Raw genomic sequence first — 57,671 nt, 5'->3', positions numbered from 1 at the left:
CCCAATAGGCGGAATGCATCATAGCAATGGTTTCCCCCATTTCTTCTATGCTGTAATGAAGACGGTAACGCAGTTTTTGACCGAAACTATAAGGTGCCGTTGCTTCTTTTTCTCCCGTGGAAATATCTTGAACTTCTGAACTTTGCCAGGAAGAACCATTGGCACTGTAAAAAAACTCCGGACTTAATGTCCCTCCGCTTAAGTCCTCCCAACGCAGATGCAAATTCCCTTCTATATCTATAGAACTGTGGCGTATTTCGCCAAACGGAATTTCTATCTGTGCCATAAGAAAGGCAGTTATGCTAACTAAGAGCACTACTAAAATCTGTTTCATTGCTTTCTCGCTTTTTTTTCATCCTTACTAAGCTAATGTTTTTTTGTCCTTCCTGCTGTAATCAGGAATTTACAGGGTTACCGAATTCAGGTTCGGCAATTACCTTAGGAGCACTTAAACTCCTTGTATCTAAATAAAATAAATCACTTTTAATATAATACTCTAAAGCCCTGTGGATGTCAAGCTTTTTCTGCAAAGCAATTAGGTGGTAAAGGTAAAAACTATCCCCCACTTGTTATCCTATACAATCATCGGCATATATTTGTTAACCTAAACTGGAGGAATAGCAAGAAAGGGTTTATTAGTATTCAACTCCGATGAGAAGATTTGTTCAAGATTTTGATTATTTCTACCTCTATTATTTCTAAGGTGATTAAGTCAGATCTGGCAAGCGGAAGTTTTAGCCAAAAGTTGGGTTTCACTATGCGGTTTTTGCAAAAGAAAGGATTTCACCTTACTATTGAAAGCAGGTCTGCAGTAGAGAATATGAAAATGAATTGCCTGCTATGTTATATCTATTTATAACGGGTATAGTTCTTTCGTAAGTTTTAGGACTTTTTGCATATCATTCAAGGTTATTCCTTATGAACTTATGTATCCTGTTCCTAAATACTGTCATCCATCTTTGTGCTTTAGTTGGCTTTAAATTCACGCTCCAGAATACTATAGAAGTATTGATCCACCCACTTATCCTGCCAGGGCAATTCTTCCCGAAATATCCCTTCTTTGGTCATTCCCAGCTTCTCCAGCACCTTTTGCGAAGGTATATTTTGAGCATTACACATTGCCAGCACCTTATGCGCATGCCAGTCATCAAAAGCATATTTCAAAATTAATTGTGCAGCTTCTGTTCCATAGCCCTGCCTACGGTATTCTGGAAAGATGCAGTAACCCAATTCCCAGCTTCCTCGTTCTATCACATACCAGTGAATATGAATGGCACCTATGGGTGTTTTATTTTCTGAATTAAGGCATATAATATATTGTTTATACCATCTGCCATCTATTCTTGAGATTACTTCTTTGCGAACTGCTTCCTTGTCTGATGAAACATCATCTTCATAAGGCCAAAGGGTAATATCGGTTTTAATATCTACTATGAAATCAATATCCTGCTCTGTAGCTGGAGATAACACTATTCTTTGATCCATTTTTTCCCTTCCTGCTTTAATCAAGAACTTACAGGGTTACCGAATTCAGGTTCGGTAATTGCCTTAGGAGCATTTAAACTCCTTGTATCCGAATAATATAAACCACTTATAATATAATACTCTAAAGCCCTGTGGATGTCAAGCTTTTTCTGCAAGGCAATTATCCCAAGGGTGATTTTTAGGACTGAGCGCAAGATTTGCCTTGACACGAAAGTAGAATTATGAATTGCTATATTTATTGTTGAGCATCTGTTTTCTACCCTTTAGAGCTCATCTTTGGTAAGACCCTGCAGTACCCGAAAAAAGCTTTAAAGATTGCTTAGGAAAAGTAAATTAATGAAGATAACCGGTTACATAGCTATGAATTTATATGGTTTTTATCTCAAGGTTGTAAAAGGCATACGAACGAATAAAATGCTCTTTAAATTTATCTATGGATTCAATCCGCCTCCTGCACTTTGGGGTCAATATTGGGATTGGACTACTTTAACATTGCGTAACCGCCTAAAAGAATATGTAAATAGAGCTACAAAGTTACTGGATATGGGCTGTGGACCTTATGCTGTTCTTTCCCGCTATGCTAAAAGCAAACTGGATTGTCCTGAAGTCAGCGCTGCTGACCACTGCCTTGAACTTATCAACTTTGCCAGGGATAATGATAGTGAAAGCGGAATTACTTATCTACACAGTGACCTTTTTGCCAATATCAATGCCCGGTTTTCTCTGATTCTCTTCAATGCTCCCTATTTGGAGAGCGACAAAGGAAAAAGCAAAGGGTTGTTTCCTGACGCCCTGTCCATAAAGCGTTTCTGTGGTGGCACTCAAGGAATTGAGACAATCCAGAGATTTTTGCAGGATGCACCTCAATATATAGAAAAAGAAGGAATGCTAATGCTGGGAATTAATCAATTCCATATTAGCCGGGAACTGGTAGAAAGTTCTATTTTCCAGGCAGGTTATAAAGTTATTTCCATCGGCTTTAATCCCCTTACTAAAGCTTGCGTTTATATTCTGAAGGAGAAAAAACAATGACCCGCTGCAATAAATGCCTGATGCCGGATACGCTTGCCGGTAGCAATTTTGATGAAAATGGAATATGCTCCTGGTGTAGAGATAATTACCCACCCTACCGGATAAAAGGTGAACAACTACTGGTGAATAAATTTCGGGGTCTTGGTGAGCACAAAGGTTCTGCAGATTGTTTAGTAGGTTTAAGCGGAGGAAAAGACAGCACCTATGCTTTGTATCGTTTAGTTACTCATTATCATCTGAAAGCGGAAGCATTTATCTATACACATAGCGGCACCAATAAATTTGCTCTGGAAAATGCCCAAAAAACCTGTGAAAAGTTAGGTGTAACCTTACATCAGGTTTCTCTTTCCGGAGATAAGCACAAGAAAACTTTTACCCGCTATTTTAAATCCTGGCTGGCTCATCCTACACCCACTTCGGCAGGTATGATTTGTGTAGCTTGCAAGCATCTGCATCTTTTGGGCTCCCGGATAGCTACCGAAAGGAAAATCCCCTTTGTGGTATGGTCTTCCACACCTCTTGAATATTCACCTTTTCTGGCAATCAAATATACCGGGGACAAGAAACACATTTATAAAAGAGAAGGGTTACTCCGCAGCGGGATACATATAGGATGCGAACTTCTGGCTTCACCAACTTTTGCTAAAAGCTTGGCAACAACTCTGGGCACAAGCATTCCTGGCTGCTTAGCTGTTTTCCCTGGCTCCGGATATCTTCGTTTCAAGTATCCTCAGGTTCACCCTTTGATGTTTTATGCTTATGAAAAATGGGATCCCCGCCTCATTTTGGATACCATCACTTCAGAGCTTGGCTGGAAAATACCCGAAGCGATCAAAGAGGACTGGCATACGGATTGTGTTTTCAATGTATTTAAAGAATATATGTTCCAAAAGATGTTTGCTGTTTCCTATACGGATGCTTTTTTAAGCAATCAGATCCGTTATGGCTATATTACCCGCGATGAGGCAATGCAAAAGCTTTGGGAGAGCAAGAGTTTTTATGCTGCATCCCTGAAGCCGGCTCTGAAGTTTTTGGATTTGGAATACCTGATGTCCGATATTGATCTTAGCTGTTTTGAAGTTGAGGATTGAGAATGATAGTTTTAGGGCTTAACGCTTTCGGTCAAAATCCTTCTGCCTGCCTGGTAATAGATGGGAAACTGATAGCATTCTCGCATGAAGAACGGTTTAATAGATTGAAAGGTTTGCATGGTTTATTTCCTGCGTATGCTTTACGCTGGTGTTTATCTTCCACCGGATTGGATATCCGGGATGTAGATAAGATAGCTATAAATTGGGATTGCACCAAATACCCTTTCCGGATAATGAGAAATTTGGCTGGCATAGCGGTAAAGAATGGTTTCAGCAGTGCTAAATACAATAGTAAGGGAGATATTTCCGGTGATGGTTTTGGCGGAGTGCTGAACTACCTGAATTTATATCGTCCTGCCAATTATCAAAGTATGATCCATTCTGCGATGCGCGAAATCGGCATTCGGGATAAACTGCCGGAAGTGGTTTATGTAAATCATCATCTCAGTCATGCCTATCAGGCATATCATCAATCAGGTTTTAACGATGCTCTGGTTTTAGTAGCTGATGGGCATGGTGAAGATTCTTGCGTATCGGGATATGTGGTTCGCAAAGGAAAATTCAGCCGGGTTCTTCAATATCCCGTTCCCTATTCTCTGGGTTGGTTTTACGGAGGGTTTACTTCTTATCTGGGATTTTATGCCAATCGCGATGAGGGAAAGTTGATGGGTCTGGCAGCTTATGGAGAAAAAAATAAAGACAATAATCCCTGGCTTCAGCGTTTGGAAAGGATTCTGAAGATTAACGATAAAGGTTTTGAGTTAGATCCTTATTTCTTCAAAATGGGCAGTAATTACCACCATCCTCGTTATACTGATGCCCTGGTAAATTTTCTGGGCAGTTACGATCCAAATCTGCGTCCTGTTTATCCTGGAGAAAAAGCTTTTTTAAACGGGGAACAAGTGAACAGGTATCTTCTTCCCGAGTATATTGACCTGGCTTATGCAGTTCAAAGTAAACTGGAAGAAGCTCTACTATCATTGGTAAAATACCTCCGACGCCAATATCCCATTCCTAAACTTTGCCTGGCTGGCGGGGGCTTTATGAATTGCAAGGCAAATTATCTGATTTCCACCCTTCCCGGAATTGATGAACTCTTTATCCATCCCGCCGCTTCTGATGATGGTTCTGCCATTGGAGCGGCATATTGGGTTTCCGAACAGCTTGGCGCCAAGCTTGGTGATCCGTTGAAAAATGTTCAATACGGAGCATCCTTCAGCAATGACGAAATAAAAAAAGCGCTGAGTAATTATGGTCTTAACTTTCAAGCAATGGATGATCCTGCTGGAATAGCATCTAAACTTCTGGCAAAAGGTAAAATCATCGGCTGGTTTCAGGGCTCTGCAGAAATGGGAGCCAGAGCTCTCGGCGGACGCAGTATTGTGGCAATTCCTGCAAATAATGGCATTAAAGATAAAATAAACAGCCAGGTAAAGTTCCGGGAAAGCTGGCGACCCTATTGTCCTTCCCTTCCTGCAGAAGAAGCAAGTGAATATCTTTCCGGAGATAAATCTTTACCCTATATGATAAAAGCTGATATAGCTACAGAGTTATTAGCAGCTAAAGCTCCGGCAACCGTTCATATTGATAAAACCATCAGACCCCAAACCGTGGAAAAGGATATTCTTCCTTTATGGCATCGGCTAATCACTGAAACAGGCAAATTAACGGGTGTCCCAATAATACTGAATACTTCTTTCAATATTCAAGGCGAGCCGATTGTAAACAGTCCCAATGATGCCATCCGTACTTTCTTTTCCTCCGGTTTGGATAGCTTAATAATAGGTAACTATCTGGTTTCAAAAAAGAGCTCCCGGACAGAATAATTATAAATCCTTAAGCATAAAACAACTACTGTGGTTTTTAGTTCCAAATAAGGCAAGGTGGAGAAACGAGTTGTCTAATTCCCCTTTAGTAATTGCCCCAGTTAATTAGCTATTAAATAAAATATCCTTTATCATTACCGTGCAAGCAGAAATCCAAGTATGGAAAAATAAAAGCTTTATCCCCAACAGGGAGATAATATCATTTTGCTTTATTTCTGTCAGATTGGATTTTTGGGGGGATTACCACAAACCAAAAAACCAAGTTTTTATAAGAGATTCGTCTTTTTTGCAGTTTATATTGAAGATAGGAAAGGGAAAGGATAGAACAATTATCTTCCAGACCGGCAACAATAACAGGGAATTTTACCGGCATTTGGAACTAAGCTAAGGAGAAATCACTGTTAGAACAAGGTTTAGGGCGGCAGAAGCAGAATTGTAAAAAAGTTCTTGACAATATCAGAGGAATAGTTTGCAGTGTTTGTGTGGCAAGCGAAGAGTTCTGCCAAAGCTTGGGAAAAACGATAAATGACTGCATAGATAAGGAGTTTATCAAGATGGAAAACATAGGTTTCAAGTTAGAATCCCGCAACAGGAATGATGCCTTTGCCGGAAGCGAGAGTAGCGAAAAGTTATCGCAAAAGGCAATAGGGAGATATTTAGGATGAATTTATGGTAAAAGAAACAATCTTTTTTTACCGGAAATCTTATGCAGATGTTATTTCGGTTCCGCTCTTTTCATATAATGATAGTGGTCATTGTAAGGAGAGCGGTGTATTATATGGTCAATCAGGAAAACAATTTTTTACTACTACCTACTAATAAGGGAGATTAAAATGAAAAAAACACTTGTAGTTCTGCTTGTTGTTTTAGCGATGAGCAGTTTTCTCTTTGCCACGGAATATACCATTGTAGATGGCACCTCTAATAGCTATCATGTTCCCGTTAACGGAAATTCAAATTATGGATGGAGCCGATTTATTTTTACAGCAACGGAGATGAGTAGTGCTGGAATAACCGGTTCATTTACTATTTATTCCATTGCTTTTAAAGTTAACAATGATGTTTCCGATTATACTATGGATAATCAGAAGGTCTATTTTGGTTACAATTATAGCAGTACCCTATCTAGTTCAACCAGTTATCCCAATCCCGGGGGCAGCACTTCATTTACTAAGGTCTATGATGGCAGTATAACTTTTGCCGGGCCAGGTTGGATGGAGATAGTTTTAACCACGCCTTTCAATTTTACCTGGGATGGTTATGTGGGCTTAGATATTGTTTGGGAAAACAGAGATGGCAGCAAAATCAGCAGTGGTTATCCCAAGTTTTATTATGCCTCTAAAAGCAATATGGCAGTTTACAAAGAGTCCGGAACCGGAACTACTTTTCCAAACACCACTGGAGCTACTTCCAACAATCATCCCAGCTTCAAAATTATCACTCCTCCAACGCAAGCACCCAATCCTGCTATAAATCCTGATCCAGCAAATCTTGCCACCGATATAGCAATTGACAAATATCTTAAATGGTCCAGCGGAGGTGGTTCACCTCTTAGTTATAAGATCAATTTCGGAACGGATAATCCCCCTACCAATATTGCCTTAAATCAAGTTGTTACTACTACCAAATACACACCGGCAAACAGATTCAATTACAGCACTACCTATTACTGGCAAGTGATACCTGTTAATATTATTGGTGAAGCGCAGAATTGTCCTATATGGAGTTTTACTGCAGTAGCCGATCCTGCTATTGCCACTTTTCCTTATCAGGAGAGTTTTGATAGTGCTGTTCCTCCCAATAGTGATTGGTTAACAAGAACCGGTGTTTTGCAAGACCCCATTTCTTTAAATCCCTCAAGTTTATGGGAACAGGATGACTGGCTGAATATTACCGGAACGGATAAAGCAGCCAGATTAAATATTTGGGGTTCAATTAACGGGTGGTTGATTTCTCCTCTTTTTAATATTCCGGATGATACCTATTATCTTTCTTTTGATTTGGCAGTGCTAAAATATAATCAAACCCCAACCGGAACGCCTCCAGTTTATGCTCCTGATGATAGAATTGCCGTTTTAATTGGTGATGGATATAGCTGGTCCACAGCCAATATTGTTCGGGAATGGAATAATACGGGTTCTTCTTATGTTTATAATGATATCAGAATCAGTGGAGAAAAAGTAGTTATTCCTTTAGCAGGACATAGTGGACATTGTAGATTTGCATTTTATGTTGGTTCAACAATATCTAATGCAGATAGTGATGTTATGCTAAATAATATGGAAGTTGCTGCTTTCACTAATTGTCCATCGGCAGCACTGAATCCTATTCCTGAAAATAATGCTCAAAATGTAGCTCTGAATACAAAACTGTATTGGGATGCGGGAGCTAATGCACCTGTTTCCTATAAATTATATTTGGGACAAACCCTTCCCGGAACACCTGTAGAATGTTTATCGCCACATTACACTCCATCAGCTTTTGCTTATGGAACAACATATTTCTGGAAGGTAGTTCCTGTAAACCAAATTGGGGATGCCAATGAATGTCCTGTATGGAATTTTACTACCACCGGAACAACCGTAGTTGATGCTGGAACTGTTACTATTAATGAAGTTCCTGTAAATCCCAGTGTAGAAATTTCCGGTTTGGAAGGTGAAACTGAAATAACTGCCGTTGCCAGTTTAGCTTCTGAAGGAATTGGTTTACCCAATGCCGGGTTAGTTATTCAGTTAAGCAGTTCAGGGGTTAATCTTACCGGTAAAAATATCGCGATTACTCATTCGCTTGGCTTTATTCCTGCGCAGATTGCCTATCGGATTTTACCAAGTGAAACATATCAGATAATTTCCAATCCGGGAACCTGGACAGCTGAAATAGTCAGCTTTATCTTGGAAGCCAAAGCCAATGGTGATGTGGATATTGTTTTTCCCATAAATGCAGAATCCACTTTGCCTGTAGAGCTTTCGTATTTTAATGCCATTTACGCTACCCAAGGTTATGTAACTATTAGCTGGGTAAGCCAATCGGAAACAAATCATAGCGGTTATAACATTTTGCGTAGCGAAGATAGAAATTATGCAAATGCTATTAAGATAAATCCAGTTTTAATAAACGAAGGAATTGAACTGGGAACGCAAACCAGCTATAAATTTACTGATTCTGAATTTGCTTCTAATACGGTATATTATTACTGGTTGGAAAGCATTGCGTTAAATGGTGAAACGCAATATTTTGGTCCTGTTTCCGTTACAACTGGAGAAAATGGTTCTGAACCCGAAACTCCTGAATTTCCAATCGTAACCAAATTGTATAATGCCTATCCCAATCCTTTTAATCCCAATACAGTTTTAAGCTACAGTATCCCGGAACCGACGACTGTAACTTTGGAAATATATAATTCCAAAGGACAAAGAATACGCTCGTTTACAAACACTCACAATTCAGCTGGAACTTTTAAAACGAACTGGGACGGCAAAGATGATACCGGTAAAACAGTTGGCAGTGGAGTTTACATTTACCTTATGAAAACTGATAATTTCCAGCAAAGCAAAAAGATGCTAATGACTAAATAGGAACTCTGGAAGGAGAGCCAAGTTAAAGAATCCCGGGTGAAATGCCCGGGATTTTTTTTAGCCACCGAAAACAAATAAGCCACCGAGGACACCGAAGACACCGAAGTTAGATAAGCCACCGAAGGCACCGAAGACACCGAAAACAAATAAGCCACCGAAGGCACCGAAAACACCGAAACGAGCTTATAAAGAATTCATTAACCCGGCTGTCCTGATGGCTATAATTCTCTATCTTTCTTGGGCTTTAAAAAGAGGTAGGCAATTAGATACAGAATTGCCCAGCCAAAGAGAAAACCAATTATTCTTCCCGGCTGGAAAGGACTGAAAAACTGGAACAGGACAAACTGTTTGTTATTAGCTTTATAGGTTTGGATATAGGGAGTGAAAACAGAATCCTGCGTGGCAGCATTCACATCTTCCAGAAGCGAAACAAGTTCTATGTGTTCAATGCGTTTGTTTTTATAGTGATATTTATCGTCCAGCAAGTTTTCCTTTGCCAGCTGCGGCAGCTTTGCCTTCAGGGCAATAGTGCCTTGTTGAAAAAGTTTTAGCGACAAGCTATCTTCTACCAATTTTTGATATTCGGCAAGATTTGCCAGGGTTTTCAGCATTCCGTAAAGAGAATAGGGTTCAGTAGGAAATTCCTGAAACCAGATACCCCCGTCTTTTTCGTAAAAGCTGAAATTGCCTTTTTCAGGTTGCAGGTTATAGAGCATTTTTTGGGCTTTAATAAAGGTTTCCGGATTATGCAGGTTACCAGCTCTTTCAGCCAAAGCAAGCATAGTTGCACTATTGCCTGCAGCACTATACCAGGGTTTTTTTAATCCTACTTTCGGATAATCATAATTATCAGGAATATTGCCGTTTGCATCCAGATTATCTTCCAGCCATTTACTATAAAGCAAAAAGGCATTTTTTCGGGTTTCCTCAATGCGGGTTTTATAGAAGCGGGAGGCCTGAGAGGCAATAAGTTCAGGATTATAAACCTTTCCTGCAGAAGGATAATATTGCATCGGAATGCCGTTTTTATCCATTGTCGGGAGCTCCACAAAAGAGCTGCCAAAAATACTTAAAGAGGTTTTGTTCCAAAAATCGGCAAGCATAGTTTCTCCTACCTGCCAAATTATTGAGGCAAAAACAAGACCAATTAACAGAGGTAACAGATGTCGGGCTAAATTCTTCATAATTTCCTTCCTTTTCCAGGAAAAAAGATATCGGGTCGGTTTTTAGAAATGGTTGATGAGGACATCAACCTTCCGGGATTTGGTTGACCGGGACATCAACCTTCCGGGGTTTTGGTTGACCGGGAGGTCAACCCTCCAGTGTTTGGTTGATGAGGACATCAACCTTCCGGGGATTTTGGTTGATGAGGACATCAACCTTCCGGGGTTTTTGGTTGACCGGGAGGTCAACCCTCCAGTGTTTAGTTGACGGGGACATCAACCTTCCGAGTTTGGTTGACCGGGAGGTCAACCCTCCAGTGTTTAGTTGACCGGGACATCAACCTTCCGTGCATAATAAAGATATAAAATAGAGAAGCGCTTCAAAAACAACAATACAAGCTCCGGTAGGTAAATTCAGCTGAAAACTAAAATAAAATCCTATAAAAGCGGAAAATATAGCCACCAGGATAGAAATAAATATAGCTTTAGAAAGCTGATGGACAAAATTAAATGCAATCACTGCAGGCAGAATCAGCTGAGCCGTAACCAGAATTATTCCCGCGCTTTTAACATTGATAACGATATTGGCAGCCAAAAGCAGCATAAAAATCAGGTTTACCAGGTCTGTTTTAATCCGATAGACCTTTGCCATTACAGGATTGTAAGTTAAATAGAACAGTTCCTTATAGAAAAAACAGACGAAGGCAATGTTTAAAACGGATAATACAACCAGGGAAATTACTTCGCTTTTGGTAACCAGCAACACATTGCCGAAAAGGTAGCTGGAGAGGTCAAAACTGTAATTTTTAGAAATAGATATCAGGATTATACCCAGCGCCATACTTAAGGACAGAAATATAGTTATCGTATTGGATTCCTGAATGTTATGCTTCTTTGCCAGCAAAGTAATTCCCAAAGCAATCAGCATCACAAAAAACAGGGTTGTTACAGTTAAATTCAAACCGGTTATAATAGCCAAAGCAATTCCGGCAAAAGCAATATGGGAAAGCGCTTCACCCAAATAGGATATCCGCCGGAGAGTGACAAATGGAGCAAACACAGCCAAAGAAATTCCCGATAGTAATGCCCCTAAAAAAGCGTAAATCAGAAACGAAAAGCTAAACATTTTAGTTTAATAATCCTTTTCAATAATCCGCAAACTATCACCAAAGGTCTTATGAATCACATCTGCATCAATAAGTTCAGTTTGGCTATGACAATGCAACCGGCGATTTAAGCAAACCAGAAAACTGCAATATTTGGAGAGAGTAGTTAAATCGTGAGAAATGGTAATAATTGTTTTGCCAGCGCTATTCAATTCTTTCAGCAGAGCAAAAAAACTTTCCACGGAAGGACGGTCTAAGCTTGCCTCCGGTTCATCCAAAATTAAGTATTTGCTTTCAGTAACAATGGCGCGGGCTAAAAAAACTCTTTGTAATTCCCCTCCGGAGAGTTTTCCCATCAATTCTTTTGCCAGATGAGCAACTCCTGTTTGTTCCAATGCTTCCATTGCTTTTTGTTTATGATTTTTATTAAAATGAGCCCCTAAGGGAAGCTGACCTGCCAAGCCCATTAAAACAATATCCAAAGCGGTTGCCGGAAAGGCATTATCAAATTCCTCATATTGGGGCAGATAACCAATAGTATTATTTTTCAGCCAGTTATAGTGCTCTACTCCATCAATCAAAATGCTGCCTTCTTTCAGTTCCAATAAGCCGAGTATCAATTTTATCAAAGTTGATTTTCCGGCTCCGTTAGGACCTATAATAGCGGCAAATTCACCCTCAGCAAGTTCCAGAAAAATATCTTCCAGAATTATCTTGCCGTTTATTTTGTATTGCAGGTCTTTAATTTGAATCATTAGTGTTGCTAAAATCCCATTTTCATCTTTTGCCAGTTATTATCTATCAGCTGCGTAATGGTTTGTGCCTTGCCGTCACTGCCTAAAGGATCAAGCGTGAGTAATTTCAAGCTAAATTCTTGGGCAAGGGTTTCCCCGGCTCTTTTATCCATTTGCGGTTCCAGAAAAATGGCTTTTACATTATGTTCTTGTATTATCTTACCCAAGCGAGAAAGGTCTGCAGGAGTGGGTTCTTTACCGGGACTTTCCTGCACAAACCCCAATTCCTCAAGATTATATTCCTGCAGAAAATAGTGGAAAGCATCGTGATAGGTAATTATTGCAGGATTATCATACTGGGCTCTTTCTTTCTCAATTTTGGCACTTAAATCACCAAGTTCCTGCTGCATTTTTTGAGCATTGTTTTTAAATACATAAGCGGAATTGGGAAACCGGGTGCTAAGTTCTTTTTCCAGAAAACCAATCAGGCGAATCATTAAAGCGGGAGAGGTCCAGAGATGAGGATTTTGACCGTGATGATGATGTTGTTCAAGATGCTCAGGATTATCTTCTTCCGGGGACAATTCTTTTTCCTCCGGAGGGATAAGGTCTTTCAACAAAGTGGCTGCCTCCACATAGACATCTTTTCTTTCCCTGAAATTCTTTTCCAGATTTGTTTCCAATCCTAAACCATTGGCAAGAATGAAAGCAGCGGAATGGAGATTTTTCAAATCGGCAGGACGCGGAGACCAGGTATGAGGAGAGGCACCTGGAGGTATTATACATTGCACTTCAAATTCATTTCCCGCAAGTTGTTTTAGGACAAGTTCGTAGGGATGAATGGAAGCTAAAAGCAGCGGTTTTTTTTCTGCACTTTCCTTTTTTTGGCAGGAAAGAGTAAAGAGCAGTGCGATAAGCACAATCCATTTAATTTGCCTCATTTTGTTACCTCCCGAGCTTTGAGTTACACTACGGACATAAATGTTAAGCTATAATTATTAGTAATGCTAAAGTTTATTTTCAGTTTCATTTCGCTTCCTGAGTTTCCAGCTCTGTAAAAACATTCATCATCGCTTTCACATTTTTTGCTACAACCTTTTCCAGCATTGCGTTGGAGGGATGGATAATGCTTTGTCCGCGTTTATTTTTGCCTCCAATTTCCACTAAAAAAGCCGGAGTTCCATACCGGTGAAAGAAATAATTACGCGCATTGCCAACTTCAGAGGTGGAACCTGTATAGACCTCATAATTTCCTTTCAAATAGTCCTTTTTAGCAGAAGCAGCATAAACAGCGGCTAAAGAAGATGCCTTTTGAAAAAGCTCCGAGCCGTTTCCCTTGGCAGGCAGGAATATTTTTTCGCTGCTAACGCCGGAAATGGAACTATGCAAGAATATTGCCAAAGCAAAGTTTTGTTGTTGAGCCAGCGTGATGATGGCTTTTATTTCACTTTCGGAGGAGGGTTCAGAACCCTTATAATAGGGGCTGTTGCTTTCCATTTCCGTATCCAGTTCCCAGAAAACAGGATAATTACGGTTTAAATCTACTCCGTCGGTGCGTAAATCAAGCTGATGATTATTATTGGTATCGCGGTTATTTTTGCGTTTATTTCTTAGTATTCCGGAACTTACAATCCTAAAGCCCTCGGGATTCAAAGTGGGAATTATCCAAACCTGGTAATGCTCTAAAAGATGAGATTTATTTTCCGCATTTGAGTAGCCGCTTAACAACCTTTCCGCCAAAGCAAGCGAAATATTAACTCCCAAAACTTCTTCACCGTGATGTTGGCCAATTACCAAAATTGCCTTAGCAGCATCTTTTTTCCCTAATTGCAAAGCATAAACAGGTAGATTTTCAGCGTTACTGAAACCGATAATCCTTTTTTCGGCATATTCCGGCTTAATTTGCACGATTTGATCCAGCTCCGCATTCAGCTCTTCTGCCTTAATGTATTTGGAATCAAGAGGATACATATTTCCCTTTGCCTGCACGCAAGAAAACAGGCAGGGTAAGATAAGCAGCCCGAGAATTATCGGTAAAACATCTATAGTTTGCATAGTTACCTTTTTTTTCGCAAACGCTCTTGGCGTCAAGAAGAAATGAAGAAAACGCTGAAGAAATTGGAAGAAAAGGGATAGGTTGCCTGGTAAAGGTGATATCGTTTTGCAAATTTAACTGCCTTCGCAGGATGTATTTTCTAAAAAATTCCTTTCCTGGCGGGGATATGCATCTTGTATCATTCCCATATCGTTCCCATATTGCGATACGGGAAAGATACGGGAATCTATTTGGCAAAATATCGGGAGCGAATTATAAAGGGAAAGGGGTTTATACGGCTCGTTTAATTAGTTCTACCGCGTTTATTTTGCTGAGACGCTTAAGAGGCAATAGCACGCTTAAAATGGTTATAATATAAGCTACAACGACTATCAGGGCATAATCTGTGAACAAAAATTTCACGGGAAGAATAATTGCCTCGCCGCTGCCAGAACCCAATTTTATAATTCCCGTATATTTTTGGATGAGCAGTAAAAACGAGCCCAAACTAAGCCCAACTATAATTCCTACGGAACATAAAAAAAGCGCCTGCAACAAAAATAAGCCCTGCAGGTCTTTATCGGTTAAGCCCAATGCCTTTAGCAGCCCCAGTTCCCGTTTCTTTTGGGAAATAGTTTTCAGCAGGTTTCCCGTTAAATTAAAGCTGGCGATGATAAACATAAAAAGCATAATTACAAACATCAGGAATTTTTCAAAGCGGATGGCAGCATAGAGATTGGGATCAAAACTGCTCCAATCCTCAATCTGATAACCCGGAAAGCTCTTTTTTAGAGAGGACATAATGTTCTTGGATAAAGAGGTTGTAACAGGTTTCACTTCAATATAATCCGCTTCACCAGGCGAATAGGAAGCAAAAAAGGCAGCCGTGTTTATGCTCATAAAACTGAAATTTTGGTCGTATTCGGGCATTCCTGCCGCAAAGATTGCCTGCACTTTCAGAAAACGAATATGAGGGATCATTCCAAAAGCGGTTGGAATATTGAAAACAGGAGATAAAACCTGAATTTCATCTCCCAAATATACCCCCAATTGAGAAGCTAAACCAGCCCCTAAAGCAATTCCTGAAGCGTTAAATGTTTCGGGAACAATATCTCCCGCTAAAATGCCCTGGATTATTTCTCTGTGCGGATTATCCGCTATCCGCAACAGGGAAGAAACTTTTTTGTGTCTATCAGGTTCAATACCAAAACACAATGTCGGTAAAATAACCTGCCCTGATTTTAATAAAAGTTCATTGCGAATTACGGGACTGGCAGCAAATTTCATATCTTGCAACTGGTTACAGAGAACAGGATAGTCCTTAACGGTGGCTCCGGCATCTGCTGTAATGCGAACCTGAGAAAAAGTGCCGGTGATCCTGTTATAGATATCGGAACGAAAACCATTCATTACGGAAGTTACACAAAGCAGAGCTAAAACGCCCAAAGTAATACCAATCAGGCAAAGATAATGCGTTTTGCCGATGCCTTTGCTTTTGCGTCCGCTTAAGTATTTGCGGGAGAGATAAACAATGCTTTTATTAATCATCTTAGCTGATACTTGTAATTGAAAATGTAGAAATTGGTCAAGGTTTGTTTTTGGGTAGTTTTGAAAAAACAGGAAGAACAATGTCCTCGTCGTTCAGCAGAAAATAGCAATCAGGGTGGTTGACCAGGAGGTCAACCCTCCGGAGGACAATGTCCTCGTCGTTCAGTAGAAAATAGCAATCAGGGTGGTTGACCAGGAGGTCAACCCTCCGGAAGATGAAGTCCTCATCGTTCAATTGCTACCAGGGTTTTTTATCCGGAAGAACGACGTCCTCGTCGTTCAAAAGAAACAAGGTTTTTTCGGTAACGAAAATAGCAATTAGGGTGGTTGACCAGGAGGTCAACCCTCCGGAAGATAATGTCCTCGTCGTTCAGTAGAAAATAGCAATTAGGGTGGTTGACCAGGAGGTCAACCCTCCGGAATAACAATAAGTTCCGGCTACATTAGCAAGTTTTATTGCAGGTTTGGTCTGTTTTTTGCACAACAGAAATTAAGAGAATAGAAAAAAAGAAAAAAATAAGCGAAATGAAAAAAGAACACTTTGAGGCATTTTTAACAACCAACGAAAAGCGCATCTATCATTATGTTCTAACTATATGTGCTAATGAGCAGGATGCCTTAGACATCGTGCAGAATGTTTTCCTGGCGGTTTACCAAAATCTGGAACGCATTGATGAAAACACTGCCCTTGCCTATACTTACAAAACTGCGCACAATAAATGTCTCAGTTTTCTGAAGCAGAAATCCCGCTATGTAAATTTGGAGCCGGATAAATTCAACCAAATTCCGGAAAAATCTGGCAATCCCGGCAAACAGGATTTCTCTGTCTTAAAAAATGCTATCTCCGCTTTGCCTCCGCGTTTGGCAGCCGTAATTCAATTACAGTATTACGAAAAAATGTCCTACAAAGAAATTTCTGCTACTTTGGGGATTAGCATAAAAGCCGTGGAATCATTGCTGGTAAGGGCAAAAAGGATTTTGAGGAAAAAAGTTTTGCAGGATAGTGAGCAGGGAAGAGTATAATAAGTGGAAACAAAATTTGATAAAGGAGCAGAAAAATGAGATGCAGTAAAGCTCAACGCTATCTGGAAAAAAAGCTTGATGGCGAACTGGATGACCGTTCCGGAATAAAACTTTTATCCCATCTGGATCAATGTCCTGCTTGCAAAGCTTATCTGAGAAATGCTACCAAACTGAAGCGGATGCTTTCTGCTCTGCCCCAAGAAGAGTTTCCTGCCTGGGTTCACGGACAAATTATGGATAAGGTGCACCGTCTTGATAATCGTCGTCCCGGGTTTTTCCGTCGCTATAAACTTACCCCCGTTACAGCAATGCTCACTATTGCTTTAAGCTTATGGGCTGGCATTAAAGTCGGCTCCGTCAGCTATAATATTGCCAGTCCCGCAAAAGAAGAAACCACTATTTACACTTCCGTTGCTTATGGTGAATTTGGTGAAAACACAATTTTGGACAACATAACGAAAAATGGAGAACAAGGTGAGTAAACGCTGGTTAATAATAATTCTGCTGATTTCGGTCAGTTTCAATCTTGCCGTTATTGGCAGTTTCATTTATTTGCATTGGTTTCACCCCCATCCTCAACCACCTGTAAAAGAAGCAGAAATGCGTGGTCCTCATCCTCCTTTTGGTCACCCTCCTTTTGAACGGGATGAAGAAATCGGGAAGCTAAGGAATCAATTTGAAAATATCAAACATTCCTTAATGCTGGAACTGGCAAAAGACCCCGTAGATATGACAACAGTTAATGTTTTAATTGATTCTTCCCTGGTGGCGCAAAACAATCTGGAAAGAAGATTGGCGGAAAGAATGGTTGCCTATCGTAAGACCTTAACAGCAGAAGAAGCAAAAGAACACTTCCAGCGCCGAGCTGAATTTGCCAAAAAACGCTTAAACAGAAAAAATATATCCCAAGACAGGAGAAACAAATGAAAAAAATAATGTTCCTAACCCTTACCCTGATATTTGTTTGCGGTGCCTTACTTGCCCAAACAAATGCCCCTAAAGATCGCTCTAATTCAAGAGCCAAGACAGAAGAAATTAAAAGCCCGAACCCCGAAATGACTATGCAGAAATGCCTTGAGGAATTGAAACTTACCGATGCTCAAAAGAAAAGATTTGAAGAGCTGAAAATCAATTTTGAAAAGACCAAAAACACTTTGCAAGCCGAAATTGAAAATTTAAGAATTGACTTACAGAAGGCATTGAGAGATGAAAACTACCAGCGCGCAAAGGAATTGAACAAACAAATTACCGCAAAACAAAATGTCTTAGCCGATGCTAAAGTGGATTTTCTGGCTGATAGAATGAAAGAACTTACTGCTGAACAAAAAGCAACCCTGAAAAAAAATATGCCCCAGTTTCAGGGTGGTATGCATAAACAAAAATTCAATAAAAATGCTGAAGAATTCAAACAGCAGAATAAGGAAAATTGTAATGAATGCGGCGAATGTGAATTCTTCGGAATGCCGGAAGGAAAATTACCTCCCAAAAAATAAACTGAACACAAACAAGCCCCTAATAATCCCTCCTCAGCAACACACAGACAAAGCCACGGGTACTCCTCCCGTGGCTTTTTATTAATTGCGAATTACACTTTTGCTTTTTCCCTGTTTCAACTTATAATATTCATAAAAGGAGAGAAAATAATGCCCTATTTCCGGAGTGATTTGCAGAATAAAAAACCCTCTAAAATTAACGTTCCCGTGCGGAAAAGAATGATGTGTTTGAACGAAAGCTGCCTAAATCCCTATCAGGCAATTATGCAGGCATTTTTAGCCAAGATGGATAAAATTGAGCTAAACCGTTATCTCTCTTCCGTTACCGATGAACTGCATTCAGCGTTAACTTCCTATATTGGCAATCGGTTAAATAAAGAAAATGTGCTTTGGGGAAATGGCGCTGACGATATTTTATACCATATTTTTCTGGCAGTGCGCGAAACCGATAATTCCTATGCTGTTTCCCTGGCACCTTCCTATTTTGATTATCAAACCTTTAGCGCTATGGTGGGTCTGAAAATGTGCGTATTGGATTTGAACGAAGATTTCAGTTTCTCCACGGAAAAATATCTTGAACTTGCCGGTAACCCCGATTGCCGTTTAGCCGTGTTATGCAATCCTAATAATCCTACCGGCAATTTGTTTTCCGAAGAGCAATTATTGCAGATAATTGAAGCTCTGCCAGAGAAACTGGTGCTGGTAGATGAAACATATTTTGAATTTTCGGGTAAAACTCTGGCAGGAAAATTAGGGCAATATCCCAATTTGATTTTAGTGCGTTCTTTTTCCAAGGCATTTTCTGCGGCGGGATTGCGTTTTGGCTATGCAATTTCTTCAGCGGAAAATATTTATGAGCTTTCTAAAGTGCTTACTACCTTTCATACTTCTATTTTGAATCAGGTTTTTGCCCTCACTATTCTGGAAAACCGGGAGATATTTCAAAACCAGGTGCAACAGACAATTAAGCTTCGGGAAGAGCTTTTTTCCACCTTAAAGACAAAAGAAAATATCAAGGTTTATCCCTCTGCTACCAATTTCCTCACTTTTTCTCTTTATGAACGAACTCCTGAATTCTTTAGCTATCTTTTAACGAAGGATATTGCCGTGCGGGATGTGGGCTCTCATCCGCGTTTGCAAAATTGCTTAAGGGTAACTGTTAGCTGCAGGGAAGATGTTGATGCGTTTGTTAGTGCGATAAGACAGTTTTGGTCTTGAGGTCTTGGGGGCGAGGGGTCTTGAGGTCTTGAGGGCGAGAGGTCTTGAGGTCTTGAGGGCGAGAGGTCTTGGGGGCGGGAGGTCTTGAGGGCTTGGTTTTCACTTCACTGGCTAACCTTTTTTATTTTCCTGCTTGACAGAAAGTAGTGCCTCTTTTTCTGGTTAATATCATAAAATTGATGAAATTATAACTCTCAGGGAGAGAAGATGGCTTTAATTTTAAAAACTACCCGGTTTATTGAAACGCAAATTGATGCTTTTCTGGATATTTTAAGCGATTCCTCTACCACTTTTGAGCTGGCAATTGAAGATTATCTCAATAACCGGATTGACCAATTTGAAAACCGTCTTGCCCAAATAAGGGAAAATGAACATCGGGCAGATGATTTAAGAGTTAGCATTGAACGCTTTCTTTATGAACGCACGCTGATTCCTGAAAACAGAGGTGATGTTCTTGCTATTTTGGAAAATACCGATGAAGTTATTGATAATATTAAGGATTCGCTGGTGCAGTTTTCCATTGAACTGCCCCAAATTCCTAATTGCTTAAATGACCTGTGGATGCAAACTACTAAGTCCTCAAGTAATGCTGTAGAACAGCTTTCTTTTGCGGTGCGTTCTTTTTTTAGAGACCTGGCTGCCGTTAATAATTACATTCATAAGGTCTATTTTTTTGAGCGCGAAGCAGATCACTTAGGGGAACGATTGCGGAGGGAAATATTCAATATGGATATTGAACTCTCTCAAAAAAGTCAGCTGCGTTATTTTGCCAATCATATAGAAAAAATTTCGGATTACGCACAAGTTGTTTGTGACCGTCTTTCCATTTATGTAATTAAGCGCCAGCTCTAAATGATATTTATCTATTTACTCAGCGGACTTTTTTTAGGTTGGTCTTTAGGGGCTAACGATACAGGCAATATTTTTGGTGCTGCGGTAGAAACCAGAATGTTGAAATTCAAGACCGCTGCTTTAATTGCCTCTATTTTCATCTTTTTAGGAGCGGTTTTGGAGGGCAGCGGTCCTTCCGGAACTTTGGGTCGTTTGGGTAGTGTTGATGCTTTAGGAGGTGCTTTCACAGTTGCCCTGGCAGCTGCCTTAACAATTACCGCTATTGTTAGAACAGGCATTCCGGTTTCCACCTCCCAAACAATTGTAGGTGCAATTATTGGCTGGAACTATTTTTCAGGTCGGTTAACCGATTATCGTAGTTTACTAACTATTGTTTCCAGCTGGGTTATTGCCTTTGTGCTTTCCGGAATTATTGCTGCTTTGCTTTTCTACTTAATTCGTCCCATCATCAATAGGGGTAGGATTCATCTTTTGGAGCAGGATGTTTATACGCGTTTGGGTTTAATTGTAATTGGGGCTTTTGGTGCTTTTTCTTTAGGAGCCAATAATATTGCTAATGTTGTTGGGGTTTTTGTGCCGGTAACTCCTTTCAAAGATCTTAATTTAGGTGGTTTTACTCTTTCGGCGGTGCAGCAGCTCTATATTTTAGGTGCAATTTCAATTATTGTAGGAATATACACCTATTCTCAAAAAGTTATGCGAACCGTGGGGAAGGACATCTTTCATCTTTCTCCTGTAACTGCTCTCATAGCTGTAACGGCTGAAGCGATTGTGCTTTTTATCTTTGCCTCGCGGGGGTTGCAAAATCTGCTTTTGAGTATAGGTTTGCCTCCCCTTCCTTTAGTGCCTGTTTCTTCTACTCAAGTAATCGTTGGAGCGGTTGTGGGAATTGGTCTTGTGAAAGGTGGCAAGAATATTCGTTACAATATCTTAGGCAAGGTTTCGCTGGCTTGGATAGCTGCCCCGGTGATTGCTTTTGTCTTTGCTTTCATTGCTTTGTTTATCGTTCAGAATGTTTTTGAGCAAACTGTCTTTCAGCAAACGGTTTATACTTTCAACCGCATAACTATTCAGCAAATAGAAAAAGAAGGGCTGGATACAAGCCATCTCTCATCTGTTAATGGTCATAGATTTGATAGAGAGATGGAGGTGTATAAAGAATTAGGGGGCGAGAAATATTTTTCGCGTTCCGAAATGCTGAAAATTATTCGCATTGCGGAAGTGTATCCTTTGCAGGTAAACACGAAACTGCTTTTGGATAAAGGGTTGGCAAATCATTTTAGTCAAAAGCAGCTGGAGGCACTAATAAAACTGGAAAACAGAGAATTCAAACATAAATGGCAGCTGGAAGAAACGCTTTCCCAAGACCCTTCGTGGCAAAAAAGGAAAGAGCTTGGCGAAAGAGATAAACTTTACAATCAAAACCTGGAAGAGCAATTTAACCTGCTGTTTCGCACCTTCTATTTTCCACCTTCCCGATGAATCCTTTTATTGAAAAGATAATTCCCCTCATTCTGGCTTTTTTTATCGGTATTGCCTTTAAACTGCTGAAACTATTGTCTAAAGATGATGCTCCAGTGCTTTTACGGGTAGTGCTGAATGTTTGTTTACCCGCGTTAACGATTATTGCAATTGCGAACATTCAGCTGCAAGCGGAGATGGCATTAATTCCTTTCACGGCTGTTATCGTGGTTTTTTCAATGTATTGCATCTCCCGCATTACAGGAAAATACTTGAAGATGGAGAAAACCACTTTCGGCAGTTTTCTGGTGGGTACAATGATTATGAATACAGCTTATGCTCTGCCTTTTTTCTTTGCCGCTTTTGGCAATGAAGGACTTGCCAGAGCGTCGCTGTTTGATATTGGCAATACCTTTATGATTTTTACTTTCACCTATTACAATGCCATAAAATATGGAGATAACGGAAAAACAGGGAAAGTTGAGTGGAAGAAGTTCTTGCGTTTGCCTCCGTTATGGGCTTTGGTAATTGCCCTATCCTGGAAATTATCCCGGCTGCCGATGCCTCCTCTGGCTTTAAACTTTTTGAATTTGCTGGGGCAACCAACCGTGCCTTTGATGATGATCGCCCTGGGGCTATATTTTAATCCCCGACGCTGTAATATCGGGAAAGCAGCAATTGCCATTTTCATTAGAATGGGCGTGGGCTTGGGAATTGGAATTGCCCTTTCTGCTCTTTTGGGTTTAAAAGGAATAACCGGAACGGTAGTAACTGTTTGTTCTGCTTTACCTATCGGTTTTAATACTCTTATTTTTTCCAATCTGGAAAATTTGGATAGAGAGTTTGCCGCTACGATTGTTTCTATTTCCATTTTTATTGCTTTGTTCTATGTTCCTTGGCTAATTTATTGGTTTAGCTGAAAGGAATGAAGAGTTGGGTGGGAAGTGTTTTCGGTGGGGATGAGATTTATCTTGACATCAGAGCACAGTATTGCGTTTTAGGACTTAAAAATAAGCTTTATAAATGCTAAGCCGGTATAAGGAGGATGAATCCTTGTTCAGAAAAGCATTGGTGTGTGCAAGGGGGAAAGGGAAATGGTCTATTCTGCTGATTTTCACAATATTATGCAGCGGGATAGCTATGCCCGTATCTGCTGAAATATTAATTCCGATGGATAACACCCAGACCAATCACCTGAAAGCTTATGGCATTGCTTTTGCCGGATTGAAAGAACATCTTGTCGGCAGGTGGCTGTTAAACTATCGGGGAGGCAGTTTTCTTTTTCCCGATTCGGGTAATTTAACAGCTCTCTGTAATATCCGGGGGGTTCGTTACGAGAATATATCCTCCTCTGCCATCGCGGCAATTTTAACAGAAATTCAGGCAAACAATATGGAAAGCATTGCTCTGGAAAAAGAACCTAAAATAGCGGTTTATATCCCTCCGAATGCTCTTCCCTGGGATGATGCTGTAACTATGGCTTTAGATTATGCCGAAATTGAATATGATCGGATTTGGGATGATGAGGTTTTGGCAGGTAAGCTTCCGGAATATGATTGGCTGCATTTGCACCATGAGGACTTTTCAGGTCAGTATGGCAAGTTCTATGGTTCCTATAGAAATACCAGTTGGTATCAGAATGATGTGCGCGTAAATGAAGCAATGGCAGCTAAACACGGTTTTGCCAAGGTTTGGCAATTGAAACATTCAGTAGCGGAAAAAATACGCAACTATGTAATAAACGGCGGTTTTATGTTCGCTATGTGTGCAGCTACGGATACTTATGATATTGCTTTAGCAGCCAAAGATGTAGATATTGTAGATGCTGCTATTGACGGTGATGGCATAGACCCCCAATATCAAAGTAAGCTGGATTTTTCCCGCACTTTTGCCTTTGAGAATTTTACTTTGCGACCCAATCCCTATGAATATGAATTTTCCGATATAGATGCCAGTGATTATTCCAGTTTACGAGGTCCCGAAGCAGATTATTTTCAGCTGTTTGATTTCAGTGCAAAGTATGATCCTGTGCCCACAATGCTTACTCAATGTCATACAAATGTAATTAACGGTTTTTTAGGGCAGACCACTTCCTTTTTTAAAGACAAAGTGAAGAAGAGTGTAATTATTTTGGCGGAAGTTCCTGGTCAGAACGAAGTTAAATATATTCATGGCAATGTTGGTAAAGGCACTTTCACTTTTTATGGCGGTCACGATCCTGAGGACTATCAGCATAAAGTAGGTGATCCGGAAACAATCCTGGAACTGCATAAGAATTCTCCCGGCTATCGTTTAATCCTGAATAATGTCCTTTTTCCTGCTGCGGAAAAGAAACAGCTGAAGACCTGATAGGGAATGAAGAAATTTTATCCTAACCTGCGCAGCGTGCAAATAAAAACGGGTATTTGGACTCTTATTATCTGCATTATCCTGGTTTTAGGTTATTTATGGCTAACCAGCCGTTTAGCTGTAAGCTCACAGTATGAACTGCAAATTGCCTTTCCGGATGTGATGGGTTTGGAAATTGGCGATAAAGTAATGTATCGCGGAATGGAAGTAGGCAGAATTAAAAGCATAGCTGCCAGCCAGGATAGGGTTATTGTTACTGTCAGCATCAAAAGTGAAATACTGCTGAAAGAAGGAACTAATTTTCAGGTAGCGGATAGCTCTTTGATGGGAGGAAAAGCACTAAACATCATTCCAGGAACAGGAACAGCACCTCTGAACCGAAAAATATTGCAGAGAGGCAGTTCTCCGGAAGGTATGATGGCTTTAATGAGTAAGGCATCAGCCGGTTTGGATGAATTGAAAGCTACTTTGCAAATCATAAATTCTCCCCGGGGGATAATGCAAAGCTCTCAAAAGTTACTGCAAAATGCCGATAATACAGTAACAGAAATTAGCGGCGCTGCTAAAGAGACAAAGCAGGAACTTGTTATTACTTTGAATAAGATTGAGCAGTTAACTTCTTCCCTGCAGGAAGTGGTAGCAGAAAATAAAGAACCCTTAAAACTTACTATTGCAGAAAGCAATTCCGCTCTTAACAATCTTTCCGGAACTTTGGATTCTTTAAGGATTTTGGCAAATAACCTGAATCGTTCTGCCAAAACTCTTACGGAGAGCGAAAGCACCGCCGGTTTATTGTTGAATGACAAGCAGTTATATGAAAAAATTGATGCTGCTACCGATAATCTTAATGCCCTGCTTAAAGATATTCAAGAAAACCCCCAAAAATACATTAAATTCAGCGTATTTTAGGATAGATAATGAAAAAACCGCTTAGCTGTTTGATAGTCCTTTGTTTGTTCTACGGCGCTTGTTTTGCCTATAGTTTTGGCCAAAATAAAGTTAATTATGCTCCTCAGGAGTTCTCCACAATTCAAACGATGCATTTTGATATCTATTTTCCGGCGGGGGAGGTTCAGTTTGGACGCACGGTAGCTTTAATGGCAGAGGATGTTTATTATTATATCAAGGCGGAATTTAAAGTTCCAATTTTAACCCGGATACCGATTGTCTTCTATAGCACCAAGACGGAATTTTTGAGCACTAACATCACCTACAATCTATTAACAGAAGGCATCGGCGGTTTTACCGAAAGTTTACATAATAGAGTTGTAGTTCCCTTTGATGGCAGTTATGCTGCTCTGGAAGAACTATTGGCGCATGAATTGACGCATGCCTATATCAATGCGATGGATAACCGCTATATGAATCCCAATTCAATGTTGAGGCCTACTTCTTTTCCTTTCTGGTTTTCTGAAGGGCTTCCGGAATATCTTTCGGTAGGCGGCGAAGATGACTATAATAATATGTATCTTTTGGATATGGTGATAAATAACAGCATTGGCAAATTAAGCAGAACCGATGGCTATTTGGCATACCGGATGGGTGAAAGTTTTTTAACCTTCATTGCTGAACAATGGGGAAGAGAAAAGGTCTCTGAGTATTTTTTCGCTATTCATGCAGCATATAACATAGACGAAGCAACCAAAAAGGTCTTCGGAATGGATTTTAACAATCTGGAATCGCGTTGGTTATTTCAATTGAAGCGGGATTACTATCCGCTTATCAATAATCACAGCATCCCGATGGAAAAATTTGAGCAGAGAACAGAGCATAAAAAAGACGGTTCTTACTTTAATTTGGCACCCCGTTTTTCTCCCGACGGCGAGCGTTATATATATTATTCCAATGCTGAAGGCAGATATAGTATTTGGTTAGCAGGAACTCAGGGATTAGCAGAACCACAATTGATTTTTAAAGGTGAGAAAAGCAGCCAGGCAGAGGAATTTTACTATTTGCGTTCAGCTCTATCCTGGTTTCCTGATAATCAAAGAATTGCTTTCGCAGTTAAAACCGCCACCGGTGATAAAATCCAGATTTTGAATGTGAACAGTAAAAAAATAGTGCAAACCATCAGCATTCCTGAACTGCAGGCAATTTACGAAACGGATGTTGCTCCCGATGGAGGGTCTCTTATTTTAGCAGGACAAAAGAATATGCAGGCAGACCTGTATCTTTATGAACTGCAAACAGAAAAGCTAACTCAATTAACCGATGACAGTTATGAAGATACCCATCCCCGGTTTTCTCCTGATGGAAAATACATTGCCTACGATAGTGAACGCCAAACAGAGCAGCGAGAAAATAACTACGGTTTGTTTGCTAACCTGAAGCGCGATATTTTTACCCTCAATCTTGAGACCGGAGAGATTGTGGAACGCACTTTTGAAAACTACGATTGCTTTAATCCTCTTTGGGCTGAGAACGGAAAGAAGCTTCTTTTCCTGTCCTATAAATATAACCTTGCCAATTATGAAGTTCTGGATTTGGAAACGGGACAGCGAGCTGAATTAACCAATTGCATTGCCGGTATTATGAATGGCGATATCAGCTTGGATGATAATTATCTGGTAATGAGTAACTACTTTGACGGTGCCTGGGATATCTATTTTGACGACAACCCATTGGATAATTTAGTTTATACGGAAAGCAGTCCGCCCCAAAGTTCGGAACGAGAAGACAACCTTTTTCAGGAGATAGACCTTAACCGGTTAAATTACTACGGTAAAAGGACAAAAGCACAGCGTCCGGAAAGAAATCAATTTGCACAACAAAATATTCGCCGTCCCCGTCTTTCCAATTTTGAAACGGATAATAGCGATACTTTGAAGTATGTTCCAGATTTTTCCTGGGATGATAAACCGGATTCAATTTCTGCTATCCCCCAAATAAATAAGTATAAAACCAAATTTGCTTTGGATAGTATCTGGGGCGGTTTGGCATATTCTTCCTACGCGGGAACCGTGGGAGCTTTAGACCTCAGTTTGAGTGATTTAATGGGCAATTACGGAATAGGCATCAGTTTGGGTATTTCAGGAAAAATTGAGGATAGCAATCTCTTTCTCTCCTTTTTGAACTTAAAACACAGAGCAGATTATGGAGTAGGGGTTTATAACTTTTATGACGAAACCCTTTACCGGTATTATGAAGCAAGCGACTACCATTACCTTCGCTTGCGAGAACGCGAATTGGGAATGCTGTTAATTTACCGGTATCCGTTCAGTCGTTTCTGGCGGATGGAATTTGACAGCCAATTATATTATGTAAATCAGAAATGGGACTATTTGCCTCCGGAAAATGTAGAAAACGAGAATTGGATTATGAATGTGGAAGAAGATACGGATACTGTTATAGCCCCGGGCATAGCTTTTGTTCACGATAATGCTCTTTATGGCTCTACAGGACCTATGATCGGCTGGCGGCTATATTATCTGATGAGGAAAAGTTTTGCTAAAAACGAATTCAATTATTATACTAATTATCTTGATCTGCGCAGCTACAACTATTTTGAAAAACGCTATTCTCTGGCTTGTCGTTTATGCGCAGGAATTAGTACCGGAGAATCACCTCAACTTTTTAATCTTGACGGTTTGTATGGTGTGCGGGCATTAAATGAAGATATAGACGGAGAGAAAATGATTTTGGGCTCTGCCGAATTGCGTTTTCCCTTCTTTGATTACATCAATCTGGCATTCCCCGTACCTTTGGAATTACGCAATATTCGGGGTAGCGTTTTTGCCGATATTGGAACTGCCTGGAATAAAAATTCCGAATTTAGGGGTGTGATTGACGGCAAACTAAACGATATCAAATTTGGCTATGGCTTCGGACCGCGTATTAACCTGGGTTATTTTGTTCTGAAACTGGATATTGCCTGGCTTACCGACCTTTCCCGTATTTCCAAACCTATGTATTATTTAAGCTTAACTGAGGATTTTTAAAATCAAATATAAAAATAAGGAGTTCATAATGAAGATTGACATCATCCGTAAAGTTCCCGAAGATATGGATTGCCTGATTATCTTCCAGGATGAAAATGGTCGTTTGGATAGCGTGGAGTTACTTCCACCGGAACTGGCTAAATTGATTCAGGCATATATCAAAAAGGAGGATTACCAATTTGCGTATGCGAGTTTGGCAAACTTCACTGTTATTAACGGAACGCAGAGGCAAAACATCATTCTTTTGGGTGGAGGCAATAAAAACGAACTTAATACCAATAAGGTTCGCCAGCTTTTAGGTTCTGCCATTCGTTTAGCAGGCAAGCTGAAGGCAAAACAAATCTTTCTGTTTCAAGGTTTTAACTGCCCTATTTCGGAAGTGGCTTTTGGACATGTATTGGCAGAAAGTGCTCTGATTGTTTCCTACAGGTTTAATAAATACCTCAGCAAAGGGAAAGACGATAGCGAAATAGAAGCTTTGCATTATATGTTCCTGTCCAAAAATACCCGCCATTTGAACAGAGGTATTGTGGAAGGACGTATCTATGCCGAAACAACTAATTATGCCAGAAATCTGGTTAATGAACCGGCTAATGTAATTACTCCCGAAACCCTTGCTGAAACAGCTAAACAGGCAGCGCTGCAATATGGGTTTTCAATTGATGTACATTCCCTGGATAAACTGAAACGCATCAAAATGGACGCCTTTTTAGCTGTGGGACGCGGTTCAGTTCATGAACCGAAACTTATTATTATGCGTCATTTGGGAAATCCTGACCACCATCAGGATACAATTGCTTTAATTGGCAAAGGCATCACTTTTGATAGCGGCGGCTATTGTATTAAAAGTGCCCAGGGAATGTCCAATATGAAAGACGATATGGGTGGTGCTGCAGCAGTTCTTGGAGCTATGAGTGCCATTGCCTCTATGAAACTGAAAGTTAATGTAATCGGCATCATTGCTGCCTGTGAAAATATGATTTCGGGAGATGCTTATCACGCTGGAGATGTTATTACTTCTATGAGCGGAAAAACTATTGAAGTAGTAAATACCGATGCTGAAGGACGCTTAACTTTATGTGATGCAATCCACTATGCCATAGAAAAAGAACACGCAGACCGCATTATTGATATTGCCACTTTAACAGGAGCAGCAGTTAGCGCTTTGGGAAATAGATATGCTGCTGTGCTAACTAATAACGAATCCTGGCTGGAACAATTGAAAAATGCTGCCGCTTTTACCGGCGAAAATATTTGGCAACTTCCCACTTGCGAAGAATATAAGGATCTGCTGAAATCCGAAATAGCCGATCTGAAAAATTCCGGAGGTCCCTTTGCCGGAGCTATTACCGCAGGTCTGTTCTTAAAAGAATTTGTTCAGGATAAACCCTGGCTGCACATTGATATTGCCGGAACTGCCTTTGTGGATAAGGAAACGGGAATTTTTCCTTTCGGTGCAACCGGATCCGGCGTCCGTTTGCTAACTACTTTACTAAAATATATGGAGTAAAATCACAATTCTTTACGGAAGAACGGCATCTTGTCGTTCTCTTGGGTAACCTCTGTTTGTTCGTTACAGGGTGCCTTTCTGTAAAGAAAGAGAGTGCAAAAGGAGGTTGACCGGGAGGTCAACCTTCAGGGAAAGGCATCCTCCGGCTCCACAAATCGGCAGAACGACATCTTGTCGTTCTCTTTGGTGACCCCTGTTTTTCCGTTACCGAGTTCCTTTCTGTAACGAACGAGAGTGCAAAAGGAGGTTGACCGGGAGGTCAACCTTCCGGAAAAGACATCCTCTGTCTCCACAAATCGGAAGAACGACATCCTGTCGTTCTCTTTGGTAACCTCTGTTTTTTCGTTACCGGATGCCTTTCTGTAAAGAAATAGAGTGCAAGAGGAGGTTGACCAGGAGGTCAACCTTCCGGAAAAGACATCCTCCGTCTCCACAAATCGGAAGAACAACATCCTGTCGTTCTCTTGGGGAATCCCTGTTTTGCCGTTACCGGGTGCCTTTCTGTAAAGAAATAGAGTGCAAGAGGAGGTTGACCGGGAGGTCAACCTTCCGGAAAGGCATCCTCCTGTTACCCTATTTTACATGGAAGTTATCCAAAAACTGCTGTAAAATTGCCGCTCGGGAAGGATGGCGAAGTTTCTTCAGTGCCTTATCTTCAATCTGGCGAATGCGTTCCCGGGTAACCTGAAAAATACTGCCCACTTCTTCCAGCGTTCTATGATAGCCGTCATCAATACCAAAACGGAGGCGAATAACTCTTTCTTCTCTTGGAGTTAATGTTTTCAGAACTTCATCCACCTGTTTTTTCAGGAGTGAGCGTTCTGCCATTCGTTCCGGAGAAATAATTGTCCTATCCTCAATAAAATCGCCCAGGATGCTATCTTCGCTATCGTGTCCGATGGGCTTATCCAAAGAGACAGGTTCTTTACTGATTGACATAATGTTCTTAATTTTTTCCACAGGGATATCCAGCACTTCGGAAATTTCTTCGGGGTAGGGTTCGCGCCCCAGTTTTTGCATCAGGCGTCTGCTGGTTCTGTTAATTTTATTGATGGATTCAATCATATGCACAGGAATGCGGATAGTTCTTGCCTGGTCAGCAATGGCTCTGGTAATTGCCTGACGAATCCACCAGGTAGCGTAAGTGCTGAATTTATAGCCCTTACGGTAATCATATTTTTCTACGGCGCGCATCAATCCTGTATTGCCTTCCTGAATAAGGTCTAAAAATTCCAGTCCGCGGTTATTATAGTGTTTAGCGATACTGATAACGAGACGGACATTAGCTTCAATCATTTCATTTTGGGCTTTTTCTTTATTGCGTTCGGCACGGTCAATTTCCCGCAGCAGGAAGATCAGTTCGGTGCCGGTCATTTTGGTTTCCAGTTCCACGCGCCGAATTTTGCGTCTGGCATTTTTAATTTTGCGTAAGGTCTCCACAAAGACATTGGGGTCAATTCCTGTTTCGTCCAGCACTTCCTGAAAGTCCTCATCGCTTTTTTTGGCACGGCGTCCATACATACATATTTCATCAATGGTATAGCGTTTGATGCGGGTTAAGTTATTGATGCTGTCATAGCTTTCTTCAATGCGTTCAACCAGAGAACGGATGCGGTAAACCATTCGTTTAATAAGTTTGTCGTTATAGGCGAGCTGCATAAAAGTATTCACAATCTGAGCCCGTAAATCATCAATTTCTTCTTGTCTGCTGGAAGTGCCGGTATCATCAAATTCGCAGTTATCCAGAATATTGCCTACTTTTTCAAATTTCTCTTCGTTATCCTTAAGGATTTCTTTGAATTTATCTATAATTTTGGCATCCTGGTTTTTATCTATCCAGGTGCTGATATCCACTTTGAAGATTTGGTCTAAACGCACCCTGCGTTCCCGGTAGCGATGCAGGAAATTATACATTTCCCGCAAAGTGCTGCCGCATTTGAACACATTTTGATTGATCATTTTTTGATAGGTCTCAATCTTTTTAGCAACCCGCACTTCGCCTTCTCTATCCAGCAGAGGAACCCGTCCCATTTCTCTTAAATACATTCTTACGGGGTCATCGTAATAGCGTTTGTTTTTGTATTTTTTAGTGGTTGCTGGTTTACGAATAGATGCTCCGCTTTTAGTAATGCGTTTTTCGGTTTCGTCAATAATTTCTATTCCATCCTGCGATAAATCAAAGATAATATCATCCACTTTATCCAGAAAGAAAGGGCTGGGGGGCAGAATATCGTTAATTTGCTTAAAGGTGATATAGCCGGATTCTTTCCCCAATTCCACCAGTTTTTTTAAACACTCGTTGTAAGTAATCATTTACACTCCTTGCAGGACCCTCTAATAGAGGACTTTGTTTACGACCTTCCTGGTCATTTGCCGATACTTAATAGCTAACTTTTCTTTCTCTTTGAGGAGTTCCAGATTATTGGGGTCTTTGCTTATGGCGCGGTCCATTTCCTCCAAGTCCCTTTGGATTTTACGGATGCGTAAGCCGGTGAGGCAATCTTCAAAGCGCATTTGCTGTAAATCCTCAAAAAGAAGTTCAGCTAAGCTTTCCTTTATTTCATTATTTTCAATATTATCAAGCAGGGCTTCCGGTTCCCAGGGTTCTGATTTTAGCTCTTCGTTAATCAGAAAATTATATACCTGGCGGTAGCGCTTATTATTAAAATAACTCAAATCCAGTTCACTGGCAAGTAATTTATACGATTCATAATCCCTTAGCGCAAAAATAAGAACATTCCGCTCTTCAAAGTTCTCATATTGAGGCGCAATTTGTTCACTGGATTCAGCAGCAACGGGAGAACTGCTGCGGCGTAATTTACTGGTTAAAGCTCCAACCGTAATTCCAAAGGCATCGGAGACCTCTTGCAGCAATAGTTCTTGTTTAATTCTATCCTTTAACACTCTTAAGGCATCCAAAATCAGTTCAATTCTCTCAGCGGTTGGCTGTTCCGGGCGCGGGTCAGTTGCCAGAAAACTAATTAAAGGAATGGCTTTATCCAAAACTTCCTGCATTGCCTTTTTGCCCTGTTTCAAGATTAGGGAATCAGGATCTTCTTCTGCAGGTAAACTGGCAATTAAAACTTCCATTCCTCTGCTTAAACATAAAAGTCCGGCTCTAACGGCTGCTTTAATTCCTGCGCTGTCACCATCATATAACATAATAACCCGATTGCAAAAACGAGTCAGTAAACCAATCTGGTCTTCCGTTAAAGCAGTTCCCAAGCTGGCAACGGAAGTTATAAACCCGTTTTCATAAAGACGCAGGAAATCAAAATAGCCCTCGCTAATGATAGCTGTTCCTGCTTTACTGATATTGTATTTGGTTTTAAATAAACCGTAGAGCTCTTTTCCTTTGGTGTATAATTCAGTTCCGGGGGAATTGATATATTTTCCTACCCCTTCTTTGGGTTCCGTAATCCTTCCCCCGAAGGCAATAACTTCCCCTAAACTATTATGAATAGGGAACATCAAGCGGTCTTTAAAGAGGTCTGTTAAACCACCGCTATAATTACCGAAAAGGCCTGTATCCTTGAGCAATGAAACACTGTAGCCCTCTTTCAACAGATGATTTAAAAGAGCTTTTTCACTGTTTAAAGCATATCCAAGTTGCAGTTCCTTAGCGGTTTCGGGAGAGATGGAACGCTTTTTCAGATACTCCAGCACCTCCTGTCCAAAATTAAAAAGTGAGGAAGTATAAAACTCTGCTGCACTTTTATACACGCTTAAGAGCTGTTCCCGCTTAGTATTTACAACCTTGGTTTTTTCATATTCCGGAACACTTATACCGGCACGCAAAGCCAGTTTCTTCACTGCTTCAATAAAGCTCAGCTTTTCAAAATCGGATACAAAACCAATTACATTGCCCGCTTTGCCACAGGCAAAACATTTAAATATCTGTTTGGGTTGGCTAACATATAGCGAAGGACGGGAGTCATTATGAAAAGGACATAAACCCCGATAGTTACTTCCCACCTTTTTCAAGGGGATGTAACCTTGAATAACATCAACGATGTCATTAGCACGACGAATTTGATCTATTAAGTTTTGATCCATTTTTCTCTCGGATAAACGACTTTTCCGTCGTTTAGAATTAAGTTAGGAGTTATTTGCCCTTGCATATCTTTGTTCCTTTTGATAGCTATTACAATGCAAAGGACTAATAACAACCTAAGCCAGCTAATTATATTATAATGTAATCCGGACATTTTTCCAGTAATATTTTAGAGGACGACACCGGACTGAAACTCCGCTTTTTAACGGAGGAACGAATTCCTCGTCGTTCATAAGTATCCGCGGGTAACTCATGGTTGACGAGGACGTCAACCCTCCGGAAGAACGACGTCCTCGTCGTTCAAAAGTATACTATTTTCCGGAGGAACGATATCCTCGTCGTTCAAAAGTATCCGCGGGTTACCTTCCGGAGGAACGACGTCCTCGTCGTTCAAAAGGATTCGCGGGTAACTTTCCGGAGGAACGAATTCCTCGTCGTTCATAAGTATCCGCGGCTTACACATAATTGACAAGAAGTCAACTTTCTACTTGGTTGACGAGGATGTCAACCCTCCAGGTGGTTGACGAGGACGTCAACCCTCCGTGTAGTTGACAAGATGTCAACCCTCCAGGTAGTTGACAAGATGTCAACTTTCCGGTTACAAAGTTACAACGGTAACTCCAGTTCCGCCTTCATTGTAAGCCGGGGTTCCAATGCTAATCACTATTTTCTTCTTTTTCAGATAGTCCCGAACTTTAGTTCTAAGAGCACCGGTTCCTTTTCCGTGCACGATTCTTAAACTATGCAATCCAGCCAGAGCTGCATTATCCAGAAATTCATCAATTAAGGGTTTTGCCTCATCAAAGGTAAGGCCTATTATATTTAGTTCAAATTTTGCCGTCGGAACAATGTTGGTTTTAATTCGGGGTTCATTTTTCGTTTCGCTATCCAATATTTTAACTGAATAAAGAGTAGTTACCGGTGTTTTAAAAGTAATGCCGTTCATATCCACTTTGGCAGATTCCCCTTCAATAGTCAGGATAATGGCTTCGGCATCAAAATTGGAAAGCCAGACCTTCATTCCAGGTTGCGGATTCTTTAAGGGCAATTGATTGGCGGGAATATTCTCGTCAAGTTCTTTTTGAATCTCGGCAGTTTTGGTCTCTACAATGTTCAATTTATGTTCCGAAAAGACCTTGCGTTCCTGTTTAGACAAAGTTTTCAGTTCTGCCAGCTCTTTTTGATAAATCTTTTGTTGAGCAATCAATTCTTCCTGCATATCCTGCAAGTGTTTTTGACGGCGCACTTTTATTTCTTTTTCCCAGTCCTCTTCTTTTTTTTCCAGTTCCTGCAATTTTGTTTCCAGCAAACGGTTTTTGAGTTCGTTTTGGTAGCTGGAAACGCTGTATTTCTTTTTTTCTTCCTGCATTTTTTGCAGCAATTCAGTAAACTGGACATTTTGGTTGCCTGCCAGTTCTTTTGCTCTTTCTATCAAAGCAGGGTCAATTCCCAGAGAAGCAGCAACTTCAATGGCAAAGCTATCTCCTGGAAAACCCGGAATAAATTTAAAAGTGGGTTGCAGGTTTTTAGTATCAAATTGCATTGAAGCATTAAGGCACAGGGGATGTTGCTCAGCAAATATTTTCAGAACAGTATAGTGAGTTGTAACGATTGTAGGGCAGCCAAGAGCCAAAAACTTTTCCAGAATTGCCTGTGCTAAAGCAGAACCTTGTTGAGGATCGGTGGCAGCTCCAATTTCATCAACTAAAATTAGCGTATCGGAATTGGCGGAATTCAGCATTTTACCTATTTTTTCCAGATGAGCGGAAAAAGTGGAAAGCGCATTTTCAATGGATTGATCGTCACCAATATCGGCAAAAACATTACTGAATAAGCCAATTTCACTATCAGCATCAGCAGGAACAGGAAGTCCCGATAGAGCCATCAAAGTAATCAAACCTACCGCTTTCAGCAGAACTGTCTTTCCTCCTGTATTGGGACCGCTTAAGATAATAATTTTTTTCTCTTCGTCCAGTTCCAAATCAAAAGGGATTACTTTTTTGATATTTCCGATGCGTGAAATTAAGAGCGGATGTCTTGCCGCTTTTAGTTTCAAACAAGGACGGGAAAGCATTATCGGGGTTTTTGCCTTAAATGTATTGCAGAGGCGTCCACAGGCAAAACGGAAATCCAGCCAAGCCAGAATTTTTTGATTGCGTAAAAGTCCTTTCTTTTCCGCTTTGATAGCGTAAGTATAGACACTGAAGATCCGATAAATTTCCTGTTTTTCCTGCTGAAAAATAAGCTGGAGTTCATTATTGAGAGGAACTACAGCCAGCGGTTCTACAAAGACAGTGGATTTGCTGGCAGAATGGCTTTGAACGATTCCATTAACGAAAGGAACGGCACTTTCTTTTACGGGCAGAACATAACGGTCTTCTCTTTGAGTAACATATTTATCTTGCAGGTAGTGTTCTAAATTACTGTCAGAAAGCAATGCCTGCATCGTTTTTTGAATTTGCATCCGTAAAGAATTAGCTCTTTTGCGGATAGATGCCAGTTCCGGGGATGCCGTATCCAAAATTTCCCCTTCGTTATCAAAAATCTCTAAAAACCTGATATTGAGAGGGGAGAAAGAAGTTAATTTCTTTAAATATGTTGTTACTTCTGAATATTCCTCCCAAAGTTCGGGTTTAGCTAAAATTTCCGCAGCAAGAGTGTTATTAGCATATACGGCAGCAAATTCCTCATAACCGAAAAGGGAATTTTGGCTGTCTTCAAAAAGCGGTGACAAGTTCGTTAAGCCACTAAAATCATAATCAACACCCCGCAAAAGTTGTTCCTGAATTTCAGCTACCAGTTTCTGGGATTTTTTAATTTCCGCTAAATCAGTAAGCGGTTGTAAAAATGATACTTGTGTTTTACCTAAACTGCTATGGCAGCGGTTACTGATTTGAGCAACAAGAGTTTCAAATTCTAAATCGGGATTATGATAGGACATAGAAATGATAGTTAATCTCGTGAGAGTTAACATCGTAAGAGTTAACCCTGCGATTTTTAATGCATTGAGAGTATTTTACGAGAGGTGTAATAGTTATATCGTTAGTAACAACTCCTGCTCTTATTTTGCACCCAAAATTATTCCGCTGCATCACTTTTCACCTTTCACCCTTCACTGTTCACCTTTCACCCTTCACTGTTCACCGTTCACTGTTCACCGTTCACTGTTTTTTTCTTCATCATCAAAGGGCAGTTTGGGCATTTTAATCAGTTTCATTCTTTCGGTTAAATTCAGCTTGGTAAAGATTTCTTCCTTCACAAGATTCACACCTGCATAAACACGATGTTTTTCACCATTTTTAAGCGGAGTTGAAAGGTTGGGCATAAAATCCAGAATAACCATCAATATAATAACTACCATTAAACCGTTAATAACTCCCAAAACGGCACCCAGAAAGCGGTTTAAATTAGATAGTTTTAATGCCCGCAGGAATCTTTCCAGAATATAGATAACGATGCGCACTATCACAACTATCAACACAATAATCAGGATAACCGAGACCGTTGTTGCCAACCACTTGGCAAAATGAAACTTGAATATTAAACTCTGCTGAATTAGCGGATAGTAATGTCCCACCAGAAAAAATGTTAAAATGTAACCGGCAAGCTGGACGATGTTTGCCAGCAAACCTTTGCGCCAGCCAAAAAAGGTGAATAAAACCAGGACGGCAAGAATGATCCAATCAATAATTCCCATTCTTTTCTCCGCTTAAAAAAGCATACAGGGAACAGATGTCCCTGTAGCTTAAGTTCTTGTGATTAAATTAGTTCCCTGATATACAGGAGCCCTATTTCAAATAGCGTTGCATCCGCCGTTGCATTTTCAGCATTTTACGGCTGGCAATATTTGCTTCGCGTTTTTTTCGGACGCTGGGCTTTTCGTATGCTTGATTCTTTTTTATCTCTGAAAGAATAGCTGCCTTTTCGCATTTTTTCTTGAAGCGCTTGAGCAGAATATCAAAGCTTTCATTTTCTCTTGCTACAACTGTAGGCAAACAAATCACCACCTTTATTTTATAATTTAACTAATGCCATAATTTTGAAGCATAGTTAGCTGTCAAGCGAGAAATGTAATTAACTCCGATACTTCCATTTTTAAAACAGGGTAGTATTAACTTTTTGCTCTTTAAATTTTGTTTTAACTCTAAACCGAGCTTCAGCTTTAACAGGACCGGACAAAAGATAAATATTCTGTTACCTCTGTATTTCGTTGCAACCACAGAAGAATCGGTTTAGAGTCAAAACAAACAGAGTCAAAACCAACAGCTTGTTTTGACTTACAATTTTGCCACTGCCTTCTCTGAAACCACATCCCACACATTGAGAACACTAACAACCGCGCTACAACTGGTCTCCTCATTTCAAAATTGTGAGTTAAAACAAGAATAAAGCTATAAAACACTATTCGCAGCAATTACTTATTTTCATCCCCAAGATATTCATTTATCAGTTCCTGTTTTTTTGCGTTATGCCGCGGATGAGATTCCCGTATCGTTCCCATATCGCGATACGAGAACGATACGGGAGTCATATCGGAGGGTTATTGAGAAAATTTCGGGATTTCTTAAGAGACGAAAAATAGTGAGTTTGCTAATTGACTGCCGTATATTGAGATAGCATATTATTTCGGGAAATAAAGAAGGTGCCTATCCTTTTTTTTAATTCATTTGTGGTTGGGGATTATATTGTTGTCCGATTTCGGGTTAGTTTGGGTTATCGTTTTGCGGGATTGTTATTCTATACCGTGTAAAGAGAGGGTGATTGATTGTTCGGTTGTAAGGGTGCTTGCTTTCTGTTTTAACTCACAATTTTTCGGTTTGGAAACCAGTCGTAGAGCGGTTGTAAGTGAACAAAAGATATGAGGGTGTGGTTTCATTGAAGGCAGGTGAAAATTGTAAGTCAAAACCTACCACCGCTTGCTTTTTGTTTTAACTCACAATTTTTCGGTTTGGAAACCAGTTGTAGAGCGGTTGTAAGTGAACAAAAGATATGGGGGTGTGGTTTCATTGAAGGCAGGTGAAAATTGTAAGTCCAAACTTCGGCGGGCAAAGAGTGTAGGGCAATGTGTTTTTCAGCTAATTTTGGATCTCAATCCGCTATACTTTCTGAACTTTATAAGCATTGTTTCTTTTACTACTTTCCGCGAAGGCAGGCAGAATTAGTTTCAGAACTAATAAGAAAACATTTTGCTTGACCTGTAAAGCGGATTTGATAAAAGAACAACAGGTGTGACAAGGGGGAAATAATGAAGCCATACAGCAAGTTACTACCGGGGATTGTGGAATGGACATTACAGCAGGGAAAAGACGAGAAGGTCTCTGCCGGTTTTGGTTGTGGCTATCTTTTCCTGGATGTATGCGGTTTTACTAAATTAACGGAAAGTGCTTCTGCCAAAGGACATTACGGGGTAGAGATTATTACCAACCTCTTAAATCAGTATTTTGACCTTTTAAATGAAAAGATAATGCAATTTGGCGGGCAGATTATTAAATTTGAAGGTGATGCCGTTTTAGCCGCCTTTCCCTGTGCCGAGGAAACTTGTTTCTGTCAAATGCAGGACTGTTTACAGGCATTTAACCGGGAGCTGCAGGAATTGAATCTGCGCCTGAAAGATAAGTATGGTAGTAACCTTGCCTATCACAGCAGTATGGGTTATGGAATATCCCAAGTGATAATTTTGGGCAAACCGAATTGGCATCAGGATTATTTTGTCTATAGCCCGGTGATGGTTCCTCTTTATACTGTTTTTGAAGAAGCGGGAAGCAATGAATGCCTGGCAGTTGAATATGTTCCGGAACAAAATTTAGCAGCTAACCTAAAGCCGGAGGAAATTCCGCAACAGGCGGAGCTTGTTTATGAAGCGGATTTTTTTCCTCCGGAAATTACGCAGCGTATTGCTTCCGTCTCCTTCAGCGGTGAACTGCGCAATGCTGCTATTCTTTTTATTGGAGTGGAGGCGGCAAAATATATCCGGCAGGGTGATTACGAAACGATTAACAGTTACTATTGTGCTGTTCAGGACATCGTTTACCGTTTGGAAGGGATGATCAATAAAATTGATTATACCGATAAGGGCTTAATTTTACTGATTAGTTTCGGTATTTTACAAACTCATATAGATGATATTGAGCGGGCTATTATCTGCGCCAATTTGATCAATAACATAGAAAGTCCCTTAAAAGCTAAAATCGGGCTTACCTACAGCAATCTTTATGCCGGAGTTTTAGGAGGCAAAAGACGCGGTGAATATGGCATCATCGGCAACGGAGTGAATGTTGCAGCGCGGTTAATGACAGCGGCAGAATATGGTCAGATTGTTTTTACAGAAGATATTCTTTTCAGTGCTCAGAGTCGTTTTGAAGTGCAATTTCTGCGTAAAGAAACGGTGAAAGGGATAAAAGAAGAACTGTCCTTTTATCGCATCGTGCGGGAATTGCCCGAATTTTTAAATAGTTATCAAAGGCAGTATCAAGATAAAGAGCAGGTTAGCTATCAAGCTGTGACGGCAGATATCATTAAAAAGATTGAGGAAAAGAAAATAAATCAGGTGTTAATTGCCGGAGAACACGGCACGGGAAAATCCTTTCTCAGCTGGCAGATTTTAAGCCGGTTCTATGCTGCAGACCAAAAAATAGCAATCCTCGTTTTAGATGAATTCAACCGTCACGATCCTTTAATTCTCCACAGAAAGTTTATCAGCAACGCAATGGAGCTTAGTGATCCTTTGGCAGAACCGGAAAAATTGAAAGCATATATTAGGGAAACATTGGAAGAACGCGATGCTGAGATTCTTTTTAGCGCCTTAGGTTTGCAAAATCAGAGCACAGCCATAACTGACGACAGCGGAAAAAAGATAGACCTGTTACTTAGTTCTTTGCAAAATTCCCTTAACCGGCTGATGCAAAATTATGACCTTGTTTTGTTGGATAACATTCAATGGCTGGATGATTTATCGGTTCAAATTTTGCAAAAACGCCTGGAAGAGGAAAGCATTAAACCTCAGACCCTAATTTTAACCACAACCGAAATGCCTGCCGTTTATCAGGCAAAAGCAAATGCTAAAACGGTTTTTTTGCAGCTGCAGAACTTAACTCAGGATGAGGTCTTTATGCTGATTCGTTCCCAAATTCCCAATATTACTTTTCAGGCATTGGATTATTTATACAATTTGGCGGGAGGGAATCCGCGTTTCATCATTGAACTCTGCGCTCAGATACTGTCTCATTTTTCCGATCCCGATATGCTGATAACGGAATCCAATATCCGGGAGATACAAAATAAAGGTCTTCTGCCTTACAGTGTGGAAAATCTGTTTATGATTAAATATGAATCGTTAAGCCGGGAAGCCAAGGAGATATTAAAAAAGGCATCTATCATCGGTAAGGGTTTCACCTTGAATGAGATTTTTGAAACTCATAGCGGAATTAGCCAAAGTGAAATAATGCCGGTGATATCGGAACTGCAAAATAACGAAATTATAGATATAACAACACTATCTCCGGAAGTGCAATATCTTTTTAATAATGCCTTAATGCGGCAAGCAGTTTATTCCACTATTTTACTGGGAGAAAAAGTTTCGCTGCACAATCGCATTGCCTCTTTTTATGAAGAAAAATACGGAACCCTGGCAATTCGTCACAGTGAATTGCTTGCCTATCATTATCACTTGGGTGAAAATGCAGAAAAAGCGCTTTATTATGCTATGCTGGCTGCCAATCAAAATCAGAAAATATCTAACCACAGCGAGGCAATTTACTATTATCAAATAGCCCTGCAACACTCAACCGACCTTGCTGAAAAAATAGATATTGTGCTTAGTATTGTGGATTCACAGCTCTATTTGGGGGATGTGGATGTGGCAAAAGAAAACCTGGATACTATCAATCCGGCGGATATTTCTGATTGGGAACTCCTGAATAAGTATCACTTTCTACGCTGCAGAATCTATTACCTGAACGGAGATTATGAAAGCGTTCTCAATTATCTGAAAAATGTAACCGACTTTACCGGTAAATATGGAGAACAAATAAATGTGTATCAATTGGATTGCCTCTATCGTTTATACCGGATAGAAGAATTTTCCGCTTTGCTGAAGAACTTGGAAAGAGAATTTCAAAAACAGGCGGCAAACACTTTGCAGATTAAAGCTAAAAATCCTTCTCTGGCAACATTGCTTTCCCGCTATCAGCAAATTTCGGAAGAGCAAATTACAGAAGAACAAAAACGCTATCTTTATCTGTTATTAAAGCTGGAAGCTATATCAGCAAATCATTTATTGAATACGGGACATTATCAGAATGCGCTAAAATCACTGCTTTTTCAATATGACCTGGCAAAAGCCCTGAAAGATGATCTCTCTTTACGCATTGCCAGCAGCGGATTGGGAATCGTGCACACCCGGATGGGAAATTTGGATGCAGCCCATAAAGCTTATGTGGAAGCCATTAATATTGCCGATAAAATTAATGACCGTTTTGGTTTTGCCAAAGTGCTTTCCGATATGGCAACTTTAAATAGGCGGATGGGAAAACACCAGGAGGCATTAGACCATTTTCACCGGAGCTTGAAAATCTTTGAATCCCTGGGCAATCTTGTTTTCCAAAGTGTTGTTTTACATGGCATAGGAGATGTCTATTTACAGGATGCCAACTATCCTGAAGCGCTAAAATACTTTCGGAAGGCACTTAAAATTGCCCGCCAATGTAAAGACCTCTTTGGCATTTCCTTTGAACAGGATTCCATTGGCGATATTTTATTTAGTACCGGAAAAATAGACGAAGCTAAAGCACTATATATTAAAAACTTGAAATTGCAGAAAAAAATAGGCGATAACGAAGGTATAGCTCATACTTACGGGAACCTGGGTAATGTTGCCAGAAAAGAAAATAACCTGCCTCTGGCGATTGAATATTATACCCAAAATATCCAACTTACTTCTGAAGTTGGAGATAAAGAAGGCACCGGTAAGGGCTATTTTAATCTTGCGTTAATCTATGAAGACCTGAATGAAAAAGAAAAGGTAGTGGAATTACTGAATAAAGCTCTAAAATGCTTCCAGCAGGCAGGTTCGGCAAACCTTATTCAACTAACTGCCAAACACCTGCAGGAAGTTCTTCAGGGCAAAGAAGAAGAGGAAAGTAAAAAGTGAAAGAGAAAAAAGAGATTGAATTGAGGGTTGAGAATTAACTAAGCGAGATGGCGAGATGGCGAGATGGCGAGATGGAAAGAGAGAGATAGCGATATAGATTTTTTTACAAAGAGAAAAAGAGAAAAAGAGAAAAAGAGATTGAATTGAGAATGGAGAATGAATTAAGCGAGATGGTGAGATGGCGAGATAGGATTTTTTTAGCCACCGAGGACACCGAAGACACCGAAAGGTTTTTTTACAAAGAGAAAAAGAGAATGAATTGAGAATGAACGGTGAAGGGTGAACGGAAAACTTGGATGTTCATATCATTTATAGAAGCATATTCAAGTTTACAAATCCCAAAAATCCCTATAATCCTGTTCATCCCAGGCCTATTATTTCTCTCAGCCCTCGGCTCTCAGCCCTCGGCTCTCTGCCCTCCGCCATCTGCCCTTCGGAAAATTACTTCAGAAGCAACATCTTGCGGGTTTGTACTTTGCCTTCAGCACTTAAGGAATAAAAATAAACTCCATTACCAACGGTGCGATCGGCATAATCTTTTCCATTCCACACATAGCGGTAATCGCCTTTTGCCAAATCCTCGTTTACCAGTGTCTTAATTTCCTGTCCCCGCAGATTGTATATCTTCAAAATTGCTCTGCCGCTTTTTGCTAAGGTGAAACTGAGAGTGGTTTCAGGATTAAAAGGATTGGGATAATTTTTATAGAGCAGAGTAATCGGAACAATGGCATTATTGGGATCGGAAACATCCACAGCCGTTCCGCTAACAATTAAAATGTTATCCAGTGTCCACCCCGGATCGGTTAAATCAATATCATTGGAGGAATCAGTTAAGCGAAAACGAAAATAGACCGCTTGACCGGTATAATCTGCTAAAGAAACAAATTCCTTTCTAAAAGTATCCCACTGCCCCGATTTAGTCCAAATTTCCTGCCACTGTTCATTGTCCAGAGAAACCTCAATGCGGCAAGGGTCATAATTCCATTCTGTATATAGATGGGAATCGAAAATTAGCCAGGTGTTATTGGTTGCGGGAATCAGTATAGGGTTGATGGTCTTAATCCAAACATCGCAGTTTATAGCGTAAAAACCGTTTCCCCCAATGCTATCTGTGATGGCATATCCATTAGCGGCAATCTGATTTTGCACTTTCCAAGGTCCGTTAATTTCCCAGGCAGAGCTTCCGTTTTCCCAGTCCTCAGTGAAAACAGTAGTTGAGGCACTAAGGTTAAACTCCAAATGATTATGCCCTGCTGCCAGATTTACGGTTCCGATATAAGGTGTATAACCCGAAGCATAAATCTGGACAGGATATTCTCCCGCGTAAGTATTCAGGTTGGCAAAACCGTTTACCCAAAGAGTATCAGGAAAAACATCACCGATAATAACTCTGGCAGAAAGAGGTTCTGCACCGCTACGAACTCCAATTCTTAAAGTAGCCGCAGGTTTTGGCTCAAGATTTATCTGAATGGGAGTCCAGTTACCGTTATTAACTATCTGATTATTGATAACCTTATCGTAATAACCCTTTTTCCGGGCTATAACGGTGTAAGAACCACTGGCAATAGGACGATAGAATTTGCCTGTTTGGGCAAAAGAAGTTCTGGGACGAAACCAGGGAGCGCTGTGTTGCTGAATAATGATTTCTGCCTCTACAGGAACGCCATTGGCAGTAACTGTTCCCGTAAGCATAGAAGAAGAAGGAACTGCCGAACTAATCATTAAAGCCCGGTTAATCAACCAGCGAACTCCATTGCTGCAACGCTGCACGGTTCCAACCATAACTGTAGAATCCGGTTGAATATCTCTGGTTCCACATTCTACTAAAAGAGCGATTGTACCATATTGCTGATACAGCCAATCGTGAAAGGCACCCTGACGACTCAAATTAGGGTATGCCTGATAAGTTCCCGTGCCATCCTGTTTGAGAATTTGAGAAGCAAAACCTGTAGCAATAGAGGCAGTAAAATTCAGGTCGGGACTGGGACGAACATTTTTCCAGTTAAAAGGATAGTAAAGCTTTTCCGATAAACCACCTCCGCGCGAAGAATGCCAGCAGACCGCATAGATAAATTTGTATTGCTCGCAAAGCTGCTGAAATCCAATTATTTCACTTTCACTCATTGATGCAGGACCGCGATAATAATCAAAAACTTCATCTCCCACCGGACAATAAAGAGTATCACCATGCACCCAGTTAAAGGCAAAATTGCGGTTTATATCTACACCGTCAATATCCCTACCGGTTACCGGATTAAAATCAAAAATGCCGTTGTTATTGTTATCCCTTTTATTCTTACGGTAGGAAACATCCAGATTTGCTGTTACTACATTATGCCCTTCAGGATTGAGAGTAGGAATAAACCACAGGTCAAGCTGGGCAATCCATTGCCAATAAGGGTATTGATTATGATTAGTTAAAATTTCGGCAATATTAGCCATCGTGGTTTGCACTCCCAAAACTTCTTCCGCATGAACTTGACCGGTAAAAAGCAAAGCTGGCTCATCTTCATTCACTTCCACATTATCTGATATCCTCATTGCGTAAATCGGAATATGCTCCTGTTGAGAATAACCGATAGTATAAAGTTTGGCTATTTCTGGATATGCCTGTTCATAACTTTGCAATAAAGTGTAAATCTGATTATAAGTATAATAACAGGTAGGCAGAGTAGCACTTAATAATGCAGGTAATAACAGGATGCTGTATAATATCGTGTAAAACGCAATCTTCATTGTAACTTCCTTCGTGTATTTGGGGCTCGCTAAAGCACCCCTATTTTTTTAGCAGAGGAACAGCGTCCTCCAACTATACAGTATAAAGCAATTTTCAGACCAAACAAGGAATACAGAATAAATCCCTCAACCCTCCCTGACTTTTTATATTGACATAATTTAGCCAGCCAAATTTATGGTTATTCGTATTGTTTTATAAACAAGGAGAAGAAGATAAATGAAGAAAGGAATTCATCCCAAATACGATATGGTTACAGTAACCTGTGCCTGTGGAAATACATTTCAAACCCGGAGCACAAAAGATAAATTGCAAGTAGAAATTTGCAATGCTTGCCATCCATTCTATACAGGAAAGCAGAAGATTATTGATACAGCCGGTAGGGTAGAGAAATTTAACAAGAAATATAACCTTAAACAAGATAATTAGGGTTTTACACCCGATTTACGCCATTTTATCCGTTTTCAGAAGTCGGAGAAATGGCGTTTTTCTATCTTAGGAGAAAAATGCAGGAAAAGAAAGAAATAAGTGTTGGCGGGCAAGCAGTTATAGAAGGGGTAATGATGCGCGGTCCGGAAAAACTGGCAACCGCCATACGGAGAAAAGATGGCAGGATAGAACTTCTGCAGACCTCGTTCATCAGTATCACGCAAAAGAAGAAATTCCTCGGTTTACCAATAATCCGGGGTTTCATCTCGTTGATTGAGATGATGATAATTGGAATAAAGACCCTCACCTTTTCTGCTAATCGTTTTGAACTGGATTTGCTGGCGGAAGAAGCAAGCCAAGGCAAAAAAGTGAAAAAACACAGTAAGACCGCAGAAAATACGGCAAATATTATCAGTTACATTGTAGCTTTCGGTTTAGCTTTTTTGCTTTTCGGCTGGTTACCTTATAAGCTTGCGGACTGGATGCATCTTGCCCGCAAGGATGTTTTATTTAATCTTTTTGCGGGAGCTATCAGGATTGTCTTTTTTGTGCTCTATGTTTATCTGATTTCCCTGATGAAGGATATAAAACGCCTTTTTCGCTATCATGGGGCGGAGCATAAAAATGTGAATGCTTATGAACATAATTGTCCTTTGGAAATTGAGAAGATACAGAATTGGTCAACAATTCATCCCCGTTGTGGCACCAGTTTCATCTTTTTTGTCCTCTTAATCAGCATTCTTATATTTTCTATTGTAGATACTTTGGTTTCGGCTTATATATTACATTCCCCTGTGCCGGTTTATTTGCGTTTGGGTTATCATATCTTATTGCTTCCTCTCATCTCAGGCGTTTCTTATGAAGTGCTGAAATTTTCCGGTAAAAATCTGAATCATCCTGTAGTAAAACTGTTAACCGTTCCCGGAATGGCTTTACAGCATATTACTACCCAGCCCCCGGATAACGAGATGATAGAAATTGGTTTGGTAGCAATGAAAGCTGCTCTGGATATGGATTTAAGTGAACATAATGTAACTATAGTAGAGGAATAAAAACACCTTGCTACCCACAGAAAAACTGGAAAACCAGGAAAAAGAACTGCAGGAATTGCAGGAACAAATAAGCAATCCTGCCATTATTAGCGATGCCAAAAAATATCGGGATTGTTTAAGACGCTTTAAAGAACTTAAAGAAATTAATACCGTTTGGAAACAATATCAGAAGCTGGAAAAACACCTGGCGGAAGTTAAAGAACTGGAGAAAACGGAAAACGACCCGGAAATGCTTGCTCTAATTAAAGAAGAGGATACCTCTTTACAGCAACAGCTGGAGCAGGTAGAACTGAAACTGAGGGATTTGCTTATTCCTTCTGATCCCAACGATTCCAAAAATGCCATTATTGAAATCCGTGCCGGAACAGGAGGGGAAGAAGCAGCTCTTTTTGTTGCCGATTTATTTAGAATGTATAGCCACTTTGCGGAATTGAAAGGTTGGAAATTGGAAGTGATTTCAATGAACGAAACAGAACTTGGCGGCTACAAGGAAATCGTTTTTCAGCTTAGCGGTAAAGATGTCTATTCCCTGATGCGTTTTGAAAGTGGCGTGCATAGAGTGCAGCGTATTCCGGTAACTGAATCCTCGGGTAGAATTCATACTTCGGCAGTTACGGTTGCCGTTTTACCGGAAGCGGAAGATATAGATATAGACATTCAGGATAGTGATTTACGCATAGATGTTTACAGAAGCACAGGGCATGGCGGACAGAGTGTAAATACAACCGATTCTGCGGTTAGAATAACGCATTTGCCAACCGGAATCGTAGTTACCTGTCAGGACGAAAAATCCCAAATCAAAAACAAAGCCAAGGCGTTGAAGGTTTTGCGCAGTCGTTTACTGGATGCCGAAATAAGCCGTCAGGAACAGGAAATTGCCACAGCGCGCAAAGCACAGGTTTCTACAGGTGATCGCAGTGCTAAAATCAGAACCTACAATTTTCCTCAATCCAGGGTTACAGACCATAGAATTAACTTGACAAGCTACAGTTTAGATTCCTTTTTGGCAGGAAATATTGAAGAGTTTATTCAGGCATTACGCATTGCCTGGAGAAACGAAAAGGTGAACACATAAATGACTTTGGCTCAGATTGTTCTGATCCTGGTAGTAATCCTTTTTTTTCTGCTGTTATGTTTTTTATTTGCCGGTTTGGAAACAGGTATGCTTTCCATAGACCAAATCAAACTGGAGCAGGAGGCAAAAAAGAGTAAAAGCAAAGCAGCCATTTTACAGTTTGTGCGTCAGCCCGATAAATTTTTAGGCACTACTTTAATTGGCAATAACATCTCCAATGTAATAATGGCTTCGCTTTCCACCTATTTGGTTAATCGTCTTCTTTCTCCTGTTTTTGATGCGCGTTACACTTCTCTGGTGGTGGGGATAGTAGTTCTGATATTTGGAGAGATAGCTCCCAAAGCCATTTTTCGGGATAATGCCGAAACTCTTATACCTTTATTATTTCCTTTATTGCAGTTTTTCTATTATTTACTTAAGCCCTTTGTAATGATTGTTACTTGGTTGAATAACTTCCTGCGCAAACTGCTGAAACTGGAAGAGGGTTATCAGTATGATTATTTAACCAAAGATGACCTTTCTTTTTTGCTTTCCGAGGCAGCTAACGGAGCAACGGAAGATAACCAGATGGAAATGATTGAAGACGCATTGGATTTTACTGAATTGGATGCCGGAAATGTTATGGTTCCGCGCACGGATATAATTGCCGTTCAAGAAAAGACCCCTCTTTCAGAAGTAATCAATCTTGCCCGTAAAGAGGGTTTTACCCGCTATCCAGTTTACCGCAATAATATTGATGATATAATCGGGATTTTAATTATTTTTGATATCCTGAAGAAGGATTGCACTCCCGAAATGACGGCTGGCGATATTATTCACGAGCCGCTTTTTGTGCCTGAAAATGTAGATTTGGATGTGCTTTTGAAAGAAATGCAAACCAAACAGCGCAGTATGGCTATTATTGTTGATTCTTTCGGAGGGACGGCAGGAATTGTAACTATGGAAGATATTCTGGAAGAAATCGTGGGGGATATTGAAGATGAATATGATACCGACGAAGATGAAAATGCTGTTCAAAAGGTTGGACTTAATACCTGGCTGGTAGCCGGGGATACCGAAATTGATAAACTGGCTGATGATTATGGCATTGAACTTCCCGAAGGCGACTATGAAACGATAGCTGGTTTAATTTTAGACCGCCTGGAAAAAATTCCTCATCAGGGACAGGTTATCAGCATTCCGCCTTATAATATACAGGTTTTGCAAACCACTTCCAGGCAGATTATCAAAGTTAAAATACATAAAACTACAAAAATAGAGGTTAAAGAATGAAACTGATGGAATGTGTTCCTAATTTCAGTGAAGGAAAAGACAATGCTATTCTGGATGCCATTGCGAGCGCTATTAAAAGTGTGAAAGGGGTTGTTTTACTGGATATGGACCCCGGTGCCGATACCAATAGAACTGTTTTTACCCTTGCGGGAGAACCGGAAGCAGTTGTAGAGGCAGCTTTTCAGGCAATTAAAAAAGCAGCGGAACTAATTGATATGAGTAAACATAAGGGAGCTCATCCCAGAATGGGAGCAACGGATGTTTGTCCTTTTATTCCTATTTCAGAAATGACGATGGATGAATGTGTGGAATATGCTAAAAAATTAGGAAAAAGAGTTGGCGAGGAACTTGGCATACCTGTTTACTTATATGAATATGCAGCCACCAAAGAGGAATGGAAAAACCTGGCTAATATCCGTAGCGGTGAATATGAAGCATTATCGGAAAAAGCAAAAGACCCTTATTGGAAACCCGATTTCGGACCCCATACCTTCAACGCCAAAAGCGGTGCTACAGCCATTGGAGCCAGAGAATTTTTGATTGCCTATAACATTAACCTCAACACGCGGGATAAAAAGAAGGCAAGTGATATTGCCCAAATAATTAGAGAAAGCGGAAGACCTGCCAGAGATAAAAACGGTAAGCTGCTGAAAGATGAAAACGGTAAACCGGTTAATATTCCCGGTTTATTTTCCCATTGCAAAGCAGTGGGCTGGTTTATTGAAAGTTACGACCGGGCTCAAATAAGCATCAATCTTACAAATTATAAAGTAACCCCTCCGCAACTGGTTTTAGAAAAAGTAAGGGAACTGGCATCTGAAATGGGTATGCAAGTTACCGGAAGCGAATTGGTTGGTTTAATTCCCAAAGCTGCTTTAGTGGAAGCAGGGAAATTTTATTTACAACGCTTGAACGAGAGCACGGGCATTCCGGAAAAGATGATTATGCAAACGGCTATTCAATCTATGGGGCTGGCAGAATTGGCTCCCTTTGAAGTAGATAAAAAAGTTATTGAATATGCCATTGCCCGCAAAGAAATGTTGGTAAACTTAAAACTGGATGCATTTTGCGATTTGCTTTCTACAGATGCACCTGCCCCCGGAGGAGGAAGCGTTGCTGCTCTTTGTTCGGCAATAAGTGGAGCTCTTTCTGCTATGGTAGCTAACCTCACAATTGGCAAAAAGGGCTATGAAAAGGTTACGGAAGAAGCATTGAAACTGGCACCGCAAGGACAGGATATAAAACAAAAGTCACTGGAAGTTATTGATAAAGATACAGATGCTTTTTTTGCGATGATGGAGGCAATGCGTTTACCGAAAAAGACGGAGGCAGAAATTGAATTGCGGAATGCGCAAATAGAAAAATGGACGCAAGAAGCAATTAATGCACCACTTACAACAATGCACCTGGCAAATAGCGCTGCCGAACTTGCTGCCAAAATAGCTAAAATAGGCAATTCCAATGCTCTTTCCGATGCAGGAGTCGCTGCCTTAACTGCTTTGTGCTCATCTCAAGCTGCCTACTATAATATCTTAATTAATCTCCCCGGTATTACGGATGAGCATTTTAAAGAGAAAACCCTTGCCACAGCCAAAGAACTACTGGAAAGTTGTAAAAAGATTGCCGCTGATGTAGAAAAAGAAGTTTGGGCAAAGTTAAACGGTTAGCAGCGAAAAAGAGAAACCAGCTCTAAACAGCGTAAATAATAACCGCATTAAAAGAAGATTACTTCTTGCAGGAAAAGACATTATGCAATTCTGCCCATACAGGAAACAGGGTAGGGTAAGAAGATTTTTAGGGGTTTTCAATATGATTACCATTACCCATTCCGAAATCTCAAACTCGCACCTGTTTCCAGGGCATTAACATTATCATTCTTCATTCATAATAGCTTGCTTGTATATCCCTGAAACCTGTTGCAGGAATTCAGTTTTATTAGCATAGTGCATCACACTTCGGGCAGAAGGAGAAGGTAAAATACCTATTTTTACTACCCGCGCAGGATTACTTTTCAGGGTAAGGGACTTGCCGTTATCCTTTAGTTCCGAGATAGTTATGCTGTTTTGTTGTTTTAAGTAATCCAGCAACCAGTAATGAACTCTATTTTTGCTGGTGCATAAAATCTTTACCAGGGAAGGGTTGGCAGATAAAATGCCTAAAATATCCTGATATTTCAGCACTGTAAGCTTAAAGTCCTCTGCGCCGGTGTCTTTTCTGGTAAATTGCATCAGAATATCCGCCAGCCCCAGAAAATTTTCCGCCAAAAAGTGCTGCAGAAATTGAACTTGGGCAGCCGTTTTACTTTTCCTGCTCCCTTCTAAAGACCTGAATTGAGCAAGGCAATTTATTTTTTCCGGGTTCAGCGCTTGAAATAAGATATCCCAAAGCAAGTTACTGTAACTGCCATAATAGTAGTCCATATCTTTGTTTTTCAGGTTATCGGCAATGCCGGTACAAAAACGATAGGGAGGGGCACTGCCTAAAAGCAGAACCTTGGCATCTTTGGGGATAAAAGGTTGATAGGGATGAGATTGCAGATTTTCCATTTACTTAATTGCAGGAAAGGGTAGCCGGAAGAGGTTGTTCAGAGGCATTATTGAGTTGGCAAAAGATAGCAGGGACATCGTTTTTCCGGTTGTTATATTTCCGTTTCATCATCTTCGGGTAATGGCAAATCCGGCAAAGCAGCCAGGCGTTTTTTTCTAATTCTCCAGGCAATTAGCAAAATGATAGGTGTTAGCATAGCCAGGAAAGCATTTATCCCCCAAAACAAATACTGGTAGCGTAAATGGCTGGTATATTTAGCAAATTCATTATGAAAATCATACAGAGTTGTATGGTAGGCATAGTCAAAGCTATCTATAAAAGGTGCCTGTTGATTATTTCTTTGTTCTTTTGCCACCAATTCCCAAAAAGCATTCCACTCTTCTTTTTTCTTCTCTTGCATATAGCTAACTGCCATTGTGGAAGAAAGATAGAACAGAGGCCAGTCCTCTTTGTATCTTGGATAGCCGTAACTTAGCCGGTAGAGGTCACTAACTTTTCCTAAAAAGCTTTGCTGCAGAAAGTATAGATACTGTTCAAAACCCATTTGCTGCGAGTAATGAGAAGCCATACCTTCATGAAACCACAATGGTGTCTGCGTAAAAATATTATCCAGATACCAGTGAATATATTCATGCATCAAAACCTTGCGGTGATTTTCCTGAATAGAAGCAAGGGGCTTTACATAGATACTTTTTTCGGTTCCGCTATAGAAAGCATCGCTGAATTCCACAATTTCTGTTTTCCCCAAAGCCAGGGTTTGGTAACTTCTATTACTATCAATCAGATAAACCGGGGCAAGAGAATCCAGATAAACCCCCAATTCCATCTGGAAAGCATCAATGTTATCATCCAGTTCCCACAGCATTTGCGCCAAAGATTGCGAAAGAGGTTTCGGGGCATAAACAGCCAGGTTATTGGTTTTCAGCTGAATCGGATAGCTGGAGAAAAGAAATCCCGCAAGGCATAACAAAACAAACAGCAAGATATGCTTTTTCAAAGTTGTTCATCCTGTTTTATAAAACCAAGCCATAGAGCGAAACAGCAGAGTCCTATTCAGGAATAATTTCAGGTAATGTCTTCTTTGCGTAGTAATTCATAATAGAGGGTAGCGTCCTTTTTGGCTACATTGCCTTCCGGGATTTTAGTTATCCGAATTTCGTGTTCCGCATTATACAGACGAAAGATAATTGTATCTCCCGTTTTCACTTCCGCAGAAGCTTTGGCAACTTTTCCATTTAGCATTACCAGGTTTTTATCGCAGGCATTTTTTGCTATGGAACGGGTTTTCGTCAGACAGAGTTTATTCAGCAGCAAATCTATACGCATTTTAGTTTAAGATAGCAGGCGTTTTGTTTCCCGGGCAATCATCAGTTCTTCATTGGTAGGTATTTTCAGAACCGTAACCCGGGAGTCAGTTGTATTTAGAACCTGGATTCCCTCAGAGTGTTTGGAGTTTTCTTCCGGGTTAATTTTGATGCCGATAGCATCCATCTCTTGACACACAAGTTCACGCAAAATAGGCATATTTTCACCAACTCCGCCGGTAAAAATCAGCACATCTAAGCCGTTTAAGGCAGCATAGTAACTGCCAATGTATTTCTTTATGCGGTAGGCATATACATTAAGCGCCATAATTGCCTTGGGATTATTTTTCACCAAAATCTCATCTTCAATTTCCCGCATATCATTAGAAATATGACTCAAACCAAGCATCCCGCTTTTTTTGTTCAGAATGTTATTCACTTCGTCCACAGTTAATCCCAATTGTTGTTGTAAATGAATGGGAATAGCAGGATCAATATCGCCGCAACGAGTTCCCATCATTAACCCTTCCAGAGGAGTGAAACCCATTGAAGTATCAATGGATTTGCCGTTTTTGATGGCAGTCATAGAGGCACCATTTCCCAAATGGCAGGTAATAACTTTTAAGGATTCTAAAGGACGCTGTAAAAATTCTGCGGCTTTCAAACTGACATATTTGTGACTTGTCCCGTGAAAACCGTAGCGCCGAATTTTGTAATTTGTATAAAGCTCCAAAGGTAACGGATACAAATATGCCATAGCCGGCATCGTTTGATGAAAAGCAGTATCAAAAACACCGCATTGAGGACAATTTGGCATATTTATCTGAACTGCTTCAATCCCTTTTAAATTGGCAGGATTATGCAACGGTGCCAACGATACACATTCCTGCATCACTTGAATAACATGCCCGGTTATTATTACAGCATCGGAATAATGCTCTCCGGCATGAACTAAACGATGTCCTACGGCATCAATTTCTTCCAAACCGTTCAAAACGCCATTGGCAGGGTCAATCAGCGCTTCCAAAATAAGTTGCAAACCCTGCTCATGATTATCAATCACCATTTCCCGTTTCTTTTTAGTGTATTTCCGGCTTTTATAGGTGAAAAGAGCAATATCTTCCCCGATTTTTTCTACGATGCCTTCAGCCATCAAGTTTTCTGTATCCATATCAATCAGCTGATACTTGATGGAAGAACTTCCGCAATTCAAAACTAATACACGCATATCTCCTCTTTTTTCATAAATAATTTTTTTCTCATAATCCTATCCTCGGGCTAAGTGTCAAATAGTATTTTCTCTGTTTTCCCTTTGCTTTCAGCTAAGCATTTTATTTACCGTAAGTTATAACTAATAGATAGTAACTTTTCACTGGGTATGTTTGCTTTTTTTCAAGTAAAGGGAAGGATGACAATGATAATTTTCTTCTTTTTTCCCTTCTTTTTTCCTTTTCTTTAACGCTATATAGATCAATAAGATCCCATATCCTTCCCATATTGCGATACGGGAACGATATGGGAGTCATATCGGAAGGATATGAGCATCGGCTAAGAGCGAGAAATCCTATTGGGTTACACAATTATAGCGATGGTGGCGTAACCCCCTCGGAAAATGCAAGTTACAATAATTTTTGTCATTTTTCCCGTATCCTGAAAGCCCCTTAGGGCGACATCGGATTGTTGACCTCCTGGTCAACTTATTCTTGCGCTTGAACGACGAGGACATCGTCCTTCCGAATAAAAAAGCCCATTAGGGCGACACAAAAATAGCGATGGGTGTGTAAGCCCCTCGTAAAGTGCAAGTTACAATGTTTTTTATCATTTTTCCGCATCCTGAAAGCCCCTTAGGGCGACACAAAAATAGCGATGGGTGCGTAAGCCCCTCGTAAAATGCAATTTACAATGTTTTTTATAATTTTCCCGCATCCTGAAAGCCCCCTTAGGAGGCATCGGATTGTTGACCTCCTGGTCAACCCCTTCTTGCTCTTGAACGACGAGGACGTCGTCCTTCCGAATAAAAAAGCCCATTAGTGCTACACAAAAATAGCGATTACGGTGTAAGCCCCTCAGGCAAAAAGAAATATAACATCCCCATACTAAATTTAATGTTCTGTTTCCGAAACGGGTTATCCGGAAGCTAAAAATCAAATAAGAGGCAAAAATTTATGCTGTGTGAATAAATAAATTATATTAGTTCCGTTCTGTGGCAGAAAGGGTTTGGAATGTAATCTCAAATTCTTTAGCAGGAGTAAAATCATAAAATTCCCAGACATAACTTCTTCCTTCTTGTTTCTGCACAGGGAAAGGAAGAGAACTTATATGAACATTAATGCCCGGATGTAAAGTATATTTAGCATAAGGTAAAGCTCTGCCCCAGGAATTTGCTGTAGTAATTATATATTTGGCATAATTTCCCTGCAGGATTTGGGAGTAATCTATGCGCAAAGTGCAAAACGAAAATGCGGGCAGAGAAAGCAGAAAAGTGAAGCCGTTCTTTGTCTGTTTCAGCAGAGTAACTTCGGCTCCACTGCTATCCTGAATGGCGAGGGTATTAATTTTAACAGGCAGGCATAAACTGTCACAAACCACTGGAAAATAGATTAGTTTCGTTACTGCCACAGTGTCATAATTGGCAAAATGAAAAAGACCGTCCATTTTCCATAAATCACTTTCCAAGTAGAAATCCAGCTCTTCCGCTTCAAAACTGAGAGCTGAAAGTGCTATAATTCCTGTTAAAAACAGCAGGAGAAAAGCGTCCTTCACTTTAGTATAATTAGCTTGGCTGTCCCCAATGCCTTATCTTGATGGCTAAGACGCACAAAATAAACGCCGCTGGATAGTTCTGGCAGCTGCCATTCCACTTCATCCTGGTTATAAACTGTTTCTGCAACATAGCGTCCTTTCAAATCGTATAAAACAAGTTTTGCCTTGCCCGTAAGCTTGGTAGAAAAGGAAATGTGGATTGTTTTCTGCAAATTTGGATTCACTACAGAAGGATAAAGAACAAGCTTGGGCACTGCTGAAGTGATATTGCTATCTTCAACACTAACAGGCAATTGCACAGAAAAGGGCATAACTGCTCCCGGCTCGGCAAAAAAATGAGTATTGAAAGTCGTTTCATTGGTAATAGGATTTATTACCCAAATCCGCGTTTTCATTGGATAAAGCTCCCCGGTAGCAATCCCTGCACTATTAGTAATCGCTGGATTTACGAAAGCGCTTCCTGCAGATTGACTGTTGTAAACGGAAACTCCGGCAAGAGGAAAACCGCTTAAATCGGTGCATTCAACCCTGTAAATGAACCTGGCAGAACAATAATCCGGTCCGCAAACAGCAGGCGAAATATCTTTTGCCCAGCCATAAACACTATCTCCATACAGATTGGTGTAAAGTATGTGCACTGCACATTCAGTTCCATTCAGCGAACTTAAATCATTCTCCAAATCAGCTCCCCAGTGAACTGTCTCCTCAAATTGCTGCGGAATTCGGATAGTGAAAAAACCACTTTCAGGCGTGTTAATACTCTGTGGCATATTAACTTGCTGAACAGATGTCGCATTTGGATTAACCTGAATAGTTAGGGAATCCTCTGCATCAAGATAAGTTATTTCTGCTGCCTGAAATAAACCTACAAATTGAGAAAGCTCAATCTGCAATATATTTTCCGGCTCAAACCAAAATCTGCTGATTAGATTTGGCTCTATGGGATTTGACCAAGCCGAAATAACGGCAATAAATAGTAATACAAATAAGACGATGCGTTTCATTTTTTTTACCTCCTTTACAGCTTAAAAAAAACTGAAACACCATTAGCTGAGATTTCCTCAAAGCACTATAACACACCTAATAACTTATAAATAAAGCAATTTATGTTCCCATACTCCGATTTTTATAAGCCACTGAAAACACTTAAGCCACCGAAGCCACCGAAGCCACCGAAAACACTGAATACACTGAAAAATACTTGTAGCTACTATGCCATTGATAATTGTAGTGTTAATGGAAAACGCTGTTCCTCGGCTTTTTTTATAAGCCACCGAAAACACTGAAAACACTGAAAACATTGAAAACACTGAAAACACTTAAGCCACCAAAGCCACCGAAAGTTTATTAAATTATCTTTTTTCTCTTTTTCTCTTTTTCTCTTTGTAAAAAAACCTTTCGGTGTCTTCGGTGTCCTCGGTGGCTAAAAAAACCTATCTTGCCATCTCACTGTTCCGCTTACTACATTCTCAATTCTCAATTCTCAATTCTCAATCTACCCTCTTTTCTCTTTGTAAAAAACCTTTCGGTGTCTTCGGTGTTCTCGGTGGCTGAAAAAATCTATTTTCTCTTTGTAACTACCCCTCTCAATTCCGAGCTTGACAAAATTCCCTTCTCCATAATTCTGACCGCAGATGGGTGATTAGCTCAGTTGGTTAGAGCGCTACGTTGACATCGTAGAGGTCACTGGTTCGAATCCAGTATCTCCCACCACTTTTTTACTGATAGTTATGAGTTTAGCTTATTATTTTGTCTTTTTGGGAACCCTCCTGATTTAATATCTGACTTAATATTTTGGAGGGTGATTAGCTCAGCTGGTTAGAGCGCTACGTTCACATCGTAGAGGTCACTGGT

At 40.3% G+C, this 57,671-nt stretch carries 45 protein-coding genes and 1 tRNA gene (1 of these 46 running past the window's edge); 24 read left to right on the top strand and 22 right to left on the bottom strand.

The window, feature by feature from the left end:
* On the bottom strand, positions 1-334 hold the 5' portion of the coding sequence (locus tag PLE33_03965; GenBank protein HPS60400.1) for a T9SS type A sorting domain-containing protein. The gene continues 1,133 nt to the left of window position 1, outside the view; the window shows 334 of its 1,467 coding nt (coding positions 1-334); the start codon lies at positions 332-334; its stop codon lies beyond the left edge, outside the window.
* Positions 335-661: 327 nt separating this feature from the next.
* On the opposite strand from PLE33_03965, the gene PLE33_03960 reads away from it, so the two are divergent.
* Positions 662-859 carry a hypothetical protein gene (locus PLE33_03960; protein ID HPS60399.1) on the top strand — a complete coding sequence of 66 codons (198 nt, stop codon included), beginning with the start codon at positions 662-664 and terminating at the stop codon, positions 857-859.
* Positions 860-966: 107 nt separating this feature from the next.
* Here PLE33_03960 and PLE33_03955 read toward each other — a convergent pair whose 3' ends face one another.
* On the bottom strand, positions 967-1,485 hold the full coding sequence (locus tag PLE33_03955; protein HPS60398.1) for a GNAT family protein: 519 nt from the start codon (positions 1,483-1,485) through the stop codon (positions 967-969).
* A gap of 336 nt (positions 1,486-1,821) precedes the next feature.
* Between PLE33_03955 and PLE33_03950 the strand changes: the two genes are divergently transcribed.
* The 4 genes from PLE33_03950 (at position 1,822) to PLE33_03935 (ending at position 9,009) form a co-directional block, all read left to right on the top strand.
* Positions 1,822-2,517, top strand: a complete 696-nt coding sequence (locus PLE33_03950) for a methyltransferase (protein HPS60397.1) — start codon at positions 1,822-1,824, stop codon at positions 2,515-2,517.
* Positions 2,514-3,608, top strand: coding sequence for a hypothetical protein (locus PLE33_03945; GenBank protein ID HPS60396.1), 1,095 nt, complete (start codon positions 2,514-2,516; stop codon positions 3,606-3,608). The genes PLE33_03950 and PLE33_03945 overlap by 4 nt, the downstream gene beginning before the upstream one ends.
* Before the next feature lie 2 nt (positions 3,609-3,610).
* Entirely contained in the window at positions 3,611-5,434 is a 1,824-nt protein-coding gene (locus PLE33_03940; protein ID HPS60395.1) for a carbamoyltransferase C-terminal domain-containing protein, read from the top strand.
* A gap of 833 nt (positions 5,435-6,267) precedes the next feature.
* On the top strand, positions 6,268-9,009 hold the full coding sequence (locus PLE33_03935; protein ID HPS60394.1) for a T9SS type A sorting domain-containing protein: 2,742 nt from the start codon (positions 6,268-6,270) through the stop codon (positions 9,007-9,009).
* Positions 9,010-9,227: 218 nt separating this feature from the next.
* Here PLE33_03935 and PLE33_03930 read toward each other — a convergent pair whose 3' ends face one another.
* The 6 genes from PLE33_03930 to PLE33_03905 all read right to left on the bottom strand — a co-directional run bounded on the left by PLE33_03930 (position 9,228) and on the right by PLE33_03905 (position 15,595).
* Positions 9,228-10,193 carry a D-glucuronyl C5-epimerase family protein gene (locus PLE33_03930; GenBank protein HPS60393.1) on the bottom strand — a complete coding sequence of 322 codons (966 nt, stop codon included), beginning with the start codon at positions 10,191-10,193 and terminating at the stop codon, positions 9,228-9,230.
* 316 nt (positions 10,194-10,509) lie between these two features.
* On the bottom strand, positions 10,510-11,298 hold the full coding sequence (locus tag PLE33_03925; GenBank protein HPS60392.1) for a metal ABC transporter permease: 789 nt from the start codon (positions 11,296-11,298) through the stop codon (positions 10,510-10,512).
* A gap of 6 nt (positions 11,299-11,304) precedes the next feature.
* Positions 11,305-12,033 (bottom strand): ABC transporter ATP-binding protein, encoded by a 729-nt coding sequence (locus tag PLE33_03920; GenBank protein HPS60391.1) that lies wholly within the window; start codon positions 12,031-12,033, stop codon positions 11,305-11,307.
* Positions 12,034-12,041: 8 nt separating this feature from the next.
* Positions 12,042-12,953, bottom strand: a complete 912-nt coding sequence (locus PLE33_03915) for a metal ABC transporter substrate-binding protein (GenBank protein HPS60390.1) — start codon at positions 12,951-12,953, stop codon at positions 12,042-12,044.
* A gap of 85 nt (positions 12,954-13,038) precedes the next feature.
* Positions 13,039-14,067, bottom strand: coding sequence for a M14 family metallopeptidase (locus PLE33_03910; protein HPS60389.1), 1,029 nt, complete (start codon positions 14,065-14,067; stop codon positions 13,039-13,041).
* 271 nt (positions 14,068-14,338) lie between these two features.
* Positions 14,339-15,595 (bottom strand): FtsX-like permease family protein, encoded by a 1,257-nt coding sequence (locus PLE33_03905; protein HPS60388.1) that lies wholly within the window; start codon positions 15,593-15,595, stop codon positions 14,339-14,341.
* A gap of 525 nt (positions 15,596-16,120) precedes the next feature.
* On the opposite strand from PLE33_03905, the gene PLE33_03900 reads away from it, so the two are divergent.
* The 12 genes from PLE33_03900 (at position 16,121) to PLE33_03845 (ending at position 29,439) form a co-directional block, all read left to right on the top strand.
* Positions 16,121-16,618 (top strand): sigma-70 family RNA polymerase sigma factor, encoded by a 498-nt coding sequence (locus tag PLE33_03900; GenBank protein ID HPS60387.1) that lies wholly within the window; start codon positions 16,121-16,123, stop codon positions 16,616-16,618.
* Positions 16,619-16,653: 35 nt separating this feature from the next.
* On the top strand, positions 16,654-17,100 hold the full coding sequence (locus PLE33_03895) for a zf-HC2 domain-containing protein (protein HPS60386.1): 447 nt from the start codon (positions 16,654-16,656) through the stop codon (positions 17,098-17,100).
* On the top strand, positions 17,093-17,545 hold the full coding sequence (locus PLE33_03890) for a hypothetical protein (GenBank protein HPS60385.1): 453 nt from the start codon (positions 17,093-17,095) through the stop codon (positions 17,543-17,545). Before PLE33_03895 ends, PLE33_03890 begins: the two co-directional genes overlap by 8 nt.
* Positions 17,542-18,111 (top strand): hypothetical protein, encoded by a 570-nt coding sequence (locus tag PLE33_03885; GenBank protein ID HPS60384.1) that lies wholly within the window; start codon positions 17,542-17,544, stop codon positions 18,109-18,111. Before PLE33_03890 ends, PLE33_03885 begins: the two co-directional genes overlap by 4 nt.
* A 150-nt stretch (positions 18,112-18,261) precedes the next feature.
* On the top strand, positions 18,262-19,329 hold the full coding sequence (locus tag PLE33_03880) for a histidinol-phosphate transaminase (protein HPS60383.1): 1,068 nt from the start codon (positions 18,262-18,264) through the stop codon (positions 19,327-19,329).
* A 207-nt stretch (positions 19,330-19,536) separates the two neighbouring features.
* The gene (locus tag PLE33_03875) at positions 19,537-20,181 is read left to right on the top strand and encodes a DUF47 family protein (GenBank protein ID HPS60382.1); all 645 of its coding nucleotides are present in this window, start codon (positions 19,537-19,539) and stop codon (positions 20,179-20,181) included.
* A complete protein-coding gene (locus tag PLE33_03870) occupies positions 20,182-21,663 on the top strand; it encodes an inorganic phosphate transporter (GenBank protein HPS60381.1) in 1,482 nt (493 codons plus the stop codon).
* Positions 21,660-22,562, top strand: a complete 903-nt coding sequence (locus tag PLE33_03865; protein ID HPS60380.1) for an AEC family transporter — start codon at positions 21,660-21,662, stop codon at positions 22,560-22,562. Before PLE33_03870 ends, PLE33_03865 begins: the two co-directional genes overlap by 4 nt.
* A 133-nt stretch (positions 22,563-22,695) precedes the next feature.
* The gene (locus tag PLE33_03860) at positions 22,696-23,991 is read left to right on the top strand and encodes an asparagine synthetase B (GenBank protein ID HPS60379.1); all 1,296 of its coding nucleotides are present in this window, start codon (positions 22,696-22,698) and stop codon (positions 23,989-23,991) included.
* A gap of 6 nt (positions 23,992-23,997) precedes the next feature.
* Positions 23,998-24,900, top strand: coding sequence for an MlaD family protein (locus PLE33_03855; protein HPS60378.1), 903 nt, complete (start codon positions 23,998-24,000; stop codon positions 24,898-24,900).
* Positions 24,901-24,908: 8 nt separating this feature from the next.
* Positions 24,909-27,929: a BamA/TamA family outer membrane protein gene (locus PLE33_03850; GenBank protein ID HPS60377.1), complete on the top strand. Its 3,021-nt coding sequence runs from the start codon at positions 24,909-24,911 to the stop codon at positions 27,927-27,929.
* A gap of 28 nt (positions 27,930-27,957) precedes the next feature.
* Positions 27,958-29,439 carry a leucyl aminopeptidase gene (locus PLE33_03845; GenBank protein HPS60376.1) on the top strand — a complete coding sequence of 494 codons (1,482 nt, stop codon included), beginning with the start codon at positions 27,958-27,960 and terminating at the stop codon, positions 29,437-29,439.
* 573 nt (positions 29,440-30,012) lie between these two features.
* On the opposite strand, the gene rpoD is transcribed toward PLE33_03845, so the two are convergent.
* The 6 genes from rpoD to rpsU all read right to left on the bottom strand — a co-directional run bounded on the left by rpoD (position 30,013) and on the right by rpsU (position 37,497).
* Complete coding sequence (gene rpoD, locus PLE33_03840; GenBank protein ID HPS60375.1) at positions 30,013-31,752, bottom strand: RNA polymerase sigma factor RpoD; 1,740 nt, start codon at positions 31,750-31,752, stop codon at positions 30,013-30,015.
* A 21-nt stretch (positions 31,753-31,773) separates the two neighbouring features.
* Positions 31,774-33,495 (bottom strand): DNA primase, encoded by a 1,722-nt coding sequence (dnaG, locus tag PLE33_03835; protein HPS60374.1) that lies wholly within the window; start codon positions 33,493-33,495, stop codon positions 31,774-31,776.
* A gap of 266 nt (positions 33,496-33,761) precedes the next feature.
* Positions 33,762-33,935 carry a hypothetical protein gene (locus PLE33_03830; GenBank protein ID HPS60373.1) on the bottom strand — a complete coding sequence of 58 codons (174 nt, stop codon included), beginning with the start codon at positions 33,933-33,935 and terminating at the stop codon, positions 33,762-33,764.
* A gap of 156 nt (positions 33,936-34,091) precedes the next feature.
* On the bottom strand, positions 34,092-36,434 hold the full coding sequence (locus PLE33_03825; protein ID HPS60372.1) for an endonuclease MutS2: 2,343 nt from the start codon (positions 36,432-36,434) through the stop codon (positions 34,092-34,094).
* 213 nt (positions 36,435-36,647) lie between these two features.
* The gene (locus tag PLE33_03820; GenBank protein ID HPS60371.1) at positions 36,648-37,190 is read right to left on the bottom strand and encodes a CvpA family protein; all 543 of its coding nucleotides are present in this window, start codon (positions 37,188-37,190) and stop codon (positions 36,648-36,650) included.
* A 91-nt stretch (positions 37,191-37,281) separates the two neighbouring features.
* Positions 37,282-37,497, bottom strand: a complete 216-nt coding sequence (gene rpsU, locus PLE33_03815) for a 30S ribosomal protein S21 (GenBank protein HPS60370.1) — start codon at positions 37,495-37,497, stop codon at positions 37,282-37,284.
* Between the two features lie 1,241 nt (positions 37,498-38,738).
* Between rpsU and PLE33_03810 the strand changes: the two genes are divergently transcribed.
* Positions 38,739-42,641 carry a tetratricopeptide repeat protein gene (locus PLE33_03810; GenBank protein HPS60369.1) on the top strand — a complete coding sequence of 1,301 codons (3,903 nt, stop codon included), beginning with the start codon at positions 38,739-38,741 and terminating at the stop codon, positions 42,639-42,641.
* Between the two features lie 441 nt (positions 42,642-43,082).
* On the opposite strand, the gene PLE33_03805 is transcribed toward PLE33_03810, so the two are convergent.
* Positions 43,083-45,377 (bottom strand): M14 family zinc carboxypeptidase, encoded by a 2,295-nt coding sequence (locus PLE33_03805; protein ID HPS60368.1) that lies wholly within the window; start codon positions 45,375-45,377, stop codon positions 43,083-43,085.
* A 217-nt stretch (positions 45,378-45,594) separates the two neighbouring features.
* Between PLE33_03805 and rpmE the strand changes: the two genes are divergently transcribed.
* From rpmE to ftcD, 5 genes are all read left to right on the top strand, one after another.
* Positions 45,595-45,804 carry a 50S ribosomal protein L31 gene (gene rpmE / locus PLE33_03800; protein HPS60367.1) on the top strand — a complete coding sequence of 70 codons (210 nt, stop codon included), beginning with the start codon at positions 45,595-45,597 and terminating at the stop codon, positions 45,802-45,804.
* 77 nt (positions 45,805-45,881) lie between these two features.
* Entirely contained in the window at positions 45,882-46,856 is a 975-nt protein-coding gene (locus tag PLE33_03795; GenBank protein ID HPS60366.1) for a DUF1385 domain-containing protein, read from the top strand.
* 7 nt (positions 46,857-46,863) lie between these two features.
* Complete coding sequence (gene prfA, locus PLE33_03790; GenBank protein ID HPS60365.1) at positions 46,864-47,931, top strand: peptide chain release factor 1; 1,068 nt, start codon at positions 46,864-46,866, stop codon at positions 47,929-47,931.
* Entirely contained in the window at positions 47,932-49,203 is a 1,272-nt protein-coding gene (locus PLE33_03785) for a hemolysin family protein (GenBank protein HPS60364.1), read from the top strand.
* Positions 49,200-50,870, top strand: coding sequence for a glutamate formimidoyltransferase (ftcD, locus tag PLE33_03780; protein ID HPS60363.1), 1,671 nt, complete (start codon positions 49,200-49,202; stop codon positions 50,868-50,870). Before PLE33_03785 ends, ftcD begins: the two co-directional genes overlap by 4 nt.
* A gap of 204 nt (positions 50,871-51,074) precedes the next feature.
* Here ftcD and PLE33_03775 read toward each other — a convergent pair whose 3' ends face one another.
* The 7 genes from PLE33_03775 to PLE33_03745 form a co-directional block, all read right to left on the bottom strand.
* Positions 51,075-51,749, bottom strand: coding sequence for a uracil-DNA glycosylase family protein (locus tag PLE33_03775; protein HPS60362.1), 675 nt, complete (start codon positions 51,747-51,749; stop codon positions 51,075-51,077).
* A 92-nt stretch (positions 51,750-51,841) separates the two neighbouring features.
* Positions 51,842-52,747 carry a hypothetical protein gene (locus PLE33_03770; GenBank protein HPS60361.1) on the bottom strand — a complete coding sequence of 302 codons (906 nt, stop codon included), beginning with the start codon at positions 52,745-52,747 and terminating at the stop codon, positions 51,842-51,844.
* 68 nt (positions 52,748-52,815) lie between these two features.
* On the bottom strand, positions 52,816-53,076 hold the full coding sequence (locus PLE33_03765) for a S4 domain-containing protein (GenBank protein ID HPS60360.1): 261 nt from the start codon (positions 53,074-53,076) through the stop codon (positions 52,816-52,818).
* Positions 53,077-53,082: 6 nt separating this feature from the next.
* Positions 53,083-54,282 (bottom strand): acetate kinase, encoded by a 1,200-nt coding sequence (locus PLE33_03760; protein ID HPS60359.1) that lies wholly within the window; start codon positions 54,280-54,282, stop codon positions 53,083-53,085.
* A 590-nt stretch (positions 54,283-54,872) separates the two neighbouring features.
* Positions 54,873-55,004: a hypothetical protein gene (locus PLE33_03755; protein ID HPS60358.1), complete on the bottom strand. Its 132-nt coding sequence runs from the start codon at positions 55,002-55,004 to the stop codon at positions 54,873-54,875.
* 240 nt (positions 55,005-55,244) lie between these two features.
* Entirely contained in the window at positions 55,245-55,817 is a 573-nt protein-coding gene (locus PLE33_03750; GenBank protein ID HPS60357.1) for a hypothetical protein, read from the bottom strand.
* Complete coding sequence (locus PLE33_03745; protein HPS60356.1) at positions 55,814-56,821, bottom strand: T9SS type A sorting domain-containing protein; 1,008 nt, start codon at positions 56,819-56,821, stop codon at positions 55,814-55,816. Before PLE33_03745 ends, PLE33_03750 begins: the two co-directional genes overlap by 4 nt.
* 632 nt (positions 56,822-57,453) lie before the next feature.
* Between PLE33_03745 and PLE33_03740 the strand changes: the two genes are divergently transcribed.
* Positions 57,454-57,530: transfer RNA gene (locus PLE33_03740), tRNA-Val, on the top strand.
* Positions 57,531-57,671: the final 141 nt, after the last annotated feature.

It is taken from the genome of Candidatus Cloacimonas sp. (assembly GCA_035403355.1).
GTDB lineage: Bacteria > Cloacimonadota > Cloacimonadia > Cloacimonadales > Cloacimonadaceae > Cloacimonas.
The sequence above is the reverse complement of the archived record's forward strand: the minus strand, read 5'-3'. Positions and strand labels throughout refer to the sequence as shown.

Excerpts from the sequence above, each read along its gene's own strand:
- PLE33_03955 (HPS60398.1), bottom strand. The coding sequence starts at position 1,485 with ATGGATCAAAGAATAGTGTTATCTCCAGCTACAGAGCAGGATATTGAT.
- PLE33_03950 (HPS60397.1), top strand. The coding sequence starts at position 1,822 with ATGAAGATAACCGGTTACATAGCTATGAATTTATATGGTTTTTATCTC.
- PLE33_03945 (HPS60396.1), top strand. The coding sequence starts at position 2,514 with ATGACCCGCTGCAATAAATGCCTGATGCCGGATACGCTTGCCGGTAGC.
- PLE33_03940 (HPS60395.1), top strand. The coding sequence starts at position 3,611 with ATGATAGTTTTAGGGCTTAACGCTTTCGGTCAAAATCCTTCTGCCTGC.
- PLE33_03935 (HPS60394.1), top strand. The coding sequence starts at position 6,268 with ATGAAAAAAACACTTGTAGTTCTGCTTGTTGTTTTAGCGATGAGCAGT.
- PLE33_03930 (HPS60393.1), bottom strand. The coding sequence starts at position 10,193 with ATGAAGAATTTAGCCCGACATCTGTTACCTCTGTTAATTGGTCTTGTT.
- PLE33_03925 (HPS60392.1), bottom strand. The coding sequence starts at position 11,298 with ATGTTTAGCTTTTCGTTTCTGATTTACGCTTTTTTAGGGGCATTACTA.
- PLE33_03920 (HPS60391.1), bottom strand. The coding sequence starts at position 12,033 with ATGATTCAAATTAAAGACCTGCAATACAAAATAAACGGCAAGATAATT.
- PLE33_03915 (HPS60390.1), bottom strand. The coding sequence starts at position 12,953 with ATGAGGCAAATTAAATGGATTGTGCTTATCGCACTGCTCTTTACTCTT.
- PLE33_03910 (HPS60389.1), bottom strand. The coding sequence starts at position 14,067 with ATGCAAACTATAGATGTTTTACCGATAATTCTCGGGCTGCTTATCTTA.
- PLE33_03905 (HPS60388.1), bottom strand. The coding sequence starts at position 15,595 with ATGATTAATAAAAGCATTGTTTATCTCTCCCGCAAATACTTAAGCGGA.
- PLE33_03900 (HPS60387.1), top strand. The coding sequence starts at position 16,121 with ATGAAAAAAGAACACTTTGAGGCATTTTTAACAACCAACGAAAAGCGC.
- PLE33_03895 (HPS60386.1), top strand. The coding sequence starts at position 16,654 with ATGAGATGCAGTAAAGCTCAACGCTATCTGGAAAAAAAGCTTGATGGC.
- PLE33_03885 (HPS60384.1), top strand. The coding sequence starts at position 17,542 with ATGAAAAAAATAATGTTCCTAACCCTTACCCTGATATTTGTTTGCGGT.
- PLE33_03880 (HPS60383.1), top strand. The coding sequence starts at position 18,262 with ATGCCCTATTTCCGGAGTGATTTGCAGAATAAAAAACCCTCTAAAATT.
- PLE33_03875 (HPS60382.1), top strand. The coding sequence starts at position 19,537 with ATGGCTTTAATTTTAAAAACTACCCGGTTTATTGAAACGCAAATTGAT.
- PLE33_03870 (HPS60381.1), top strand. The coding sequence starts at position 20,182 with ATGATATTTATCTATTTACTCAGCGGACTTTTTTTAGGTTGGTCTTTA.
- PLE33_03865 (HPS60380.1), top strand. The coding sequence starts at position 21,660 with ATGAATCCTTTTATTGAAAAGATAATTCCCCTCATTCTGGCTTTTTTT.
- PLE33_03855 (HPS60378.1), top strand. The coding sequence starts at position 23,998 with ATGAAGAAATTTTATCCTAACCTGCGCAGCGTGCAAATAAAAACGGGT.
- PLE33_03850 (HPS60377.1), top strand. The coding sequence starts at position 24,909 with ATGAAAAAACCGCTTAGCTGTTTGATAGTCCTTTGTTTGTTCTACGGC.
- PLE33_03845 (HPS60376.1), top strand. The coding sequence starts at position 27,958 with ATGAAGATTGACATCATCCGTAAAGTTCCCGAAGATATGGATTGCCTG.
- rpoD (HPS60375.1), bottom strand. The coding sequence starts at position 31,752 with ATGATTACTTACAACGAGTGTTTAAAAAAACTGGTGGAATTGGGGAAA.
- dnaG (HPS60374.1), bottom strand. The coding sequence starts at position 33,495 with ATGGATCAAAACTTAATAGATCAAATTCGTCGTGCTAATGACATCGTT.
- PLE33_03830 (HPS60373.1), bottom strand. The coding sequence starts at position 33,935 with ATGAACGACGAGGAATTCGTTCCTCCGGAAAGTTACCCGCGAATCCTT.
- PLE33_03825 (HPS60372.1), bottom strand. The coding sequence starts at position 36,434 with ATGTCCTATCATAATCCCGATTTAGAATTTGAAACTCTTGTTGCTCAA.
- PLE33_03820 (HPS60371.1), bottom strand. The coding sequence starts at position 37,190 with ATGGGAATTATTGATTGGATCATTCTTGCCGTCCTGGTTTTATTCACC.
- PLE33_03810 (HPS60369.1), top strand. The coding sequence starts at position 38,739 with ATGAAGCCATACAGCAAGTTACTACCGGGGATTGTGGAATGGACATTA.
- PLE33_03805 (HPS60368.1), bottom strand. The coding sequence starts at position 45,377 with ATGAAGATTGCGTTTTACACGATATTATACAGCATCCTGTTATTACCT.
- rpmE (HPS60367.1), top strand. The coding sequence starts at position 45,595 with ATGAAGAAAGGAATTCATCCCAAATACGATATGGTTACAGTAACCTGT.
- PLE33_03795 (HPS60366.1), top strand. The coding sequence starts at position 45,882 with ATGCAGGAAAAGAAAGAAATAAGTGTTGGCGGGCAAGCAGTTATAGAA.
- PLE33_03785 (HPS60364.1), top strand. The coding sequence starts at position 47,932 with ATGACTTTGGCTCAGATTGTTCTGATCCTGGTAGTAATCCTTTTTTTT.
- ftcD (HPS60363.1), top strand. The coding sequence starts at position 49,200 with ATGAAACTGATGGAATGTGTTCCTAATTTCAGTGAAGGAAAAGACAAT.
- PLE33_03775 (HPS60362.1), bottom strand. The coding sequence starts at position 51,749 with ATGGAAAATCTGCAATCTCATCCCTATCAACCTTTTATCCCCAAAGAT.
- PLE33_03765 (HPS60360.1), bottom strand. The coding sequence starts at position 53,076 with ATGCGTATAGATTTGCTGCTGAATAAACTCTGTCTGACGAAAACCCGT.
- PLE33_03760 (HPS60359.1), bottom strand. The coding sequence starts at position 54,282 with ATGCGTGTATTAGTTTTGAATTGCGGAAGTTCTTCCATCAAGTATCAG.
- PLE33_03755 (HPS60358.1), bottom strand. The coding sequence starts at position 55,004 with ATGCCTCCTAAGGGGGCTTTCAGGATGCGGGAAAATTATAAAAAACAT.
- PLE33_03745 (HPS60356.1), bottom strand. The coding sequence starts at position 56,821 with ATGAAACGCATCGTCTTATTTGTATTACTATTTATTGCCGTTATTTCG.